The 56467-nt window shown below is 54.9% G+C and carries 51 protein-coding genes (1 of these 51 cut by a window edge); 30 read left to right on the forward strand and 21 right to left on the reverse strand.

Translation table 11 applies throughout. The annotated features are described in order from the left end of the window. Positions 1–796 precede the first annotated feature (796 nt). The 5 genes from SYN8016DRAFT_RS13870 (at position 797) to larB (ending at position 4496) form a co-directional block, all read left to right on the forward strand. On the forward strand, positions 797–1429 hold the full coding sequence (locus SYN8016DRAFT_RS13870) for a hypothetical protein (RefSeq protein WP_159098333.1): 633 nt from the start codon (positions 797–799) through the stop codon (positions 1427–1429). A 223-nt stretch (positions 1430–1652) separates the two neighbouring features. After that, complete coding sequence (locus SYN8016DRAFT_RS13875) at positions 1653–2213, forward strand: hypothetical protein (protein WP_006855051.1); 561 nt, start codon at positions 1653–1655, stop codon at positions 2211–2213. Positions 2214–2875: 662 nt separating this feature from the next. Then, complete coding sequence (gene ispF / locus SYN8016DRAFT_RS13880) at positions 2876–3376, forward strand: 2-C-methyl-D-erythritol 2,4-cyclodiphosphate synthase (RefSeq protein WP_006855052.1); 501 nt, start codon at positions 2876–2878, stop codon at positions 3374–3376. After that, complete coding sequence (locus SYN8016DRAFT_RS13885; RefSeq protein ID WP_006855053.1) at positions 3376–3834, forward strand: TIGR03792 family protein; 459 nt, start codon at positions 3376–3378, stop codon at positions 3832–3834. Before ispF ends, SYN8016DRAFT_RS13885 begins: the two co-directional genes overlap by 1 nt. Next, entirely contained in the window at positions 3831–4496 is a 666-nt protein-coding gene (gene larB, locus SYN8016DRAFT_RS13890) for a nickel pincer cofactor biosynthesis protein LarB (protein WP_006855054.1), read from the forward strand. Before SYN8016DRAFT_RS13885 ends, larB begins: the two co-directional genes overlap by 4 nt. Before the next feature lie 34 nt (positions 4497–4530). On the opposite strand, the gene SYN8016DRAFT_RS15425 is transcribed toward larB, so the two are convergent. From SYN8016DRAFT_RS15425 to SYN8016DRAFT_RS13915, 5 genes are all read right to left on the reverse strand, one after another. Further along, positions 4531–4701, reverse strand: coding sequence for a hypothetical protein (locus tag SYN8016DRAFT_RS15425; protein ID WP_159098334.1), 171 nt, complete (start codon positions 4699–4701; stop codon positions 4531–4533). A gap of 99 nt (positions 4702–4800) precedes the next feature. Further along, positions 4801–5766: a DUF1517 domain-containing protein gene (locus SYN8016DRAFT_RS13895; protein WP_038015021.1), complete on the reverse strand. Its 966-nt coding sequence runs from the start codon at positions 5764–5766 to the stop codon at positions 4801–4803. 25 nt (positions 5767–5791) lie between these two features. After that, entirely contained in the window at positions 5792–5998 is a 207-nt protein-coding gene (gene thiS / locus SYN8016DRAFT_RS13900) for a sulfur carrier protein ThiS (RefSeq protein ID WP_006855057.1), read from the reverse strand. A gap of 20 nt (positions 5999–6018) precedes the next feature. Beyond that, positions 6019–7080: a thiamine phosphate synthase gene (locus SYN8016DRAFT_RS13905; protein WP_006855058.1), complete on the reverse strand. Its 1062-nt coding sequence runs from the start codon at positions 7078–7080 to the stop codon at positions 6019–6021. Positions 7081–7217: 137 nt separating this feature from the next. Further along, entirely contained in the window at positions 7218–8174 is a 957-nt protein-coding gene (locus SYN8016DRAFT_RS13915) for a bifunctional riboflavin kinase/FAD synthetase (protein WP_006855060.1), read from the reverse strand. A gap of 60 nt (positions 8175–8234) precedes the next feature. Between SYN8016DRAFT_RS13915 and SYN8016DRAFT_RS13920 the strand changes: the two genes are divergently transcribed. Continuing rightward, positions 8235–8795, forward strand: coding sequence for a DUF3611 family protein (locus SYN8016DRAFT_RS13920; protein WP_006855061.1), 561 nt, complete (start codon positions 8235–8237; stop codon positions 8793–8795). A 1-nt stretch (position 8796) separates the two neighbouring features. Here SYN8016DRAFT_RS13920 and surE read toward each other — a convergent pair whose 3' ends face one another. Beyond that, a complete protein-coding gene (gene surE / locus SYN8016DRAFT_RS13925) occupies positions 8797–9594 on the reverse strand; it encodes a 5'/3'-nucleotidase SurE (protein WP_006855062.1) in 798 nt (265 codons plus the stop codon). A gap of 74 nt (positions 9595–9668) precedes the next feature. Between surE and pheS the strand changes: the two genes are divergently transcribed. Next, entirely contained in the window at positions 9669–10676 is a 1008-nt protein-coding gene (gene pheS / locus SYN8016DRAFT_RS13930) for a phenylalanine--tRNA ligase subunit alpha (RefSeq protein WP_038015049.1), read from the forward strand. 389 nt (positions 10677–11065) lie between these two features. Here pheS and SYN8016DRAFT_RS13940 read toward each other — a convergent pair whose 3' ends face one another. Next, entirely contained in the window at positions 11066–12433 is a 1368-nt protein-coding gene (locus tag SYN8016DRAFT_RS13940) for a hypothetical protein (RefSeq protein WP_253909884.1), read from the reverse strand. Between the two features lie 629 nt (positions 12434–13062). On the opposite strand from SYN8016DRAFT_RS13940, the gene SYN8016DRAFT_RS13945 reads away from it, so the two are divergent. Beyond that, positions 13063–14706, forward strand: coding sequence for an AarF/ABC1/UbiB kinase family protein (locus SYN8016DRAFT_RS13945; RefSeq protein WP_006855066.1), 1644 nt, complete (start codon positions 13063–13065; stop codon positions 14704–14706). Between the two features lie 6 nt (positions 14707–14712). Here the strand turns inward: SYN8016DRAFT_RS13945 and SYN8016DRAFT_RS13950 are convergent, their stop codons facing one another. After that, positions 14713–16338 carry an FAD-dependent oxidoreductase gene (locus tag SYN8016DRAFT_RS13950; RefSeq protein ID WP_006855067.1) on the reverse strand — a complete coding sequence of 542 codons (1626 nt, stop codon included), beginning with the start codon at positions 16336–16338 and terminating at the stop codon, positions 14713–14715. Positions 16339–16492: 154 nt separating this feature from the next. Here SYN8016DRAFT_RS13950 and SYN8016DRAFT_RS13955 point away from each other — a divergent pair, with 154 nt between their 5' ends. The 3 genes from SYN8016DRAFT_RS13955 to SYN8016DRAFT_RS13965 are packed head-to-tail and all read left to right on the forward strand — an operon-like array spanning position 16493 to position 18509. Further along, positions 16493–17401, forward strand: a complete 909-nt coding sequence (locus SYN8016DRAFT_RS13955) for an NAD(+) kinase (RefSeq protein ID WP_006855068.1) — start codon at positions 16493–16495, stop codon at positions 17399–17401. After that, positions 17398–18081, forward strand: coding sequence for a response regulator transcription factor (locus tag SYN8016DRAFT_RS13960; protein WP_006855069.1), 684 nt, complete (start codon positions 17398–17400; stop codon positions 18079–18081). The genes SYN8016DRAFT_RS13955 and SYN8016DRAFT_RS13960 overlap by 4 nt, the downstream gene beginning before the upstream one ends. Next, on the forward strand, positions 18081–18509 hold the full coding sequence (locus SYN8016DRAFT_RS13965; RefSeq protein ID WP_006855070.1) for a DUF192 domain-containing protein: 429 nt from the start codon (positions 18081–18083) through the stop codon (positions 18507–18509). The genes SYN8016DRAFT_RS13960 and SYN8016DRAFT_RS13965 overlap by 1 nt, the downstream gene beginning before the upstream one ends. 229 nt (positions 18510–18738) lie before the next feature. On the opposite strand, the gene SYN8016DRAFT_RS13970 is transcribed toward SYN8016DRAFT_RS13965, so the two are convergent. Continuing rightward, positions 18739–20004 carry a bifunctional cobalt-precorrin-7 (C(5))-methyltransferase/cobalt-precorrin-6B (C(15))-methyltransferase gene (locus SYN8016DRAFT_RS13970; RefSeq protein ID WP_006855072.1) on the reverse strand — a complete coding sequence of 422 codons (1266 nt, stop codon included), beginning with the start codon at positions 20002–20004 and terminating at the stop codon, positions 18739–18741. Between the two features lie 59 nt (positions 20005–20063). Between SYN8016DRAFT_RS13970 and SYN8016DRAFT_RS13975 the strand changes: the two genes are divergently transcribed. The 6 genes from SYN8016DRAFT_RS13975 to SYN8016DRAFT_RS14000 all read left to right on the forward strand — a co-directional run bounded on the left by SYN8016DRAFT_RS13975 (position 20064) and on the right by SYN8016DRAFT_RS14000 (position 27680). Then, positions 20064–21260, forward strand: a complete 1197-nt coding sequence (locus tag SYN8016DRAFT_RS13975; protein ID WP_006855073.1) for a DUF1254 domain-containing protein — start codon at positions 20064–20066, stop codon at positions 21258–21260. 179 nt (positions 21261–21439) lie between these two features. Further along, complete coding sequence (locus tag SYN8016DRAFT_RS13980; protein ID WP_038015051.1) at positions 21440–22558, forward strand: DUF1254 domain-containing protein; 1119 nt, start codon at positions 21440–21442, stop codon at positions 22556–22558. Positions 22559–22810: 252 nt separating this feature from the next. Then, entirely contained in the window at positions 22811–24382 is a 1572-nt protein-coding gene (locus tag SYN8016DRAFT_RS13990; protein WP_006855076.1) for a DUF1254 domain-containing protein, read from the forward strand. Between the two features lie 37 nt (positions 24383–24419). Further along, positions 24420–25973 (forward strand): DUF1254 domain-containing protein, encoded by a 1554-nt coding sequence (locus SYN8016DRAFT_RS13995; protein WP_006855077.1) that lies wholly within the window; start codon positions 24420–24422, stop codon positions 25971–25973. A 15-nt stretch (positions 25974–25988) separates the two neighbouring features. Next, the gene (locus tag SYN8016DRAFT_RS15430) at positions 25989–26159 is read left to right on the forward strand and encodes a hypothetical protein (protein WP_006855078.1); all 171 of its coding nucleotides are present in this window, start codon (positions 25989–25991) and stop codon (positions 26157–26159) included. A 213-nt stretch (positions 26160–26372) separates the two neighbouring features. After that, positions 26373–27680, forward strand: a complete 1308-nt coding sequence (locus tag SYN8016DRAFT_RS14000; protein ID WP_006855079.1) for an NAD(P)/FAD-dependent oxidoreductase — start codon at positions 26373–26375, stop codon at positions 27678–27680. Between the two features lie 22 nt (positions 27681–27702). On the opposite strand, the gene SYN8016DRAFT_RS14005 is transcribed toward SYN8016DRAFT_RS14000, so the two are convergent. Continuing rightward, the gene (locus SYN8016DRAFT_RS14005; RefSeq protein ID WP_253909886.1) at positions 27703–28776 is read right to left on the reverse strand and encodes an outer membrane protein; all 1074 of its coding nucleotides are present in this window, start codon (positions 28774–28776) and stop codon (positions 27703–27705) included. A 148-nt stretch (positions 28777–28924) separates the two neighbouring features. Between SYN8016DRAFT_RS14005 and SYN8016DRAFT_RS14010 the strand changes: the two genes are divergently transcribed. The 6 genes from SYN8016DRAFT_RS14010 (at position 28925) to SYN8016DRAFT_RS14040 (ending at position 37912) form a co-directional block, all read left to right on the forward strand. After that, positions 28925–29935, forward strand: a complete 1011-nt coding sequence (locus SYN8016DRAFT_RS14010) for a hypothetical protein (protein WP_006855081.1) — start codon at positions 28925–28927, stop codon at positions 29933–29935. 101 nt (positions 29936–30036) lie between these two features. Further along, positions 30037–30885 (forward strand): formylglycine-generating enzyme family protein, encoded by an 849-nt coding sequence (locus SYN8016DRAFT_RS14015; protein ID WP_006855082.1) that lies wholly within the window; start codon positions 30037–30039, stop codon positions 30883–30885. Between the two features lie 579 nt (positions 30886–31464). Then, positions 31465–32319: a phosphatase PAP2 family protein gene (locus tag SYN8016DRAFT_RS14025; RefSeq protein ID WP_006855083.1), complete on the forward strand. Its 855-nt coding sequence runs from the start codon at positions 31465–31467 to the stop codon at positions 32317–32319. Positions 32320–32379: 60 nt separating this feature from the next. Continuing rightward, positions 32380–33690, forward strand: a complete 1311-nt coding sequence (locus SYN8016DRAFT_RS14030; protein ID WP_006855084.1) for a diacylglycerol kinase family protein — start codon at positions 32380–32382, stop codon at positions 33688–33690. Continuing rightward, positions 33687–35246 carry a metallophosphoesterase gene (locus SYN8016DRAFT_RS14035; RefSeq protein WP_038015031.1) on the forward strand — a complete coding sequence of 520 codons (1560 nt, stop codon included), beginning with the start codon at positions 33687–33689 and terminating at the stop codon, positions 35244–35246. The genes SYN8016DRAFT_RS14030 and SYN8016DRAFT_RS14035 overlap by 4 nt, the downstream gene beginning before the upstream one ends. Positions 35247–35494: 248 nt before the next feature. Then, positions 35495–37912, forward strand: a complete 2418-nt coding sequence (locus SYN8016DRAFT_RS14040) for an arylsulfatase (RefSeq protein WP_006855086.1) — start codon at positions 35495–35497, stop codon at positions 37910–37912. Positions 37913–37988: 76 nt separating this feature from the next. Here SYN8016DRAFT_RS14040 and SYN8016DRAFT_RS14045 read toward each other — a convergent pair whose 3' ends face one another. The 4 genes from SYN8016DRAFT_RS14045 to SYN8016DRAFT_RS14060 all read right to left on the reverse strand — a co-directional run bounded on the left by SYN8016DRAFT_RS14045 (position 37989) and on the right by SYN8016DRAFT_RS14060 (position 41913). Continuing rightward, entirely contained in the window at positions 37989–38228 is a 240-nt protein-coding gene (locus tag SYN8016DRAFT_RS14045) for a hypothetical protein (RefSeq protein ID WP_038015033.1), read from the reverse strand. A 105-nt stretch (positions 38229–38333) separates the two neighbouring features. Then, positions 38334–39194, reverse strand: coding sequence for a bile acid:sodium symporter family protein (locus SYN8016DRAFT_RS14050; RefSeq protein WP_006855087.1), 861 nt, complete (start codon positions 39192–39194; stop codon positions 38334–38336). Between the two features lie 410 nt (positions 39195–39604). After that, positions 39605–40633: a helix-turn-helix transcriptional regulator gene (locus SYN8016DRAFT_RS14055; RefSeq protein ID WP_006855088.1), complete on the reverse strand. Its 1029-nt coding sequence runs from the start codon at positions 40631–40633 to the stop codon at positions 39605–39607. Positions 40634–40743: 110 nt separating this feature from the next. Further along, positions 40744–41913 carry a helix-turn-helix transcriptional regulator gene (locus tag SYN8016DRAFT_RS14060; RefSeq protein WP_253909887.1) on the reverse strand — a complete coding sequence of 390 codons (1170 nt, stop codon included), beginning with the start codon at positions 41911–41913 and terminating at the stop codon, positions 40744–40746. Positions 41914–41953: 40 nt separating this feature from the next. Here SYN8016DRAFT_RS14060 and SYN8016DRAFT_RS14065 point away from each other — a divergent pair, with 40 nt between their 5' ends. Next, a complete protein-coding gene (locus SYN8016DRAFT_RS14065; protein WP_006855090.1) occupies positions 41954–43024 on the forward strand; it encodes a sulfotransferase in 1071 nt (356 codons plus the stop codon). A gap of 14 nt (positions 43025–43038) precedes the next feature. Here the strand turns inward: SYN8016DRAFT_RS14065 and SYN8016DRAFT_RS14070 are convergent, their stop codons facing one another. Next, a complete protein-coding gene (locus SYN8016DRAFT_RS14070) occupies positions 43039–44034 on the reverse strand; it encodes a hypothetical protein (RefSeq protein WP_006855091.1) in 996 nt (331 codons plus the stop codon). Further along, positions 44031–44531 carry a hypothetical protein gene (locus SYN8016DRAFT_RS14075; protein WP_038015061.1) on the reverse strand — a complete coding sequence of 167 codons (501 nt, stop codon included), beginning with the start codon at positions 44529–44531 and terminating at the stop codon, positions 44031–44033. The genes SYN8016DRAFT_RS14070 and SYN8016DRAFT_RS14075 overlap by 4 nt, the downstream gene beginning before the upstream one ends. A 68-nt stretch (positions 44532–44599) precedes the next feature. Between SYN8016DRAFT_RS14075 and SYN8016DRAFT_RS14080 the strand changes: the two genes are divergently transcribed. Then, a complete protein-coding gene (locus SYN8016DRAFT_RS14080; protein ID WP_006855093.1) occupies positions 44600–44875 on the forward strand; it encodes a hypothetical protein in 276 nt (91 codons plus the stop codon). On the opposite strand, the gene SYN8016DRAFT_RS14085 is transcribed toward SYN8016DRAFT_RS14080, so the two are convergent. Then, positions 44860–46398: an MFS transporter gene (locus tag SYN8016DRAFT_RS14085; RefSeq protein ID WP_006855094.1), complete on the reverse strand. Its 1539-nt coding sequence runs from the start codon at positions 46396–46398 to the stop codon at positions 44860–44862. The two genes, SYN8016DRAFT_RS14080 and SYN8016DRAFT_RS14085, sit on opposite strands and share 16 nt — an antisense overlap. Positions 46399–46570: 172 nt before the next feature. Here SYN8016DRAFT_RS14085 and SYN8016DRAFT_RS14090 point away from each other — a divergent pair, with 172 nt between their 5' ends. The 5 genes from SYN8016DRAFT_RS14090 (at position 46571) to SYN8016DRAFT_RS14300 (ending at position 50910) form a co-directional block, all read left to right on the forward strand. Beyond that, positions 46571–49072 (forward strand): GH116 family glycosyl hydrolase, encoded by a 2502-nt coding sequence (locus tag SYN8016DRAFT_RS14090; RefSeq protein ID WP_006855095.1) that lies wholly within the window; start codon positions 46571–46573, stop codon positions 49070–49072. Positions 49073–49135: 63 nt separating this feature from the next. Continuing rightward, positions 49136–49378 (forward strand): type II toxin-antitoxin system Phd/YefM family antitoxin, encoded by a 243-nt coding sequence (locus SYN8016DRAFT_RS14095; protein ID WP_038015063.1) that lies wholly within the window; start codon positions 49136–49138, stop codon positions 49376–49378. Further along, on the forward strand, positions 49375–49644 hold the full coding sequence (locus SYN8016DRAFT_RS14100; RefSeq protein WP_006855097.1) for a Txe/YoeB family addiction module toxin: 270 nt from the start codon (positions 49375–49377) through the stop codon (positions 49642–49644). The genes SYN8016DRAFT_RS14095 and SYN8016DRAFT_RS14100 overlap by 4 nt, the downstream gene beginning before the upstream one ends. Before the next feature lie 44 nt (positions 49645–49688). Next, a complete protein-coding gene (locus SYN8016DRAFT_RS14105; protein ID WP_006855098.1) occupies positions 49689–50051 on the forward strand; it encodes a nucleotidyltransferase domain-containing protein in 363 nt (120 codons plus the stop codon). A gap of 43 nt (positions 50052–50094) precedes the next feature. Beyond that, positions 50095–50910, forward strand: coding sequence for a sulfotransferase (locus SYN8016DRAFT_RS14300; protein ID WP_006855099.1), 816 nt, complete (start codon positions 50095–50097; stop codon positions 50908–50910). A gap of 223 nt (positions 50911–51133) precedes the next feature. On the opposite strand, the gene SYN8016DRAFT_RS14115 is transcribed toward SYN8016DRAFT_RS14300, so the two are convergent. The 4 genes in view from SYN8016DRAFT_RS14115 to SYN8016DRAFT_RS14130 are tightly spaced (each overlapping or abutting the next) and all read right to left on the reverse strand, a layout consistent with a single transcriptional unit that may run on beyond the window. Then, entirely contained in the window at positions 51134–51661 is a 528-nt protein-coding gene (locus tag SYN8016DRAFT_RS14115; RefSeq protein ID WP_006855100.1) for a methyltransferase domain-containing protein, read from the reverse strand. Continuing rightward, complete coding sequence (locus SYN8016DRAFT_RS14120) at positions 51658–52569, reverse strand: hypothetical protein (RefSeq protein WP_006855101.1); 912 nt, start codon at positions 52567–52569, stop codon at positions 51658–51660. Before SYN8016DRAFT_RS14120 ends, SYN8016DRAFT_RS14115 begins: the two co-directional genes overlap by 4 nt. Beyond that, entirely contained in the window at positions 52566–53474 is a 909-nt protein-coding gene (locus tag SYN8016DRAFT_RS14125; protein WP_006855102.1) for a sulfotransferase family 2 domain-containing protein, read from the reverse strand. The genes SYN8016DRAFT_RS14120 and SYN8016DRAFT_RS14125 overlap by 4 nt, the downstream gene beginning before the upstream one ends. Further along, positions 53474–56467, reverse strand: the 3' portion of a protein-coding gene (locus tag SYN8016DRAFT_RS14130) for a sulfotransferase family 2 domain-containing protein (protein ID WP_006855103.1). It continues 255 nt past the right edge of the window; 2994 of the gene's 3249 nt are visible here — the last part of the coding sequence; the start codon falls outside the window, past its right edge; it ends in the stop codon at positions 53474–53476. Before SYN8016DRAFT_RS14130 ends, SYN8016DRAFT_RS14125 begins: the two co-directional genes overlap by 1 nt.

The raw sequence follows: 56467 nt of genomic DNA on the forward strand, positions 1-56467 counted from the left end.
ACTGTTTTCGATACGAGGTTCAGGCTTCCGCGATACAGATTCACTGATTAATGGTCTGCGATATGCATAAACGAGCGAGTTAGGCCGTCTTTCCTATCTGGGAGGGGCGGCCTCTCTTCATGGAGGCCTTCACTGAAAGGAAGCTCTATCGAGTTCCTTATCAGTAGCTCAACCGATCGTCGTTCAACTAGTACAAGAATTAGCCAAGCAATTTAGACCCAGTATTCGTTGCCCCCTCCTTGCACTTGGAGAGTGGGCGCTCATCTAGGGCTCACTACCCAAATGCATGCAGGCCTAGCTCCCAAACCCAAGGCTTGTCACAACGCGCCAACAAATCAGTTGCTAAGGCTAAGACATTCTCTTTGCGTTGATTCGCACGGATCAGTCGTTACGACGCGCTTTGATTAATGCACTCCCACGAGATAACAGTAGTCCAGGCCGCGCGGCTCTGGAGGGGAAGCCGGCATTTTGTTCGCCGCTCTGAAGTGTCTGAATCACTGTCAGAAGTTAATTGCTGAATTGAAAAGCGCTTGCTCTTTGGACTCTTGCTGGAGGATCGCTCTTCGTCTCATCAAGTATCAGTTACAAAAAATCTCCGTATGTCTCCTCCCGAGACTCACTGAAAGGGGAAACCTGCGCTCGCTTTTCAGCTAAATGGAAGGAATTTTTCTGGGAATGATTATGAATCAATTCTACCAGTGATCAATCTCCTTGTTATTTCATTGCCGGCCTGAGCTAGAATGCATCAACATTTGTGCGATATCATATGATTTGCACGATCTGGCATTTGAGTTTTTTGAATATGCACGCTAAGAAGATAAAATTTGTTGCCTTGACTTCCTATATTGTTTTTCTTGCTGTGGTTCTGCTTACGGCCACTTCGTATGGAGAAAAATCTGTAGTCACTGATGTCTCTACTTTGCAATTAGCTTTGTGCTCTATGGTTGGTTCGATTATTGCAATAGCTATATTTTTTCAGAAAAATTCTCTGAATTTCTCCGCAGTTTCTGTGTGGGTTGTCCTTGCCTTTGGATGTGCTTTTCTAGCGATGGATGATGCATTTATGTATCACGAACGATTGGATAAATTGATTCACTCACTATTTGGATGGGAGGAGACTCGGTTGAGTGATCGAATTGATGACATTCTTGTTGGAGCGTACGGGTTGTTGGGCATGACTTTTATTCTCTTGAATAGGAGCTATTTTGCCTTTTCTTCAAGATTTATAAATTACGCTAAATCCGCTTTTTTGCTTTCGGTTTTGATGGTCTTTTGCGACAGTAAAGGGTTTGGACTGGTTGACGGATTGATTCCGATTATGCATCATTTAGAGGAATGGACAAAGCTGCTTGGAGGCGGCTGTCTGTTTGTGGGCATGCTGTGCGCGCTAGAGGACATTCTCAAGGCGAGAAAACTTCTTTTTTATTGATTCCAGATTCTGTCGAGAAGCTCATAGTCTTAATGTGTCCAATAATGGAATAGATTAATAGTCTTTCTCAGTATTTGCTAATGTAAAGAGGAATTCTTGTTTCTTGGTCGTGCAGATTGACTGAAGCTTCTATGAAATATTATTCTAAATAGATGCTTGGCTGTGTTGGCTGAAATAGTCGCGTGCTATCAGTTGTTGAAGGAAGTCTGCTTGGGCTACGGTGATGACTGACAGCAGGATGTCGAAGGAAGTAATCAGAGCGTTGCTTGAAATTGCTAAGTTAATTGCCTTAAGTGATGGAAATATTTCAAAAGAAGAAGAGCAACTGATTCTCGGCCTGCCTGAGCAGATATTTGCCAATACGATTGAGAATGAACTTCTTTTCCCTATTGAAAGTTCATCGCTCAGTATCAAGGAGATTGCTGGGACGTTATCAAGTCATGAAAATCGTTGTCTTGCTGCACGAGTGGCCTATCTCGTTGCTGCTGTTTCAATGCAGCCCCGTGATCGCAGCAAGATCAACTCTGATGAGCGACGAGTTTACCAAGAACTCATTCAGGAGCTCAATCTTTCGAAGGGTGATCTGGAGGCAATCGAATCCACAGCAAATAAACAACTGAATCAAAATCGCTCTCCAATCAGGCTTGTGCTGGATTTGATCTTTGGGGATGAAAAATTGCCCGATCTTCTTATTGAAATGCTTTGTTATGCTGAAGGCAGGCAGCATCACGATCATCCGCTTCATGGGTCTTATGAAGGCCTAGCGGCAATGTCAGATTTTTAATGTGACCAAGTTCTCTTTAGTTCTGTCGATTGCGGATTCAGCGTTAGCTTGTTTCTTTTTTTAGAATTAAATTGGTGAAGTGTCTGCATGGCCAAAAGAGCTAATGCTGTTTCAAATGTTCATAGAGTTTAATTTTGCTTTCTCCCTGATTCTACGCTAATTGGTGAGCTAGTGAGTCCTCATTTGTAGTAGGGGAGGATTGTTGCCAGCTGGTATCAGCACCTTTTGTTGATTCATTAGGAGTTGCAGATGAAATACAGAAATGAGGCGATATTTCTCAGGTCAACTGGATTCTGAAAACCCAAATTTCTGGCTCCTCGATTCTTGTCAGCGTCTGGCCTGTTGATCATCGGTTTTGTAGTCTGTGGAAGATGATGTCGTTGTGGAAGAGGCACTTTGACGCATCTTTGAGCGATTCTCTGATTCGCTGGTCTTTCTATTTGATTCAATTACGAGTTGGCTGTTTCGGTGATTCCTCGCCCCTTATTGTTCCTATTTCTCAAACGTTTGGAGCTGCCTTGATTTTCTTGTAATCGCTTTCGTGTCTCTTTTGGTTCGCTTCGCGTAATTTGTGTTGCTCGTAATATCAACCTTCACAGAGCTGTTCTCCTGTTGTTATGGCGGCTGAGTCAGCTTGATTCGTCCCGTTTTGCACTCTCTTGATGGTCTCTTCGGTTCCTACCATTCGAATTGGTAACGGCTACGACATCCACCGTTTGGTGCCGGGTCGACCCCTGATTCTTGGCGGTCAGCAGCTGGAGCATCCAGCAGGGCTAGGCCTCGATGGTCACAGCGATGCAGATGTGTTGGTGCACGCGATCATGGACGCCCTGTTGGGGGCGTTGTCTTTGGGTGACATTGGCAAATATTTCCCTCCCAGTGATCCCCAATGGAAAGGAGCCGACAGCCTCGTGCTCTTGGAGCAGGTTGTGGCTTTGGTGAAGGCACGCGGCTGGAGTGTGGTCAATGTGGACGCGGTGTTGATCGCCGAGCGGCCCAAGCTCAAGCCCCATATTGAGGCGATGCGATCGGCGATTGCCCTCAGGATTGGGATTGCTCCAGACCAGGTGGGTGTGAAAGCCACTACAAACGAACAGTTGGGCCCTGAAGGCCGGGAAGAGGGAATCTCATGTCAGGCCGTGGCCCTTTTGCAGGCGCTTTGATGCCAAGCCTTCTGCAGCGATTCCAGCCGCTAATGATTAGGGTCACCACCCTGATATGCGTTGTTTTGGTGCTGGTGGGTCAAACGGCGGATGTGCGGTTTGCTGCGTTTGCGGATCCAGAGGGTGGTTACGACGTTGCGGTGATTGAGCATCTGCGCATCTCTGTTCCCTCCCATGGGCGCAAGGCGTGGCTGGAGGCGGAGCGTGGCAGCTGGGAGCCTTGGTTGGCGCAACAGACGGGATTTCTCGGTCGCGATTTGCTTTGGGACCCTGAAACCGAAGAGGGCACGCTTTTGATTCGCTGGTCGAGTCGGCAGGCTTGGAAGGCCATCCCCAGCGGCCAGGTGGAAGAGGTTCAGGCTCGTTTTGAGCAGCTCGCGCGCGACGCCATGGCGCTGCCTCAGGCGATGGATAATCCCTTCCCTCTGGTCTTTGAAGGAGAGCTGTTGCCCCCATGAGCAGAGCTGACGTCCGTCTCGACTGGCAGCGGAGCGATCGACTCGGCATCAGCGAAGCGATCTGGGGTCTGCATAAAACGGTGGACCAGATCGTGGCCATTCTTGAAGCCTTTGCGGCCAGGGATCAGCCAGCACTTGTGACTCGAGTGGATGAGGCCAAGGCCCAGGCGGTCCTCAAGCGCTGCAACACAACGCTTGTCCGTTTTGAGGCGCGGGCCCGATGCTTAACGTCGGGAATGCCGCCGGCGTTGCGACCGGAGCTTGGGACCGTGACGGTTCTCAGTGGCGGCACCAGCGATCTCCCGGTCGCTGCAGAAGCGCAGCTGGCCTTGCAGTGGCATGGCATTCAGGCAGAGCTGTTGCTGGATGTGGGGGTTGCCGGGTTGCATCGGCTCTTGGATCAACTCCCGAAACTTCAGCAGTCGTCGGTTTTGATTGCTTGCGCTGGTATGGAAGGAGCCCTACCCACCGTGCTTGCGGGCCTGTTGCCCCAACCGGTGATCGGTGTTCCCGTGTCGGTGGGCTATGGCGTGAGTGCGGGGGGCCGGGCCGCTCTCGATGGAATGCTTGCGAGCTGTGCTCCAGGCCTTGCGGTGGTCAATATCGACAATGGTTACGGCGCCGCCATGGCGGCGTTGCGAATTTTGCAACGACGCGCCTGACCCAGATCAGCTACTTCAGCGCGGGGACAACGGTTTAGGGCTGTTCCTTGTGCTTATGCCCTAAGCGTGACAGCTCATCACTGTGCTGGTCGCATTCCACATTGCGGAGATGGCAAACCAGTTCGATCAGGTCTCCTTGATCGAGCTCACCGTTGGTCTGCCACTGCATGGCCCTGGGGTCTAAGCGTGATGCAGTGAAGGTCAAGGCTCAACCCGATGAGTAGTGATTTAAACCTATTGAGTTGAAACCCTGACCGCTTGTTTGATGTCGCGAAATGGGCGGAAGATTTTCTTAAATCAGACCTCAGAGGTGCTGAAGGTTTGGATAGGCCATCACCAGCTCATCGGCGCTGAGAACGTCGCCGCTTCCATCCGGTTGCCAAATCACCTCAAGAGCCATCAGGTCTGAGGAGGATGTGGAGCCAAGGATGCGCAGCGTTTCGCGCAGGTCTTCACCGCTGTTGGCTTGCTTGAGCTTCACGCTTTGGCGGCTTGCTACGAGCACCGTCACCACGATGAATTCGTTGGTGGCATCGGCATCACCGCTGCTGCTCAATTCCGCGGCATTGCCATTGCGCACCCCGCCCACATTGGTGGTGATTTCAGCGCGCAACTTGCTGCGTTCGGTCATCGACAAACGGTTGAATGTCGACTCTGAAGCGTTGAAGGGAACGCTGCCTGATTCCACGTTGGCGTACACCCAGAGCTCGGGCTGGCGCAGGAGGGCGAGGGTTGTTTCCTGCAGCACCCGTTGCAGACCAGAGGAGGTGCTGGTGTCCGCGGATGCGGCGAGCTGACGCAGGTCGGTTTGCAGCGCTTTGGCGCTGGCGAGCAGTCCAATCTGCATTTGCAGCATCGATACGGGTCCCGTGGATAGCTCCCGGGGGGCTCGATAACCCCCACCGATCGCAGGGCCGCCGCCACCGCCGCCATTGCGCACCGCATTTACCACCACACCCGCGAGTGCCATGAGAATTAACAAGCCAAAGAGGCTGCCTCCGCCAAATCCAAAGATTGGGATGATGAACGGAAAGCCCATCCCACCCCCATAGCCGCGGCCATATCCACCGCCTCCGTAGCTACGGCTGTATCCCCCGCTTCTGGGCATGGACGGGGCACGGAAGCTGCCACCCCCGATCCGACCACCACGGGCGGCCTCGCTGGGTTGGGGATGGAGGACCAATAGGCCAACAACCAGGACTGGCACCAGCAATCCCGAGAGCCAGCGTCTGATTTGACCAACCTGGGGGCGGAGTTTGGAGGAGGCCAAGACGGCATATCACACTCCGGTAACTCTAGGAACCACCGCCGACGATGGTGACGATCTCGAGGTTGTCACCGTCTTGGACCTGCTGAGCTGCCCAGCGTTCCGGCGTCAGGATCAAGCCGTTGTATTCCACAACAACCAGCCGCGGGTGATGGCCCAGCTGCTGGATCACTTGATCCAGCCTTGCGGCGGATGGATCCAGGCTGTGCCGTTCGCCGTTCACCGTGAATTGCATGGCACCAAAGCAAGGGGGGGTTACGTGAGGGTTTGGAGCAGGGTCCGGCTGGCTGCTTCCGGATCATTGGATCCCATGATCGCGCTCACAACGGCGACGCGCTCAGCGCCAGCAGCGCGAACCGAGCCGATCGTTTCAGCATCGATGCCACCGATGGCAAACCAGGGCACGCTCGCGTGACGACTGGCTTCCGTCACCCAGCTCAGGCCGGCTGGGCTGCGATCGCGTTTGGTCTGGGTGGCAAACACGGGGCCAACGCCGAGATAATCAGCGCCCTCTTGCTGGGCCTCAAGCAGGTGCTCGAGGCGGTGGGTGCTGCGTCCCAGCAAGCGCTCTGGGCCGACCAGCTGTCTCGCTTCTGAGAGGGGGAGGTCGTCCTGGCCGAGATGGACGCCATCGGCATCCACCAACAGCGCAAGATCGATGCGGTCATTGATGATGAATAGGGCATCAAAGCGCCTGCAAAGGGCTTTGAGGGCTTGCGCTTCCCGCAGGCGTTGTTGGTCATGGCCCTGTTTGCGGCGGTACTGAACCAGGCTGACGCCGGCCAGCAGAGCGGCTTCAACTCCCTGCAGCAACCGCTCCAGATCGTTGTCTCGATCGGGATCCGTAATCAGGCAAAGCTTGGCGGCCTCGAGGCGTTCCTGCCTGTGCTGACGTCCGCAGGCTTCGAGAATGCTCACTTCGAGGTCATAGAGCCCGTAGCGGATCTCGGCGGCGGTGCTGGCCAGGTCTGGATCGAGATTGCGAGCAAATTCCTCCAACACGCGCAGGGCTTCCTGCACCCGGCTGGCATTGGCTTTGACAATCGCTGGGGCAGAGCAACGACTCGCTTGAGCGGGATGGCCTAGGCCGGCGGCAACGTCTGTGGCGCTGGAGCGGGCCCGGCGGTAACGATCGCGATGCTGTTGCCCGAGGCGCTGCCTCCAGTCTTTGAGCGGCACGACGAGATCGTCCCGATCGAGTCCAAAGCGGCACCAGTCTTCAATGACACGCAGCCCTTCCCGTGCGCGATCGAGGTTGGCATCGATCAGCCGCGCCACTCGCAGGTTGGCGTCTGCTTCGACAACCATCGGCTCCATGGCAGTCTGTGAAGGATCGCATGCTCCCCGGCGGCCATGGACAACAGCGGATCCGAGAGCACCATGCACGTGTTGGTTTGGGGAATCATCCTCTTGGGCGGCATTGGTGTGTTCATCGTCTGGGGACTCTCGAATGCTTACCCCGCCGGGGCCTGAAGCCGTTGACGGGCTGCTTCGGCGTCCTGACCGATTTGAGCGCTGAGCTCCTCGAGGCCTGAAAAGCGTTGTTGTCCGCGCAGCCGTTCCACCGGCTCCACGACCAGCTCCTGGCCCACCAGTTCGATACGCCTATCGAGTAGGTGCACCTCAACGGCGGAAGGCGAGTTGGGGTCCACCGTGGGCTGGGGGCCGAGATTCATCACAGCCGGTAAGGCTTCGCCCTTTCTTTCGCTATCTCTCCCTTCGCCATCACGCTGTGTCCAGGCGCGGGCGGCATAGACGCCAAGCCCTGGCAAAAATTTGCGCCCATCCACTTGCAGATTGGCGGTGGGCCAGCCCAAATCGCGACCCAAGCCGCGACCGCGAACCACCGTTCCCCGGAAGCGGTAAGGACGGCCGAGCAGTTCGCTGGCGCTTTGGAGGTCGCCATTCGAGAGCGCTGCGCGAATGCGGCTGCTGCTCATCCGTCCGCCGGCATCCTCCAGAATCGGCAACACCGATACCTGCACCCCAGCGGCTTCCGCTAGGGCCCGCAAGGTGTTGGTGTCGCCCTCACGGCCCCGACCGAATCGGAAGTTGGCCCCCACGGCAATTTGGCGCGCCTTGAGGCAACCGAGCAGCACCTGCTCGACAAAGTCATCGGCGCTGAGCTGGGCCAGTTGGCGATTGAAGGGCACCAAAACCAGCTGCTGGATGCCGAGGGGCTCGAGGAGCTCGAGCTTTTCCTCTGGGAGATCGAGGCGCAGGCGGGGTTCACCGTGCAGCACTTCGCGTGGATGGGGCCAGAAGCTCACCACCGTGGGAATGGCCTCAAGGTGATCCGTTTCGGTCACAGACGCGATCACCCGCCGATGGCCCGCATGCAGGCCATCGAAGCTGCCCAACGCCAGGGTGGTGGGGGTTTTGGCCTGCTGTGGGGAGCAGAGAGGAATCAACGGCGTTGTGCACGGATCTGTGGTTGATGGCAAGTTTGGACGACAGACCTCCTACATCGCATGGCCGATCGGCTCGATCTCCAACTGCTTGCCCTTGGCTTGCGCCGTTCCGCCTGGATTCGCTTTTGGACCCAAACCGGGCTTGGGATTGTGATTTTGGGGGTGTTGACGTTCAACAACATCGGCGGAAGTTTGAGCAGAAACGCCGATAGAGCCTTGGGATTGGGTCCGGGGCTGTCGCTCACCACGCTGTCGTTTTTGGTGTTGCTGTTCAGCCTTTGGCAGGGCTGGTTGGTGGTGCGGCTCGGTCGCGCTCTTGATAGTGGTGCGCGACCAAGTCGGGGGGAGGCGAGCCGCACGATCAAGCGCAGTTTGTTGGCGGATCTGTTGGGCTTGGTGCTCGCTGCTGTTGGGTACCAATCCCTCGCCGGGGCCTTGTTTGTGCAGGCGTCGCAGCAGACGCCAGGCATTGCCATTGGTGCCAGAGGGGCGAGTGAAAACATGGCGATCACCTCCCTGGAAATGCTCTCGGTGCTGAGCAACACCCAGGTGCTGTTTGCCCACGTGATCGGCTTGATTTTTTCGCTGTGGATGCTGCAGAGGATCTACCGAACGAGCTGAGTTACTGATTGAGGTGCAGTTGGGGTAGGGAGGAGAGACCTCCTCGCCAGAAAAGCTCCGGTTGGATGGGGGTGAGTGATGGGGCATTGGCTTGAATTTGGGCCACATCCGTGGGCCAGTCGCGGGGGCCATCACCGCCCGACTCGAAATCTTCGACCGCTTCACCGGCCAACCAGTAGTAGGTGCGTCCGCGGGGGTCGACCCGTGGGCTGAACTGTTCGTCGTAGCGGCGGATCGACAGGCGGGTCCAGCTCAGTTTCCCCATGGCCTCCGGCTTGCAGGGGGGGACGTTGAGATTGAGCAAGAGATTCTCCGGCCAGCGATCGGCCAAGGCTGCTTCCGCCACCTCGATGGCCAAGTTGGCGGCGGCTTGGAATTCTCTCCACTGAAAACAGGCGCTGCTCACGGCCATCGCCGGCAGGCCCTCCAGCGTGCCCTCCATGGCGGCTGCCACGGTTCCGGAGCAAAACACATCGGTGCCGAGGTTGGGGCCGTGGTTGATCCCCGAAAGCACCAGATCGGGCTTTTCAGGCAGCAGCTCAAACAGGGCCAATTTCATGCAATCGGCTGGGGTGCCACTGCAGGCCCAGGCTTTGATTCCAGGTTCAAACAGTTCATCGGCGCGTTCGGCACGGATGGGGGTTTGAAGGGTGAGGCCGTGGCCGGTGGCGGATCGCTCCTGGTCGGGACAGACCACGGTGATCTCATGTCCGGCCGTTGCGGCCGCTGCCGCCAGGGTGCGGATGCCGTCGGCAAATACGCCGTCGTCGTTGCTGATCAGTATCCGCAGGGGAGCCATCCGAAGGGTTTGTAAGCGTTGGTTGGAACCTAGTCGTGATGGCTGCCTACAGTCATTGCCGCGAAACCAATGCCTTGAGCGCCACGATCTCCCTGCAGCAGCTCACTGATCAGCTCGATGCCCTCGAGGCGGCGGCGGCGGTTGAAATCCAGGCGGCCGCCGATGCCGCTGCCCTTGAGCAGCTTCGGGTGGGCCTGTTGGGCAAGAAGGGGCGGCTGTCAGCCGTGCTCGGGGCGATGGGCAAGCTGCCGGGAGAGGAACGGCCGTTGGTGGGCCAGCGCGCCAATGTGCTGAAAACATTGGTGCAGCAGCTGCTGTCTGAGCGCCTTGAGGCGGTGAACAGTGCTGCGATGGAAGCAAGAATTGCAGCGGAAACCCTGGATGTCACGGCGGCTCCGCTGGGCGTGCCGATGGGGCACCGGCATCCGTTGATCACCACCACTGAGGAGATTGTTGATCTGTTCTGCGGCCTTGGGTATCAGGTGGAGGAAGGTCCTGAGGTGGAGACGGATCACCACAACTTCACGGCCTTGAATATTCCGCCTGAGCACCCTGCGCGAGACATGCAGGACACGTTTTATCTGCAAGACAACTTGTTGTTGCGCACCCACACCTCGCCGGTGCAGATCCGACACCTGGAAACCAATCCACCACCGGTGCGGATCGTGGCTCCAGGCCGGGTGTATCGGCGGGATGCGGTGGATGCCACCCATTCGCCTGTGTTTCATCAGGTGGAGGTGCTGGCGATCGATGAGGGCTTGGATTTCAGCCACCTGCGCGGAACGGTGATGCAGTTCCTCAAGGCGTTCTTTGGCGACCTACCGGTGCGCTTTCGCGCCAGTTACTTCCCGTTCACAGAACCCTCTGCGGAGGTGGACGTCCAATGGCGAGGGCGTTGGTTGGAAGTGATGGGGTGCGGAATGGTTGATCCGGCCGTATTGGAGGGGTTAGGCCTGGACCCCGATCGTTGGAGCGGTTTTGCGGCCGGTTTGGGCGTGGAACGGTTCTGCATGGTGCGTCATGGCATTGACGACATCCGCCGCCTGTACACCAGTGATCTACGCTTTCTTGATCAGTTTTGATGCAAATCATTCATTTTGTTGATCTGAAGATCACCTGTATCGGAACAAGAGATGATCTCGATACCAATTGCAGAATTTGACCAAGATTTTTAAGCTCAGTAGCTGTAAGTCTAACAATATTGAATTTGCAATCTTGAGTGGTTGAAGGGCATAGGAAGTTGATTGAGCAATCTGAGATGCAAATGCTTTTTATGATTCAGAGGTGTTGCTGTTCCGTACTCATAAAACTGGTAGTACTGATTGCTTATGTGACGAGCATCGATGTAACTTTCTTTTACGCGTTGACCCAGGGCTTGATGAATGTTCAATCTTTGAGGTAATTGAAGATAATAGTATTTGGAAGCTTGCTTAATTGCGTAAGTATTGAGCATCGCTCAATGTTTGATTTATTACTCCATCAGGCTGTCGTGTAGTATTCGAATAAGCAATCTAATTCCATCGTCTTTTTTTAAATGATCGAATGAAGGGATGCCGCTTTCTTTGAATTCTCTAAGATCATCTCTTAATTCTGGGTGGAATTGACATGTAAACGATCTGCGTGTCTGCCGAGTGTCGTAGTCTCTGTAGTTGATGCATGTAGCGGCAACTTCTGTGCATAGCCTCCCTTCAGCACTTGTTGAACACAGTATCTCAATGCTGCTTGGAAGGTTGAACAGCCAATATAGTTCAGATATTACAAGCTGATTTCTAGCTGGTAGAAGTGTTTGATAGAGATTGCGATAGGCCCAATTAGCGAATAATATAGCTTCTTCGTTAACTTCATCGGTATGGAACATAACAATATTTAGGTCCTTTTCGTGAGAGATTGATTCTTCAATTACGCCATCATATTCTTCTGCTGTTATTGCTTGAGCGGTAAGTAATTCGGCTAGTTCAAGGTCAGGATGGGGATTGGATTTTTCATAGTGAACGATTTCACAGTGACCCGCCTCCGGAACCTCATTAATCCCTACGGCAAATTCTGAATGATCCCAGCCCTCCGCGACGATTTTGTCGTCTTTTACTATTCTAAGTTTTGCGCCTAGAGTCTGAATTCTATTGCAGACTTGCTTTAAAGCATTTCTAGAATTAGGTTGATTGATTAGGATTTCATCAATCGTCTCCATAATCTCATAAGTTGCTTTTTTGATTAACCGTATGTGTGCTTGAGCGGCAAGCTGATGCCCAAGGCATATGAATATAGAGGGAGCACTTCTAAGTCGCCTGGATAAAATAAGTTCTTCACTTAAATAGAGGAGATCGTCATGAGAGCAATTGGTATTTTTAAATGATTTGCTGTCGCGTACTGTTGGATGTCCACCTTCAAATACAACAGCTAGAGAAGAAGTAAGAACATGAGTAAGTTTTTTTCTATCCATTAGACCTGATTTCCACAAAGGGAAAACGATTGAGTCGCAATCGGCAATTCTCTGAGCAAGCCATGCAATATTGATTGAGGCTCTCACGGGTTCGCCAATCGTGTTTAATCCAACATGATCAGCAGGTTCGACAATGCAAATGGATTGATTGAATGAAAAAGGAGTATTGATAAGAGTATCAAGATCTTCTTGGGAAGTAATCTCTTTTTCTAATGGAGCAGAATCACCCCATCCATGTTTTATTGAATCAGATGTGTCGTTGTTATAATGAGTTTGCAATAAGCTTGGAGAATGCCTATCTCTTAAGAATTCAGACAATAGGGTCTGAATGGATTTGAAACTTGACTTTCCAGGACGGTAAAACCCAGGAAGCACTCGCCAGGATGTTTTTTTATCCATCATCAAGTCAGTAATTTATACGTCTAAATTCTATACCATTAGTGCATTCGCTTGCCTTGCAGAACTTGCCGCTATTCTCTTTGTATCTGTAGTTTTTGTTACATTCTTGCGAATAGGTTGGCCGAATTCGTATTGAATCAGTGAGGTTTGACCTTTTGAATTGAGGAAGATGGAGCGATTCTCTATTTTTTCTTGTTCTCACCCTTGTAATGCTTTTATGATTGTCAGGTCTTTAGTATTCATTTGGTGGCACCAGGGAAGCCGCTAACTGTCAATAATGTGAATGTTTACAATGTATGCTAATTGGCTTGAGTCTGCATTCTGTCTAGGCTCTGGTATGGAATTTCATCTATCTCTTGTTGTTGAGATTAAATGTGTTTAGGAGTTGGATTAAATCGGAGTTCTGGACCGAGATTGTTGAAAAGTCCGTTGATTTCAAGGTTGTGGTGGTTCAGACTTGCTTTGCCAACTAAGACTTCTCCATTGCAGGCTATGTCGATCCTTTGGGGGTATGGGGACCGCTTTTGCAAGTTTCGCTTGAGTAAAGGTCAATAGAAGTCTTCATGCCCTCTGATGACTGCTCCAGTCCACTGATGCACCCAAAACTTTTGTTGTTTACCGCTGCTTAAATGTCAGTCCTCAGTGTGTTCGACGGTTCCTCACGAGCCTTGGAGATCGTTCGGATCGTCTCCCGCCATGAGTGGTCGTTTCTCTCTCAGCTCCTCAACCGAGGCGATGCCTCTGAAACGCGGCTGCCCCTGCCCTCGGTGCTGTGCAACATTCTTACGGAATTGGGCCCCGTTTACGTGAAGCTGGGCCAGCTATTGAGCACTCGCCCCGATCTCCTGGGGGACGACTACATTGCGGCGTTGAGCCAATTGCAGGCGGATGTTCCGGCTGTGCCCTGGGAGCAATTGAAACCCCAATTGGAGCAAGAGCTGGGCTGCTCTGTTGACGAGGCCTTCTCAACCTTCGATGAAATGCCGATTGCGGCTGGAAGTGTGGGGCAGGTGTACAGGGCGACCTTGCCGGAGCTGGGTGCCGTGGCGGTGAAGGCCTTGCGGCCCGGGATTGCGGCCCAGGTGGAAGAAGACGGTCGCTTGCTGCGCAAGATTGCCGCCCTTGCTGCAGCCACGTCTCTCGGCAGTTTGTACGACTTTGTCGGGCTTGCCGACCAGGTGCTGGAGGCCTTGGTGCGCGAGCTCGATTTCAGAATTGAGGCCTCCAACACCTTGCGGTTGCAGCGCAGTTTGGAGGAATCAAACTTTGTTCCAAACGGACAGATTCGCCTTCCTCAGGTGGTGAAGTCCTTGTCGGGCCGCAGCGTTTTGGTGCTCGAGTGGATCGAGGGCGCATCGATCCTCAGCCCTGCAGGCCGGGAGGCCCTCGAGGCTGGGCCTGGCTTGGTGGCCACCACCACGGCCCTGCTTGGGGCTTTTGTGCAGCAATACTTCGTGGATGGGTTCTTTCATGCCGATCCCCATCCCGGCAACCTCAAAGTGCTCGCCGATGGCAAGGTGATCCTGCTGGATGCGGGCATGGTGGGTCAATTTGATCCGCGCACGCGCAGCAACCTGCTGGATCTTGTCTTGGCGCTGATCAACCAGGACGGTGCCCGTGCAACTGATGTGTTGGAGCAAATTGCGCCACCGGCACGGGGGGGAAAAGTGGATCGTCAGCATTTGCAGCGCCAGCTGGATCAGCTGATTGCCCTCAGTTTTTCCAAGCCTTTGGAGGAATTGAATTTCGCCCTGTTCCTCGCTTCCTTGCTGCAGCTGGCGAATCGCTCTGGGTTAAGGGTGCCGGGAACCCTGGGCCTGTTTGTGAAGTCCGTCACCAATTTGGAAGGGGTGGGCAATTCTTTGAACCCGGCGTTCAGTTTCACCGGGGAGATGCAGCCGTTGGTGGCCCAGCTCCTGGCCCGTGCCGTGATGCTGCCTCAAGAACGGCTGATGCAGTTTGGCCTTGATTTACGCAATCTCACGATTGATTCTCCGCGGCAGTTGAGTCAGCTGTTGCGGCGCTTTAGCAGTGATGAATTGGTGTTTGCCATTCAGCTGGAGGGGCTTGACGCCATGCGCGCCAGCTTGGACCGGATGTCGCAACGGGTGTCGTTGGCGATTCTTGTGGCATCGCTGTTGCTGAGTGCCACGGTGATGGCCACCTTGGCCCAACAACCTCTGCTGAGGGATGTCAGCGAGGGGTTATTTGTTGGGGCCACTTTGTTTGGCCTCTGGTTGATCGTGTCGTTGCTGCGCTCGAGTCGTCGATGAGTGCGATCAGGACAAGCCCATCAGCCAGGGGTATTTGAGTCCAAAGAGTTCCAGTTGATCCATCACGCGTTTGTTGATGGTGCGCCCGAGCACAACCTGCGGCTCGTCGGCGCGAATCGGGATCACAGGGTGTGGAAGGGCCTGAGATGGCGTTGTTCCGGAGATGATCTCGCGTCTAAGCAGTGAATTTCCGGCTTCTAAACCACAGACATAGGCACGCTCCTGGCAGAGCCCTTTGGCGCCGAATTCCCGATCTCCCATTCGCACCCAGTCGCCCGCGCAGACGATCGAGGCAACGGAGGTTTCCAGGGGTGGACGCTGCTGGAAACTTCCCGGGGAAAATAGCGACACCGACCCCGGATAACGCCGCACCTCCTGATCCACCACCTGGGCTGTGCGGAAGGCCGGCTGCACCATCGGCAACAACTCCTGCATCAGGGAATCGACAATCTCCTGATCACTTTGTGCGGCAATCACCGAGGCGTTATAAAAATCGCTTGCAACCACAGACCCTTGCACGGGATCAGCACCCCAGAGCTCCTGCTGACTGTCCGCTTGCAGCTGATCCAGCATGAAGAAGGTGGCGCCGGATCCTTGAAGGGCCGGAAAACGCGACAACACATTGGCGGGATCGGCAACCGGCACTTTGCGATCAAGCCACAAGCGCACGGACACCACATCAATGGCGTTGAGATGGCCGGCTTGCACCAGCTCCGGGGACAGAGCCGCGCACTCCGGTGAGTTGGCCATCAGCGCCCCCATCCCCTTGGCGCCCACCGCCAGCACCACGGCATCCACAGCCTTGATCACAGCGCTGCGGCCCGTGCTGACCGAGAGGGTCTCCACCGAGGTCACCGATGTGCCATTGGGGGAGACGTTCAGGCGTGATGCCAACGTTCCTCCGAGGACTTCCAGATGATGTTGGTGGCGCAAGCGCTGACTGAGTGGAGCCAACAGTTGCTCTGCGATGCTCTTGCGTTTGATCCAGCGCACATCAAAAGAATCCTGATGGGCCAAGGCGTAGTAGTACAGCAACTCCATCGTCACCGCCGCTGAGAGCTCTTCCGGTGGCTTGAACAGCCCCACCAGCAGGATTGGCCGCAGGAACTCATTGATCATCCGATCGCTGATCCGTAACTGCTTGAACAGCGTGAGGGCGTCGATGCCGTCGTACTGCTGGTACACCGCGTTGTTGCGGTTTAAATCGAGCATGGCGACCAGCAGCCCGGCGATGCTGAGTCGATCGGCGACCGGCAACCGCTTGAAGTTGTTGAAGGTGGCGAAGGCCTGGCCCAGAGGGCTGGGTAGCTGAGGGCCATCACCAAACACCGGCGCTGAGGCTTCTAAGCCATCGGGAGACCAGAAGGCGCTGGTGGTGAACTCGGTGAAAATCTCGCCGAGCTGGAGCTCTTCCGTGAGGGCGTTGATGTTGGGATAGTCCTTCCAAAATCCCCGCGTCCCGGCCTCGAAGGGTTTGCCGCTTGGGGTGGTGAGCGGCGTGCTGCCGGTTGGATCCTTTACCCCGTCGATCAAGGTCACGCGCACCCCGGCCTGGCAGAGGGATTTGGCGGCGCCCCAGCCAGCCCATCCCGCTCCGATCACAACCACATGGGACGGGGTGTTGCTTGGCATCGCTTGGGCTCGCCTCAGGGGGTGACTGGAACGCTACGCAGGGCCGGCTCTATGGGGAGGGGCTGAGGGGAGGGGCTGGATTTAAAAAACAACCCGACGCTGCTGGGCGCCGATTTTTCTCATAAAGTGATGCCGTTCTTTTGAAGCGCGATCGGTGCCCAGGGTCGGACTGATCGTGAATGACGGGAAGTCACTTGCCGTTGAGACCGCTCAAACGATTCAGGAGCGGCTGGAACTCGCCGGCCACGAGGTGGTGCGGGCCAGCAGTTCTGGAGGAATGGTGGGTTTCGCCAACCCAGACCAGCACCTGCGCATGCTCGGGTACAACGCCTGTGTGCCGGAGGGATTTGATGCCTCGATGGTGCTGGCGATTGTGTTGGGAGGCGATGGCACCGTGCTGTCAGCAGCCCGCCAAACAGCACCGATTGGGGTGCCGATTTTAACGATCAACACCGGTCATCTCGGCTTTCTTGCCGAGGCTTACCTCGGTGATCTCGACAAAGCTCTCGAGCAGATTCTCACCGAGCGCTGGACGATCGAAGAGCGCGCCAACATGGTGGTGAGTGTGATGCGTGGTGACCAAAGGCGCTGGGAAGCCCTGTCTCTCAATGAGATGGCGTTGCACCGTGAGCCACTCACCAGCATGTGTCATTTCGAAATTGCGATCGGCCGGCATGCGCCCGTGGATATCTCTGCCGATGGGGTGATCCTGTCGACGCCCACGGGATCGACGGCCTATGCCCTGAGTGCTGGCGGTCCTGTGATCACCCCCGATTGTCCGGTGTTGCAGCTCACCCCCATCGCCGCCCATTCCCTGGCTTCGAGGGCGCTGGTTTTTAGCGATCAGGAACCGGTCACGGTGTTTCCGGCCACTCCGGAGCGGCTGATGATGGTGGTGGATGGCAGTGCTGGCTGTTATGTCTGGCCTGAAGACAGGGTGTTGATCCGGCGGAGTGATCATCCCGTGCGCTTTGTGCGCCTGTCGGACCATGAGTTTTTCCAGGTGTTGCGCAACAAGTTGGGTTGGGGCTTGCCCCATGTGGCAAAGCCTGATCGTCCATGAACGATCAGGGGGTGTTGTTGTTGGTTGGTGCTGAGGCCCTGCACCTCCAGGATCGCCTCGAGGCCTCCGGTTACACAGCTCTGGAGTGGGAGTCGGGGGATGGGGCCGTTGCGACGGCTGGCCAGCCGCCGATGGCTGCGATTGTGTCGCCGGGCCAGCTGCCTCAGGTGGGGCAGCTCCGCCAGTGGTTTGGAGCGCTGCCGATTTTGTTGGGTGTGAGCGAAGACAGCATTGAGGCGCGAGAGCTCTGCTTCAGTTCCGGGGCGGATGATTTCTGGTTGTCCAGCAGTGCACCGAGCGATCTCTTGCAACGGGTGCGTCTCCATCTCTCGCTTCAGAAGCGCAGGGAAGAGCTCTGCTCCGTGATCGTGGTGGCTGATTTGCAGCTTGACGTCAGCAGCGGTTTGGTGCGTCGTGGCACCCGCTCCATCGGCTTAACGGAGCGCGAATCGTCGTTGATGCTGTTGCTGTTCAAGCAGCGGGGCCAGGTGGTGAGTCGTGAGCAAATCTTGCGCGAGGTTTGGAACGATGAGCAGGGGCTGTCGAGCAATGTGGTGGAGGTGTACATCCGCTATTTGCGTCAGAAGCTCGAAGAGGGTGGAGACACCCGCTTGATTCACACCATTCGTGGCCGTGGTTATTGCCTGAACCATGGCGTTCCTTTCCTGAAGAGCTCCTGATGGATGTATCTCCCCCCCAGCAATTGCCCCTTGAGGCGCAATGGTGCGTTCGCGACAACACCTGTGTGCTCTTGGAAGTGGCGGATCAGCCCCAGGAGCAACGGCTGGGTTTGATGCAGCGCCCGGCCTTGCCACCCCTGAGGGGAATGTGGTTTCCGTTTAAGCCGGCACGGCCGTTGCGCTTTTGGATGCTGAACACGCTTGCGCCCCTCGACATGGTGTTTGTGCACCAAGGCGAGGTGATCGCGATCGAGGCTGAGGTGCTCACTTGTTCTGCCTTGCCCTGCAAGAGCTTTGGGCCGATGGCTGATGCGGACGGCGTGATTGAGCTAGGGGCAGGGGAGGCGAAGCGCCTGGACCTTGCGATCGGAGACGCGGTTGTGATCGAACCGATCGCCCCTGTTGGCCCAGCTCAAAACCTTGATTAGATACGTCCTGGTGTCATGGGTGGCACGCCTAAGTAACGCTTGCGTGCCTAGCTGAAGAATCCTTTGGATTGGAGCCATAGCCCAACAGCGAGTAGGGGGCCAACACCTGCGATAAACAAAGTGATCTTGAGGCGAAGGGGTGACACCTGCGGTTTGCTTTCTCGAATCGACATCCTGACCACCTTCAAAGGGCATGATTCTGCTCCTTTTTCGTTCGATCGCGTCAGGCTCAGTCCTGCCGAGGAGCGCTTCCCTTGAGGATCAACACCGGATTCATGGGGGCAAGCCGGGTGCCATCGGCCAGGGGTTGGCCTCGCCAGGCTTGCTGCTGACTCACTTTCAGCGTGTACTCGGCGGCTTCGAGCACGGGTCGCAGCTCCGCCAAGGCTTCGAGCGTGGCCAGGGGGATCACCACTTCACCCTTGGGGGCCATGCACTGGATCACCCTCTCCAGCAGGGATCGGCGTTTGCGGCCACCGCCACCAATCAGCACCCGGTCGGGGGAGGCCAAGTCTGCTGGGAGATTGCTGAGTTCTTCCATGGCATCCCCCTCCAGCACTGCAGCGGGTTGAACACCGAGGCGTGCGGCGTTCGCCGCGATCAATGCGGACCCACCGCTGCGCTGCTCAATGCAAAGCAATTGCAATTGAGGCCGCAGCCGCAGCGCTTCGAGGCCAACGCTGCCGGTGCCAGCACCCAGATCCCAGAGCACCCCCCGCTCAGGAAGGTTGAGCTCAGCGAGCAATTGGATCCTCACCTCCCGTTTGGTCATCAAGCCAGGTCGGTCGGCGTGTTGCAGAAACACACCATCCTCCAGGCCAAACAGTGGCAGTTGATCGGCGGGTGGCGCTGCTTGATCCTCCGCAAGCAACACCACCAGATGCAGGGGGTGCAAATCGCTAGGCGTGGCTTGGGATGGGTGGAGTCGTTGCACGCGCTCACTGCTGTGGCCAAGCGATTCGCATAGCCAGAGGGCGTAGGCCGATTCCAGGCCGCTGCAGCGCAAGCTTTGGCGGACCTCGTCCACGCCACCCCGACTGGGATCGGTGAGCACGGCCAAGGCGCTGGGACGTTGCTGCAAGCGCTGCGCTAAGGGCGCCGGGTCACGGCCGTGCAAGCTGATCCACTGTGCGTTCTGCCAGGGATGCCCCAGGCGCGCAAACGCCAGTTGCAAGGACGAGGGGCCTGGATGAAAGCGCAGACGTTCGCGTCCGAGGCGCTCGATCAAAATCCGGCCTATGCCGAACCACAACGGATCTCCGCTGGCCAGCACCACCGCCCGCTGATTGCTGCCAAGGGCAAGCAACGCTTCGCTAAGAGCAATGGGATTGTCACTGGCGATGCAACGCTGGCCTGCTGGGCACGCAGACCATTGCTGCAGTGCAGGGAGCAGCCGTTTGGGGGCTGCTACCAGGTGCGCCTGCTCCACCAAGCGATGAGCTCCGGGTGGGAGCGAGCCGGGAGCACCGGCGTCGGTGCCGATCACATCGATCATCAGGTCATTGTGCAGGGTTCAACACAACGTCCTTTCGTTCCCGACGTTTGCTCCCGATTGTGCTCAGTGGAGGACTTGAGCGAGTGAACGGCCGGACAAACCATGGCGGCGTGATTAGGACGTTGAAAGAAAAGAAAGAGCTCATGGCACAAGGTATTGGTTCAATTTCAGGCCGCTTGGTTGGTTTCACGTCTGCAATGAGCCTTGGACTGCTTTCTGTTGCCGTTCTCCCTGCCGCGAAAGCACAAGCGGTCGCACCCTCGAACACCTGTCCTGAGCCCGCTGTTGTTGTTCACAGTGATGCGGTCGTTCCTGTCACGAAGGCAAACTATGCAGCGGCTGAAACACAGACCGTGTTTGCCAAGTACATCGCCAACGTTGCCAAGGCAACCTGCAGTGGCGGTATGGGCGTGCTGTTGAACGACAGCAAAGCAGCGGATCCAAAGGATCGAACGGTGATTCGCATCAATTTCGACACCTTGTATTCATGGTTGATTTTGGATCTCAATGATCCGGCCACAATCACACTTCCTGAAACAGGTGGTCGTTATCAAAGCGCCATGGTTGTGGATGATCAGGGATACGTCTTTGTTTATAAAAATCCTGGTGCTTATGAGTTAACCAAAGAGAATGTTGGTAGTCGCAATGCTTTGGTAGGGTTCCGCACCGGCGTGAATATGAATGATCCGGAAGACCTCGCCAAAGCTCGGGATTTGCAGAAGAAATTAAAGGTGAGCCAGGCGAATCGTGGAGAATTTGTGCAGCCGAATCGATGGAACCTCGAGGAGATGCTTGCCTTGCGCGCTGCTTACAATCAAGAGCGGAATGAGCAAGGTGTGAAGTCTGAAAATCTTTATGGCCGTAAGGGTGTTGTTTCTCCCGAGCAAAATAATATGGGCGTTGCTGTTGGGATTGGAGGATTACCAAAAGAAGGGGCTGTGTACCTCTTCTATACCCCGTCTTCGGATAAGCCTCAAATGCTTACTCTTAAAGATGTTCCCTATGGAAGCAATGCATTCTGGTCTTTAACTGTTTACGACAAAGATGGCTTCCCTGTTGGTGACAATTACAACGTCAACAGTGCCTTCGTAACAGCGAACGCTCAAGGCGAGGCGGTGCTGAATTTTGGTGGTGACTCCAGTCAGGAGAATTACCTTGGGATTTACCCAGGTTGGAACGCAACCTTGAGGATTTACAACCCCACGCCTGCTTATTTTGATGGTTCCTGGACGCGTCCGGAGCTACAGGTGAAGTGATCGCATTTATTTTGGATTGCAGGCATCCCTTGGCGCACATTTGGCGCAATTAATCATGGATCTTGCAATCTGAGATATCTAAATGATCCCAATCGTGCATGAAGAATCAAACTTACTTGTTGTGGTTGAGGCTTCAGCTGAAGCGTTGGCTATGACTGATGCAAACGGATGAGAACTCAATGGCGTTTCGCACGCTCACGCGTCATGGTCGAACCCTCGTGGTGGCTTCTGCTCTAGGAGCTGGCCTTTTGGCTGGCTTCCATGGCAAAGCCGATGGCGTGCATCCGCATACGCAGGGGAAAGCCTGTCCGGAAGCGGCGATTGAGACCACAGCCACTGTGGTCACACCGGTGACCAAGGCCAATTACGCCGTCGCTGAGACGGAGGTGATCCTGGAAGATTACGTTCGCAAGATCGCCAAGGGGACGTGTGGCACGGGTGTTGGAGAGTTTCTGCATCTCAGTCAGGCCATGGATCCAGCGGATCGGACAATCCTGAGGCCCAATTTCGATACGTTGTATTCGTTTGCCGTGCTGGATCTTGACAGCCCTGCAACGGTTGTCTTGCCTGAAACAGACCGCTACCAGATCCTTGAAGTGGTGGATGAGGAGCATTGGATTCCGGTTGTTAGCGATAAGCCCGGTCGTTACGAGTTGACGAAGGAGGCCATAGGTAGTCGCTATGTGTTCGCATTTGTGCGCACACAGGTGAACATGCAGGATCCTGCTGATTTGCAAGCTGCCGCTGCTGTTCAAAAACAAATTGGCTTGGAGCAGGCCAACAAAGGTGAATTTATCTCTAACCATCGTTATGACATGCAGGAGATTCTCGATCTGCGTGCCGATTACAACAGTCGCCGTGAACCCGAGGGTGTGACCTCGGAGAACGCATTCGGCAAAAGGGGAGAGATCAGCGATGAGCTGCGTAATTTCGGCGTTGCCGTGGGCTGGGGTGGATTGCCTAAGCAAGGAGCTGTGTATCCCTTCCCCAAGATTGTTGACTCCATCGAGCCTCATACTCTTGTGATGAAGGATGTGCCGAATGATCCTCGGGCTTTCTGGTCCGTCACGGTGTATGACGCCAAAGGTTTTTCAACCGGTGAGAAGTACAACATCAACAGTGCTTTTGCGAAGGCCAATGAAAAAGGTGAATATGTTATTCATCTAGGCGGAGATAAGAATCAGGATAATTATCTTGATATTTATCCTGGTTGGAATGTGGCCATTCGCGTTTACTCTCCAACAGAATCGTATTTCGATGGTAGTTGGACGCCACCTCAGTTTCAGCCCGTTCAATGAGTGTAAAGCCCGGGTTAAAACCCGGGCTTTTTTTAATCAAGTTGTGCCCAAAGATGAGCTGTGCTTGCAGTGGAGCTGCCTCGAAGCTAAGGCTGCCTCAAAGCTAAGGCTGGCTCTGATGGATGCAGCCAAGCATGCTGAGGACCATGATCAAGAGGCTGGTCCCATTCGGGCAAACGTTCAATTTCTCTTGTTCTGCGTCCTGCAGCTATTCCTAGACAGGGATTGAACAGGATCTCTTGTTAATTGGGTATGGCAGGCATTTCCAGCAAGCTGCGCAGGCACACATCTGCTTTGCTGCTTTCATCTTTAGCGGTGGCCGCAGTTAGCGCATCGGATCGTGCCGTGAATGCGCAACAGTCTCAGGTGAGTGAGCGCTACACCACTCCCATCCCTGAGGAGATTTTCACTCCAGACGTTGTTAACACAAGCGCTGGAACATTTCGGTTCTTCGATGGAATGCCTGATGAGGCAACGGTTCGGACAAGCTTCGAAAATCTAAAGTTCATCCGTGCTTATGAAACCTTCCTCACCTTGATGCCCGCAGCCAGCATTGAAATGCTGCGCCATGGTCATGCGGAAGTGGGCGTGGATGATCACACCAAGGTGGCCTTGATGTCTCCCTTGAATTCGAACCCTCTCTTCCTTACAGGGAATACGGATACCGTTTACGGCTCCACGTTTTTCAACCTTCAGGACACCGGTCCGATGGTGATCGAGATCCCTGCTGGGCTTGGTCCAGGCACGATTAACGATGCCTTTTTTCGCTTTGTGGCTGATACGGGAGCTCCGGGGCCTGACAAGGGGAAAGGTGGTAAATATTTGATCTTGGGACCCGATGACACTGAGCCAAGCAATGTTGGTGATTATTTTGTTTTCCGCTCTCCAACCTACTCAAATTGGTTGATCCTCAGGGCGTTCCTTGATTCCAATGGTCAGCCTGATCAAGCTGTCGCGAACTATGAAAATGGATTGCGACTTTATCCCTATTCGCAGAAAGATAATCCGCCTCAGATGAGCTTTTTGAAGATTGGCGAAAAAGTGGTTAACACGGTTCACGCCAATAATTTTGAGTTTTTTAATGAGCTCAATACGGTGATTCAGCGAGAGCCCATTGCTTTCTTGGACCCCGAACTGAGGGGATTGGCATCGTCGATTGGGCTCGAAAAAGGCAAACCCTTCTCTCCTTCTCCAGAGGAAAGAAGGGTCCTTGAGGATGCCATTCAGGTGGGTGTTGCTTATGTCCGTTCTGATATGGGTAAGCCTCGTAATCAGGATGTTTACTTCTATCCAGGCAAGCAATGGTTCACTCCGTTTGGAGGTGGAAGTCATGAATGGCTGGTTGATGGCGGGAAAGGCGGCCGTAACCTCGATGCCCGCAATAATTTCTTTTGGGGCTATACCGTTAATACTCCCGCCATGGTGTTGAAGATGGTGGGTGTGGGCTCCCAGTACGGAGTGGTTGCCACCGACTCGACTGGTGTGTATCTCGATGGGAGCAAAACATACAAATTTACCATTGATAAAAATGTTCCTGCCAAGGATTTTTGGTCGATGGTTGTGTATGACCCCCAGACGCGATCTGAATTGCAGACGGGTCAACTTTTACCAAGTAAAAATAGTGTTCGAAATCAAGATATAAAAACCAATGCTGACGGCAGTATTGATTTGTATTTTGGCCCCAAAGCACCTGCAGGACAAGAAGCCAATTGGATTGAAACCGTTCCTGGCAAGGGTTGGTTCGCTGTCTTCCGTCTCTATGGCCCCCTGCAGCCTTGGTTCGATAAGACCTGGCAGCTCAATGACATTCAGCCTCTTGGTTGAGGCCTGAACTGCTCAACTTTTCTCTGAATCCTCAACCATGTCTTTAATCACTCGTTTTCCATCTGCTGTTCTTTCAGCTTTGTTCTTGGCGTGTAGCGGTTCTGCGCTGCATGCCGCTGATGTTGCGCCAAAGGGCTACAACACGCCTATTCCTGTTGACGTTCTGACGCCCGACACCGTAAATACGCGGATCGGCACTTTTAATTACTTTGATGGTTTCCCTGATGACGAGACGATGCGAAAGGCACGGCGTCAGGTGGATCTTGGCCGTGGTGTGCAGACGTTCCTCAATTTCATGCCCGCAGCTTCCCTGGAGATGCTGTATGTGGGCCATCGTGATGGCTATGGCCTGAAGCCGAATCGAGACATCGGCATCTTTGATGAGTTGATGAGTGCTAAGTCACTTTGGCTCACGGGAAACACCGACACGGTGTATGCGTCTGCTTTTCTCGATCTCAGCAATGGTCCGGTCGTTGTGGAGGTTCCACCTGGTACAGGTCCAGGCACGGTTAATGATGCGTTCTTCCGCTTTGTGGTGGATATGGGAGGCCCTGGTCCTGACAAGGGAAAGGGAGGGAAGTATCTGATTCTTGGGCCTGGTGATCAGGCGCCTGCCTCCACCGATGGCTTTTTCGTTGCCAGGACCCCGAGCATCATCAATTGGTTGATTCTTCGTGGTTTTCTTGATGATCAAGGCCAGCCTGATACGGCACGCGAAAGCTTTAAAAATGGCTTGAAGATTTATCCCTATGCCATGCGGGCTAATCCTCAAGCCAACGCTTTTAAAAATCTCACTGACTGGACAGTCAACACGATTCATGCCAACAATTTTAGATTCTATGAAGAACTCAATGAGGTGATTCAGCGCGAGCCCTCTGAGATGTTCTCTCCAGAGCTTCTAGGGATGGCGTCAGCGATTGGGATTCAAAAAGGAAAACCATTTGCTCCGGATGCGGAGCTCAGGGCACTCCTTACAGAATCAGTGGCGATTGGCAATGCCACGGCTCGTTCGATCCTATTTTCTCCACAAGATCCCAAGGCTTATATCTACCCAGGTAAGGTTGGTTATTGGCAAACAGGCTTTCCAGGAGGTAGCCACGAGTATCTCGTGGACAATGGAAATGGCGGGCGCGATATGGATGGCCGCACCCTGTTCTTCTATCTCGCCACGGTGAATACACCGGCGATGGCCCTCGAGCTTCCTGGTGTGGGGTCGCAATATGCGTTCACCTCTCGCGATGGCAATGGCGCCTATCTCGATGGAGCGAACACCTACAAACTCACGGTGCCGGCGAATGCTCCTGCGAATCGCTTTTGGTCGTTTGTGGTCTACGACCCGCAAACCCGTTCGATGTTGCAAAGCAAGGAATCTCCCTATCCGAGCAAAAACAACAAACGCAATCAGGACATGGTGAGCAACGCTGATGGCAGCGTTGACCTCTATTTCGGTCCAAAGCCTCCCGCAGGTCAGGAGGCGAATTGGGTGAAAACCGTTCCTGGTAAAGGTTGGTTTGGAATCTTTCGTTTGTATGGACCTGAGCAAGCTTGGTTCGACCGGACCTGGACGCTGGGTCCGATCGACAAGCTCTAAGCGAGCTTGATTCCCATGTCTACGTCAGGAGCCAAGGTTTTGGTTCCTGACCTTGTTGCGAAGAAAGGTAAGGAAGATAAGGAAGACAAGGAAGACAGCAAGGCGACGTCCGGGGTGGTCTGGTCTGACTTTTTCCCCCTTTGGTGGATCCCCAGGTTCCGGCTGACAGGTCCTCAGCCGGTTTAGATGTATCACTAAGAAGAGAGATTGCACCCCTAGTGCAGGTCAGCGAATGAAATGCTTTCATCGCTGAAATTCTTTTGGATTGTTTTATCGATTGCTCTTTGCATTGTTTGTTTTATTGTCCTGGTCCCGTGCGTGCGCAATCCATGGGTGGTCTTGGGAGGATGTTTCTTTCGTCTCTAAAGTTGAATTGATTAATATGTTTTAAGTGCTCTGATGGCTGCCAAGACTTCATACGACGTTGTGATCATCGGCGGTGGATTTGCTGGTGTTACTGCGGCAAGAGATCTTCAGAAGAGAGGGCTGAGCACGATTGTGCTCGAGGCGCGAGATCGCTTAGGAGGTCGCACCTTTTATGAAGAGCGCAATGGTTTTCACGTTGAACTTGGCGGCACATGGATTCACTGGACCCAGCCGTTTGTCTGGGCAGAGAAAGAGCGTTATGGGCTTGAGGTTCAGGAAACACCAGGATGTGTTGCGGAGCGCATCGCGATCAAGATGGACGGAACGGTTCAGGACCTGCAGGAGGCCCAGCTGGGTGAATTCGTTGAAGGTTTTGAGCGTTTCTTTGCTGAATCAAAGGGGGTGTGGGAGCGCCCCTATGACATTCACCACTGCTGGGATGCCGTGTGTGAACGGGATGGGATGTCCGTTGCTGACCGTCTCCATGCTCTCGATCTAACGCCTTTGCAGCGCACCAGCATTGGCGGGTTTTTGGAGATTCTTTCCATGAATCAACCGCAGAATGCCTCCTATGTGGAGATGATGCGCACCTGGTCACTGACCGGTTGGAATTACCCGTTGTTTAACGACACGGCCGCCCGTTACAAGTTCACCAAGGGGACCGGTGCACTCGTGGAGGCGATCAGCCGCGATGGTGGTTTCGAGGTGGCACTCAACACGCCCGTTCGCTCCGTTCAACACAGCAGCGATGGTGTGCGCGTCACCACGGAGTCTGGAGAACAGCTGATGGCACAACGTGCGGTGGTGACCGTTCCTTTGAATGTGCTCCACAGCGTGGAGTTTGAACCGCCCCTTTCTGAGTTGAAGCTCGAGGCCTCGAAGCTTAAGCACGTCGGGGGTGGCTGCAAGGTGTTTTTTGAAGTTGAAGGCGACCCCGGTGCGGTGATGACCCTGTCCCGTTCTACGGACTCTCCCCTGATTGGAAGTTTCACCTACAAGCGTGGTGAGAAGCACTCCGTGCTTGCTGGCTTCAGCCTTGAACCAGATGCTCTGGAGAAGTCGGTCGCTGAGTGGCAGCTCGTTTTGGAGGAATTCATTCCGGGGATCAAGCTGCTCTCCACCTTTGGTCACGACTGGGGTGGTGACGATCTCTCCAGAGGCAGTTGGTGCACCTATCGCCCTGGGACGGTTGCTCGATTCACCGACGAACTACCACGCCAAGAAGGTCATCTTTTCTTTGCCTCTGGCGACCATGCCCAGGGTTGGCGTGGGTTCATCGAGGGAGCGATTGCCAGTGGCTCGCGCACAGCCGTTCAAGTGGCTGAGACTCTCAGCGCTTGAACGGCAAGTGCACCCTCAACAATCAGTCGAAGAACCAGCGCAGACCTAAGTTCACGCCGCTTTGATCCACGCTGTAGGCGTTGCCACCGCCTCCGGCGTAATCAAGCCCGAAATACTTATAGGAGAGGGAGATCTGGGCTGAATTTCCCAGGGCGTAGGCAATGCCTGCCTGGGCCGTTCCGCTCAGATCCTGCTCTCCGCTCAAACCGAACCCGCCGGCATCCAGGTAGGCAAAGGCCTGCCAGTCTTCGCTGATGGCATACGTGCCGAAGGCGCCGATCAGCGGTTGCACCCAGGTGTTGCCAAAGCTTTCGCTAGAGGCTCTCTCTAATTCGCGCGTGTTTTCACGACTCAAGCGTTGTCCATCCACTGAGACGGTGGAATTGCTGCGAGCGGACCAACTGGTGTTGATGTTGGCATCGATCACTCGGGCTCCAAGTAGGCCAATGAAGCTGCTGCTTCCTTTTTCCATCCGTGGCTTCTGAATGGCTCCTGCCCGATAGCGGAAGGCCAGGTCCACGATGGTCTGATTGGCATCGACGTCAACATCGAGATCTCCCTTAACGCGAATCGTTCGCTGTCTCAGGGCGGAAGGAAGCCCCAGCTGATTGCGAAGGGGGTTGTTCGTCTCTTTGAAGAAGGATTTGGATCCGCTGCTGGACAGGCTCCCGTGATAGACCCCGGCCATGAATCCCAATCGACCGTATTCAACCTGGGCTTTAAAGGTGAGCGCCTCGTCGAGGGTATCGATCACATCCGACAGGGGAAGCTCCGCGTCGTTTTTGTTGCCGTTGATGGTGGTTGAGCTGTAAGTCGTTGGCACCAAAAATGCATAAAGATCCAGATAAACCCGCCAACTGTCTTCCTCGTCTTGTTCTTGGTCGATTTGAGTCTCTTCATCATTCGCCTGACTGAGCACGAGGGGTTCCATTTCTTCGGTTTCGCTGATATCAACACTGGCGCTGGTTGCCAACTCAGTCTCAATCTGAGTTTCACTGTTATCACCAATGTCTGCTGCTTGGATTGGTCTTGTCACTGCATCCATGCACAACGTGCTAAGTGGTGCGAGGAGAGCTAGAGGGAGAAGGCGTGTCACGAATAGCGTTGAGATTCGCTGAAACTTAGGCGCATCCCTCTGCTCCTGCTGCTGAATCTGATCCCATCCGTGCTGGTTTTTGCATGATGCCCTTGGCGATTTGATTGGATGCAATAAAACTCGGTGGATTTTGAAATTGGTTGGATTGATGACTTTGCGTCTTCGTGGAAGCTTTGGCCTGGCTTGGCTGCTTGGATGTGCCTCTCTCTTGGCTCCTTCCGTTGCTGAAGCGCAAGACAAGGCTCAGTTTCTGGTCTCGGATCCCGGCGATTTTGATTTCACGCCTTTAGTTCACAGCGAGATTGCTCAAGCAGCTGCAGACGATCAACCTCCTGGTACAGATAACCAACCGGTCACGGTGACGCCAGGCGAATCGACCGCTGCGGAGGAGGGGTCATTGGCGAAGGCCGCGCAAAATCCGATTGCTAGCCTGATCAGCCTGCCCATTCAATGGAATAGCACTCCAAATACGCAATGGGCGCCAAATCTTTTGGATCCCAAGGCCAAGCAGAATCAGACCCAAAATGTTGTCAATGTGCAGCCTGTCGTTCCTTTCAAGGTGAGCGATGACCTAACGCTGGTGACACGCACGATTGTTCCTTTTATCTCCCAGCCCTGGGCTCAGGGAACATCGATTCAGGCGCTTGGGGATATCAATCCCTCGGTTTTCATCGTGCCGACGTTGAAGGGCAATTTCACCGTGGGTGTTGGGCCCACCGTTGTGCTTCCAACGGCGACCGACAGCAGGCTTAGTTCCGGAAAGTGGAGTGCTGGCCCATCAGCTGTTTTGGTTTACACCAAAGGCAAGATTGTTGCTGGTGGTTTGATTAACAATGTTTGGTCGTTTGCTGGTGATGGTAAGAGAAATGATGTCAATAAAATGCTGATCCAGCCTTTTCTAAATTACAACCTTCCAAAGGGTTGGTATTTGACAAGCTCTCCAATTATTACTGCCAATTGGAATACTCCGGATAATAAGGGTTGGACAGTTCCTGTTGGAGCAGGCTTTGGAAGGGTTTTTGTGCTTGGAAAGCAGCCAATCAATGCTTCGCTCAGCGCTTATTACAACGCGATTAAGCCTGAGGTGGCGGGTGAAACTCTTATGGGGGATTGGACATTGCGCGCCCAGGTTCAGTTCCTGTTCCCAACGGGTGGTTGATCTCATCAGCCTATGCCTGATGCCAAGGATGATGCTTTTGCCATCATCCTTGGCGGTGAGTGTGGCGGCTTTTAACAATCTTTCGTTCTTGGCTTGATTTTATGAGTGATACGTTCGATCGGATGGTCGTCATTCCATCGGGTGATTTCATCCTTGGTTCGGATTCTTTTTATCCGGAAGAATCGCCCGTCCGTTCCGTTCAAATCAAGTCTTTCAGGATCGACGCTTGCCCCGTCACCAATGCCGAGTTTGCCCGTTTTGTCTCTGAGACTGGGTACGTCACGGTGTCTGAAAAGCCGCCCGATCCTGTCTTGTATCCGAACCTGCCGCCGGATCAGCAGAATCCGGAATCAGCGGTGTTCATTCCGCCGCCTCCAACGGTGGATCGCAATCAACCGATGTCTTGGTGGGCCTTGATCGAAGGAGCCGATTGGAGGCATCCCCAGGGGCCTGATTCCACTATCGCCGACCGGATGGATCACCCTGTTGTTCATCTTGCCTACGAAGATTCGCTTGCCTACGCCCAATGGATGGGGAAACGTCTACCGACTGCGGATGAATGGGAGGTTGCTGCCAGAGGTGGCTTGGTTCAACAGCACTATGCATGGGGTGAGGAGATGACTCCAGGGGGTCAGTGGCTTGCCAATGTCTGGCAAGGACCTTTCCCGTGGAAGAACGAACAGGCTGACGGATGGTTTTGGACGTCTCCTGTGGGATCGTTTCCAGCAAACGGCTACGGCCTTGTTGATATGTGCGGCAATGTTTGGGAGTGGACCTCCACATTGTTCCCTGTCCCCAAAGGAGAGCAGGAGCGTCGGATCATCAAGGGGGGATCCTTCCTTTGTGCTGAGAACTACTGCCATCGCTTCAGGCCAGCGGCTTTGATGGGACAGACGATTGATACGGCAACTTGCCATATGGGATTCCGTTGTGCCGCTGATTCAGGCTGAGATTTTGCACCACTGATCGCGAATCATGAAGACGCTAAGGATCAGGTGAACCCCAGTTCCAAGCCAGACGGCGACTCCACCCGATAGCTCTCGAAAAGCTAAGGCGATCAGAAGGATTGAGGCAGCGCAGTTGTAAATCAGCAATCCACGTTTTGCAGGCGCAGGGCATGGTTTTCCCCAGCACGCCATTCCTAGTCCGATCAGCGCCAGTCCGTACAGCTGAGTGAGCTGTTCGCCTGCGTCACTGGGGGTGATCGGAACAGTAACTGCATGACCAGTGTTGGAGGCACTAGCGACACGCCTGTGACCAGTTCGATGACAGCAGCAAATCGGTACAGAAAGGAGTAAGAAGGCACGCGTCTTTCTCTCAACTTGATGTCCTAAATCAAGGATAGGTGCCGTGTGTTTTGATTTCTGCGCTCACAATTGCATGCGCTGATTCTTAGCACTCTTTTGATGGCAGAGGCTGAATTGAGTGAGCCGATTGCAGGCGGATGATCCGATTCGTGCGCAATCATCAGCTTCCGATGGCTGCTCTCGATCCAAGTAGCTAAGGGTTAAGCGGGCTCTTGCTTTGTTATGCACCGGTTTGAAATCACACTGTTGATGTTGGCTTTGCTTGGCGGGGGCTTGTCCTTAGGCCAACCCGTCAAAGCTGCGGAACCAGCACCCCACTGTGAATCCAACGTTGGATCCCCTCCTGTAGTGAAGGAATTTAAACGTGGTCTTTTGGAGGGATATCTGGCAGCAGAGGAGCGTCCCGATTCCCTGAAACTGCTCGATCCGCCCCCCACACCAGGATCAGCTGCGTTTGCTCTGGACCAAGAGGTTGCCAAGGCGAGTTTTCCTGGTCAGGGAAGTGCGCGATGGGAACTAGCGGCCCGTGATGCCGACCTCTACTTCCCAGCAGCAGCTGCAGCTTTTTCATGCTCCCTCGGGATTCAGATCTCTGAGGAGGAGACCCCTCGGCTCTACACACTTCTGCGACGCACACTGACTGATGCGGGGCTTGCGACCTACAAAGCCAAGGAGCATTTCAAGCGGCGCAGACCTTTTTTGATCAATGGGCAGCCGATCTGCACACCTGATGAACAGGAGGATCTCACCACCGACTGGTCGTATCCATCCGGCCATACCTCCGTGGGCTGGGCCTGGGCTCTAATCCTCAGTGAAATTGCGCCGAACCAACAGGATCAAATCCTCCAGAGGGGAAGGGAATTCGGTAAAAGCCGAAATGTTTGCAATGTGCACTGGTACAGCGACGTCCAGGCGGGTCTTTTAATGGGTGCTGCAACGGTGGCCCAACTGCAGGCCAATCCCGTCTTTCGTGCTGATTTGCGAGCAGCAGCAGCAGAAGTTAAGGCGCAACAAACGTTGAATCCAAGCGCCAATGGCGTTGACTGCGCGCTCGACCAGAAGGCTTTGCGTCCCTGATCGCACAGGAGGAAGCGATCGCTCATTCCCCAGCCAAACGACGTATCCCAAGACCGAGCAATGCCCTCAACTCTCGTTCTGAACGCTGATCTCGATGTCTGCCCGGCTTTGGGGACTTGGATCATCAACAACACCCAACTGCTGTCCGGGTTTTCCCTTCTGATCGCAGAAGACGTGTTGCAGGAGCTCACCAGTCGACATCCCTTAAAGGACCTTTCGATTACTGAGACTCGGGCGATTCGCCAGGGCGGCGACATCGCGATGGCCGCCACGATCCTCAATGGTGAGATCAGTGGTCTCATCCACTTCCCCTCTCCACCTGAACGTCAAGCCAGGGATGTGCTGTCTGAGCCGTTGGTGCGTGCAGCCCTGCTTCAGGATCTGCCTATCGCCCTGAATCCAGCCACGGCATCGGCACTGATGCAAGGCGTGAAGAGGAGTCGCAGGGGATATCTGATTTTTAATCCAGTCTCCGGCCAAGGCGATCCTGAAAGCGAACTGGCAGAAATCCGCGCCCATCTCGAACCGCAGTTCATGCTGCAGGTCTGGATGACGCGACCGGATAAGGATCCCTCGGAACAAGCCAAGGACTTGATCAAGGAGATCAATGCCTTCAATGCCGAAGGGGAAGGAGATTCGATCATCATTGCCTCGGGCGGTGATGGAACGGTTGGTGCCGTGGCTAGCGCGCTTCAAAACAGCAATATTCCCCTTGGCATCATTCCCCGTGGCACCGCCAATGCCTTCTCGGTGGCGCTAGGAATTCCTACAGGATTGAAGGCCGCCTGCACCAATTTGCTCCTCGGCAATCTTCGTCGAGTTGATGTCGCCTTGTGCAATAACCGACCGATGATCTTGTTGGCTGGCCTCGGTTTTGAAGCGGGAATGGTGGATAAAGCGAGCCGTGAATTGAAGAACATCCTCGGACCGATGGCCTACATCTTTTCAGGTGCTCGGCAACTGGTGGATCAGCAACCTTTCCACGCCACGATGGAAATTGACGGAAAGGAATACCGGCTCGATGCCAGCGCGATCACGATGGCTAACGCTGCTCCGGCCACCTCCCTGATGGCTCAGGGTTTCGGTGAGGTGATTCCGGATGATGGATTGCTCGAGGTGATCGTTGCTTCTCCGAAGGACCGCATCAGTGGCCTTTCTGTGCTCTCAAGTCTTGCCTGGTCAGCGATCATGAGCAGCAGCGCTAATCACAACAACAACATCGCTTGTTTTCGAACCAAGGAATTACAGATTGAGTTGGATGATGTGCAGAAACTTGTGATCGATGGTGAAGTTCTTGATGCGAAAACCATCACGCTGAGCGTGAACCCAGGAGCCTTGCAGGTGGTTGCCCCAATCCCCCTGAAATCTTGAACTTCGCCAGCGATCCCAGCATCCAGCGGAAGATCAGCAAGATGGCCGCTCGCGTGTGCTGGAACCATCCGGAGCTGAGTCGCCAGGGGATTGATCAGACCCGACTTGTGATCGACCAGGGGAATGACACCGTTGGGATCGACGATGCCTTTCACTTCTTGGTGCTAGGCGATAGTGGCACCGGTCGTCATCGCTTACACAGCCCTCCAAGGCGGATTGCTGAACGACTGCTTCCCCATAAATCGGCTGCAGCCTTTCTTCTGCACACCGGCGATGTGGTGTACCTGGTAGGCGCTATGGACCAGTACCGCGCCAACTTTCTAAGGCCTTACCGGGAATGGCTTCATTACGGCAAGGATTGGAAAACCATCAGCCCAGAAGGCTTGATGTTTAATCAGCCATTTCTGCCAGTTCTTGGCAATCACGATTACTACGATCTCTCGCTGCCTGTTGCCTTGATTGCGGGCCTCACCCTTCCCTTTCGTCGCCATTTGCAATGGTTCGATGATATCGATGCGGGATGGCGTGGCTCTCGGCAAGGCGAGGCCTATGCCTGCGTTTTTTTGGATGTTCTCAATCGAATACCGCCTGTCAAACTTTCAGACCATCTCAAGTTGCATTACAACGCCGTCTGGGATGGACATCGATGTTTGCGGTACAGGCCAGGAGTAAACACGCGCCTGCCGAATCGCTATTACCGCTTTCAACATGCCGGTGTCGATGTGTTTGCGCTCGATTCGAACACCCTGATCACGCCCGACCAAGCCACGAACAACCAGCGCAACTTGCGCAGAGATTTGCGGACGCTTGAAGAACGTCAAAGCGTTGTTTACAGGAGATTGGCGAGTAGCAGCCTGGATGAAAACCACCGGGATGACCTGTTTGATGAGTTGGAGACGCTCCAGGAGGAATGCTTCGATCTTCAGCGTCAAATCAAACAAATCAATCAGCTCAAACAAAGCGAATGGGTTGATCATGAGCAACTGGAATGGCTCAAGGAGGGCTTGATCAGATCCCATCGAGATCGATCGGTGAGGGGCAGGATTTTGACGATGCATCACCCTGCCTATGTCACCGAGAAAACAAAATGTGGTCAGGCCGATACCAAGGCAATTCGCCGACAAATGCGCGATGTTTTTGATGCCGTTGTGTTGGCCCTTGGGGAGGATCTGGGACAGGCTCGCCCAGTGGATCTTGTGCTCAGCGGCCACGCCCATTGCTTGGAGGTGATTCGCAGCCATGACACTGGACATGCAGACAGCCACATCAACTGGGTGATTTGTGGCGGTAGTGGCTACGGATTGCGAGCTCAGCGGCGGGAAGGTGCGGAGCTGACGGAACAAACCGTTGATGGCAACAGCAAGGTGGTGGCAACCAGCGAGCTGTTTATCGGGCGGAACTGGCCAGCCGCAGGTGGACGCGATAGCTATAGCGGGCTGCGGGTCGACATTGCCGAGGGGCGCCCCCTCAGCATCCGCTTAACACCTTTGGTTTCTTGCCGAGACAGCAACGGTTGGCTGGACGCAGACCCTGAGTCCATCAGGCTGCGGATGTGATCTCTCCCACGACCAGGGTGCCCTGAGGCTGGTCCTATTCGTGCAGATTTGACTCGAAAAGTCGGGCGAAGACCTAGACGCTGACCCTATAAAGCAATTTCAGCTTGAATGCTTCTTATCCCAGTGGATTGAGAAGGGATTTGATGTTGATCGAGCGGTGATTCTGATCCCATTCGATGACACCAAGTTTTGTTCAAGTGAATTTTTACTAGCTGGACTTGGCTGGGCACTCTTCATTTCCTTTCATCATGTCTGTTCGATCCCGTTTCACACGACTCTCCCAACAGGTTGCTTTGGGTGGTGGCGTTTTGATTCTTTCAACAGCATCGTTGAGCCAAGCCGCACCCAATCAAAACTCCAGGGCAGTTTTTAATCGAACCAAGCTCCCGATTGCCGAGCCAAAGCCTGAAAAGGTCACCAAGGTTCTCCCTTCAGAGGTGCCATTGCCTCCCCAGTGGGAGGTGACGGCACCAGCCGATGCCCCCAATGTGGTGATCATTCTTCTCGATGATGTGGGCTATGCAGCACCCTCCGCCTTTGGCGGTGCGGTGAACATGCCGACGGCGGAAAAGCTGGCCAATAACGGCCTTCGCTACAACAAATTCCACACCACAGCCCTGTGTGCACCGACTCGGGCGGCTTTGAAATCCGGACGTAATCACCACAAGGTCAATACGGGATCGATCCCAGAGATCGCCACTGGTTATGCGGGGAATTCCACCGTGGTGCCGGACTATGCCGTGCCAGTTGCAGAAATTCTGAGGCTCAATGGTTACAACACAGCGGCCTTCGGTAAGTGGCATGAAACACCAGGCCGTGAGACCACGGCAGCCGGCCCTCAGACCCGTTGGCCAACGCGCCAGGGCTTTGAGAAGTTCTACGGCTTTGTTGGAGCGGAAGACAATATGTGGGAACCCACCATTCACGATGGTGTCACCGTTGTGGATGCTCCGAAGAAAGATCGGTATCACTTCACAGAAGACATGACCGATCAGGCGATCGGCTGGGTTCGCCAACAGAAATCAATCAAGCCAGATAAGCCATTTTTTGTTTATTACTCTTCAGCGGGTGCGCACTCCCCGCATCATGTGGGTCCGGAGTGGATTGCCAAATACAAAGGCAAGTTTGATGAGGGCTGGGATGTTCTTCGAGAGCGCAATCTCAAGAATCAAATCAAGGCAGGGATTGTTCCCGAAGGCACGCAGATGGCCAAGGCGCCAGACAGTATTCCCAAATGGGATAGTCTCACGCCTCAGCAGCAGCGAATCTATGCCCGTCAAGCAGAAGTTTTTGCTGCCTTTACTGAGCACTCCGATCACGAAGCCGGGCGTTTAATCCAGGCGATCGACGATCTTGGCGAGCTAGACAACACGTTGGTGATTTACATCACTGGTGACAATGGCGCCAGTGTTGAAGGCGATAGGAGTGGACATTGGAATTGGAACCACTACCTCAATGGTGTGCCAGAAACGCCTGACGAACAGGAAGCCAAGCTTGATGAGTGGGGCGGACCGACGACCTATCCCATGTATCACATGGGCTGGGCGATCGCCTTTAATTCACCCTTTGCTCTCTCCAAACAGGTTGCTGGTGATTTCGGAGGAACACGCAACGGCACGGTGATTCATTGGCCGAAACGCATCAAATCAGGTGGGGGTGTACGGACTCAGTTCTCGCATGTGAATGATGTGGCCCCCACGATTCTTGAAGCGGCCAATCTGCCAATGCCAACCATGATCAATGGCATCCCACAGATCCCAATGCAAGGAACCAGCCTGCTCTATACATTCGATAATCCAGGTGCTAAAGAAAGGCACAACACGCAGTATTTCGAGATTATTGGTAATCGCGGCATCTATCACAATGGTTGGATGGCACGGACCACCATCATGTATCCCTGGATGGCGCCGAAGAGAATGAACACGGTTGCGGCAGATGATGGTTGGCAGCTGTATGACACCACAGTTGATTTCAGCCTTTCGAATGATCTGGCTGCGCAATATCCTGATCGTCTTGAGGCCCTTAAGGCGAAGTTCATGGAGGAGGCGATTGAGAATCAGGTGTTGCCACTGGATGATCGTCTTCTCGAGCGTCTTGTGCCTTCTGTTGCAGGGCGTCCAACACTTTTAGGTGATCGAACCTCCATGGATTTGTATCCCTATGCCTGGAATATGGTTGAAGACTCGATCCTCAATGTGAAGAACGTGTCGAACAGTGTGACGGCATTTGTTGATGTGAAAGGGGGCGATGAAGATGGCGTGATTTTTTCGCAGGGTGGTCGATTTGGTGGTTGGTCGTTGTACGTTGAAAACAACAAGCCTGCTTACACGTACAACTATATGGGCCAGCTCTTCACTTTTAAGAGTAATAAAGCTCTGCCTATGGGGAAATCAGTTGTTCGTTTCGAGCTCGACTATGACGGAGGCGGCACAGGAAAAGGAGCAGATGTTCGGATGATCCTCAACGATGTTGTTGTGGCTGAAGGTCGTTTAAACAAGACGATTGCATCCCGCTTCTCGATTGATGAGGGCGCAGATGTTGGCCTCGACCGCGGATCTGCGGTAACGGTTAAAACGATCGGACCTCGTCGCTATAGCGCTTACGGCGGCCAGATCGATAAGGTTACGCTTGAGATTTATCCCAAGCCAAGTGATGCGAAAATCTGATTGTATTGATCACTTCATTCGATAGCGGTGGTGTTTCCTTTCGGGGAAGCACCACTTTTTTTGTTTGGTGATTGTCTTAATGCGAGTGATTGCGTTGATACATTCCAGAAACAATGATGGTGAGCGAGGTGGTGAGACGGCTTGAGAGCGTTCGCGCTTCTTCTAAACCGCCCAACACAAAGGCGACACCTACGATTACCCCGAAAACGCCGGTCAATGTTCCACTGAGCGTGCGCAACAAGTCTCCGATGGATCGCCCTTCAACGGCATCTGGATTGATGCCGACCCGACTTCCCGAAAAAAGCCAGTGATTCAATGGTGGAGACTTATGTTGATGAACATTATTTACTATTGATGAGGCTTCAAATCGGTTTGAGCGTTTTTATCTGAATCTGTTTGCATGGAAGTGATTTGAATTTATTCAATTTGTGATGCCTGCAATGAGGCTTTTTCGCCATTTCATGAAGGGTGCTGACCCTACAGCTGTGATAACCACGTATCCCACAACTGCGGCTTTGAGATCAAGTGCTTGAGGAGCGATCTGTTGAATGATTAATAGCGCTAAGCCTGGATTACGCATGGAAAGCACTAGCGGAATAGTGCTGCGCTCGACGCTATTTTTACCCGCTACAGCAAGGCCTAAAGCCAGTCCGATCCAAGTCAGTATGAGCATGACCAAAGCGCCTCTGAGATTGCCAATAAGCATTGGAGTTACCTTTGGTAGAGCCACAATCAGGATCAAACTCAATAGAATCAATAGCAGAGCTGTAGCTATTTTTTGAACGAGCGAATTCCAGTGTTCGGCCCATTCACTCCACCATCGTCGTAGTGATACACCCAGCAGGAGTGGAATCAACTGCACGGTAAAGATTTGGAAGGCAATATCTTGATTGGAAACACTCCAGATTGTTTCTCCTGCTTCTGTTGGCAGTTGATTGACCCACAGCGGCACGCTGACGATCGCTGCACATGCCGACCAACATTGCAGCCGTGTTGCTAATTCAGGGTTATCAGCGAGTTGTCGGCTCTTCAAGGCGATCATCGGAGCGCTTGGACAGATCGCCATCAGCATGATCGCTGTTTTGACGGCGGTTGAAAGTCCATCACCCAGTGGTGATGCCAGCACTAAAAGAGCAGATAGGGGAATGCCAACGCAGGTGGCAAGCAACACGCGAATGAGAAATCCCGGCCGTCGTCTTAGAAGTCCGAATTGGATGCTGGGCAGATTGAGGCCCAGGGACACCATGATGAAAAAGAGAGCTAGCGATATCAGCAATGACATGGAAGAGGGGGTGGATTGAGTAGGGAGGTGGAGATGGCTTGGGCCTATGCAAACTCAGCCAGCAGCAATAGAAAGGCAATTACTCCAATTGGCTCGACTTGGTAGTGGTAGCTGTTGCTTCTCAGCCGGGCCAGTTCCTTTTTGTGTTGCTGTAAAGCTTCATGCACCTCATATCAAGAGGCTTCACCTTCGGGGAATCCGTAGAAATCATCGAATCCAAGAACCGTCCGCACAAGGGTTGCCTGTGACTGGCAGCCTTTTGGGATCGGGTAGCGGACTATGTATGTCTACTCCTGCGCAGTCGTTCCGGCCTTGCTGACCGTCGACTTGGCAGGAAACGGCATGATCAATCCTTCGATGTTTGAATGGTTGCCCATGGATGAGACTGATGGCAATGATCAGTTATTTGATCAGCCAGTTGTTGACTTCAGCCAGGTCTCACTTGGGCTTTCTTCAAACAGGTGTTGGTAGGCCTTGGCAAAATGACCTCGACTTTGAAAGCCATAGTGTTGAGCCACTTGGGTGATGGTTGTGAAGTTTTCGGCCGCACGTGCTTCGGTTGATCGCAGGATCCAATTCACTTGTTCGAGCCGTACCCGTTTCATCATTTCCATCGGACCCATCCCCAAGGATTCCTTGGTGCCCTGGATCAGAGTTCGCCTTGATGCAAATAGTGATTCACTGATTTGATCAAGGTTGCAGTTGTTTCGTGAATTCTTAAAGGCAAAATCTACAAATTCCCTGACAAGTTCCTGCCGGGCAGATGGAGCATAGCTTAGGTAATTCACATTGGACTTGTCTCGAAGAACATGCAAGAATGACCGATATAAATGATTCGTTATCTCTCTTTGCTGCTGCATTGTAACGACTGGAGTGACAAGAAGAGTTTGAAGTTTTTTGCGAAATTTTTCATGCATTGCAGGCGTTGTTTGCAATGCATTGTTGGCTTCAAGGTGTTCGATGAGCTCTTCTGCTCCGCAATGGGCGATGAATGCATTGAATCGACTGACAGACAGTATTACCAGATAAGTGGTTGTATTGGCTGTGAGCTGGAAATGGGATTCCTTTTGTCCCTGGCGAAATCCGTTGAGGGAGTAGGGCGCAATGGGCTTATTGAACATTAGGTGTTCATCGGCCAGCCCAGTGGCTTCAAAACAAAAACTCATGCAGTCCAATCCTCTATCTCCATTCAGAAGTAACCTCTGATTGGTGCGGATTTCGAGCAGGCACATGCTGCCTAAATTGGTCTGCGTGAACTGCCCGTTTAGGGCCCCACGGCTAACTTGAACGGCATCAAATGCTTTGCCTATCTGTTGAAACAGCTGCTTCAGTTCGCTGGCAGAGCGAAATGCAGTTATTTGGCTATGAATGTTCTTGGAACCAGTCGACGGCTGTGCGGAGCTTCCAAGGCTGGCATGGCTGATGAGTCTGGTAGGCAAGAGTTTCCCTTGGATTTGTTTATTGTATCAACTTTTTCTTTTCAGATAGGATTTGATGAACTTTTTTTATGGGCGTTCATTGCTGCATTGCTCGATCATTCAGCTCAGGTTCAGGCTTTGACATCCATTGCCTGTTGAGCGTTGGCTTTCGATAGCGTTTGTCTAGGCGTTTCGCCAAAGTGGTTTTGATAAGCTGCTGAAAAATGTCCACGACTTGAGAAGCCAAAGTGATTAGCAATATCACCTACTTTCTTTAAATCTAATGCTGCACGTAATTCACTGCATCTGAGGTGAAAATTTACTTCTTCTAATCGAATTAAGCGCAGCAACTCCATTGGCCCTATGTTGAAATTTTCTTTGCAGCCTTGTATGAGGGTGCGCCGTGAACTAAATAAAATGTTGCTGATCTCATCGAGTCTGACGGGATTGGAGCTGTTTTCGAATCCCCAGTTGATGAGTTCGTAAATAAGTTTTTGGCGTGGTGCTATCTCGAACGACTTGAAATTTTCCTCGTCTGTGGATTTGAACGCTTCAAGCATTAGCGTGAAAATATGTCCAGTGTGCATTGAGCGCAATTCTGCATTATTTAATGGGTTGTTTAAATACCAGAGAAGCTGTTTTGAAACCTTGGAGTATTGTTCAGGATTGAGTCGGAGCGAATTGCATGTGTAGAGATTTTCAAGTAATTCAAGCTCTCCGTAGCACTCCAGAAAACTGCAGAATTTTTTGGCTGATGTGATCGCAATAACGGTTGTTGAACCTGCTGTTAATTGGAAGTGGCTTTCATTGAGATCAGGTTTGAATCCATGGAGTGAATGGGGTTCAATAGCCCGGCAGAAGATTCGATGATCGTCGAAATTGCCGCTCGTTTCTAGGCTGAAAGTGATGGAATCTGATCCGCGCTCACCATTGAGTAGGAGCAGCTGATTGGTCTGAATGCTGATGATGCTGAGATCTTTGAGATGAACCACCGAAAAGTGGCCTTGAAGCGGGCCGGCTGACAGCTGCAGAACATCAAAGCTTTTGCCCAGCCTTGACAGGGCTGTTGCTAGCTCGCTGGCGCTACGGAAACTTGTGCTCCAGCTGAGGCTTGGAGAGGTTGATGGGGGGATGGAGAGGTGGCTGGTCGTCGCGCTGGCAACTTGCAACACGCGATGCCCTCCGCAACATTCAGGCAGATTATGCATAAATTTTCCGAAGCCTGACGAGTTGCTCCCAAAAGTGCGGATTTGCGAAACAATCGGGTTTCGGCGTTGGCTGCAGATCTGTTGCCGCCGCATTTAGCTGCAAATTCTTGCTGATCTGGGTTGTTTTTCTGAGGTGGTCTTGTCCGTATCCAGCCTTTCTGACGTGCTTGTGGCCGGTGGATGCGTTCGCCCCACCACGCTGCTGGCGGGTTTAAGGCATGGCGCTGTGGTCCCTCAGCGTTTCGCCGTTGCCCTGTTGCTGTCGGGCAGTGGCTTGCTGGTGGAACCGTTTGCCTGGTTGCAAACCCTCTGGTACGGCCGCGCGATTCAGGCCTGTGCATGCCCTGATGACCCGGTGGTGGTGATTGGCCATTGGCGCAGTGGCACCACCTATCTGCATCAGTTGTTGGCGGCTGATCCCTGTGCCGCCACTGCTCGCAATCAGCTCACCGTGGCACCGCAGGCTGCCTTGGTGCTGAAACCGTTGTTGCGAGCTTTGTTGAAGCGCACGATGTCGCAGCAGCGACCGATCGATGCGGTTCCTTGGGGCCCAGAGGATCCCCAGGAAGATGAGGTGGGTTTGGCGCGGCTCACCATGGACACCAACATGGCGGGTATTGCCTTCCCACAGCACTACTTAAGGAATTTCCGTCGCAGTGTGCTCAATAGCTCTGCTGCTTTTGAACGTCACTTGCTGGAGTTCACCCGGCTCACTTGGTTGTACGAGGGAGCTGGTAAGAAGCACCTGGTGATCAAAAATTCAGCCCACACCGCTCGGGTTGGCTTGTTGCTCCGTTTGTTCCCGCGCGCGCGTTTTGTCTACTTGCACCGTCGCCCGATCGATTCGGTTCGTTCCTTAACGCAAGTGAAACAGCGCCTGGTGCAGTTGGTGGGTCTGCAAGAGCCTCCATCCAATCTCCGGCAAGTGGAGGAAACAGCGGCAGCCCACGACCAATTGCAAGAGGCTTTCGCGCGATCGCGGCATTTGATCCCCAAGGGGCAGCTGGTGGAAATCGCTTACGACGATTTGGTGCAGTTACCTCTGATCACCTTGGAGCGGATCTATGGCGCTCTTGGGATCAGCGGATGGAGCACGGCAGGCGATGCGATTGCGGCGCGTATTGCCAAGGCCCAGGCGTATCAAGCCGAGCCTGTTGTTTTGGAACCGGCCGCTGAACAACGCCTGCAGGATTTGTTCAGCTGAGCCGGTGTGATCCTCTACTGACCGAAGGCCACCTGACAGGCCGCATTCAGCAATTGGGCCTCGTTTGCATTCCGCGGTGTTCCGCCGTTGAGCGTGCCATCGCGGCAGTTGGCGTTGAAGCGCACGGTGTCGTAACCGTTGTCGGCTTCAAAGCTCACCACGTCACCAGTTGCGGTCACGCTTGGGTAGTAGAGCGAGTAATCCGAGTTTGGGACTTCGATGTAGCTCACTTGGCTGGTTTGCGCTGAATTCACCAGGTTGTTGATGGTGGAAAAGGTGGCCATCCCAGCAAGACCCCAGGCAGCTGCTTGGCCGGGGTACCAAAGCCAGTTGTTGTAATAGGACCCGCCGTACCAACCGTTGTTCCAGGGGCGGTTGTTGTACCAGCTCGATCCGCTGTACCAACCATTGCCGTAGCGATCCCAGTTGTTCACGGCATCGCGGCGGGTCTCTGAGCGGTTGTTCACCCGATCATTGCGGCCGCTTTGGCGTGTATCTGTGCGGCTCGTGCGTCCCTGCTGACGGGAATCAATGTTGCTGTTGAGCGTGTTTTGGCGCGTTCCCCGGTTGTCTCCGCGGCTGGTTTGACGCTGATCACGGGTTCCGGTACGCGCGCTTTGCCGATTGCTGCTCGTGCTGCTGCGGGTGGTTTGGCGGTTGCTGCTGGTGGATTGGCGCGTGCCCTGGCGGCTGCCGCTGTAGGAACTGAAACCGGTGCGGCCACTACTGGAGCGACTGCTGGAGCGGGAACCACTGCTGCGAGAACCACCACTGCGAGAACCACCACTGCGAGATCCACCACTTCTGGAGCCGCCGCCACCTCTGGAACCACCGCCTCTCGATCCACCGCCGCGTTGGCTGATCAGGAGCTCTTCTGTGGCAGACGTTGGTGCTGCCTCAAGGATGAGACCACCATTGGGCTCAAAGGCGGAGAGGGCTGCTGCAGGTTGCAGCATCAGCAGGACGCCGATCGCTCCTGCTAGGCCTGTCTTTCTGGCTTTGTTTGTCATTTTTGAATGGCCTCCATGAGTCGATCACAACCGTTGTCAAAGCAAGCCACGTCCACGCGTCCGTTGTCTGCAAAGGCCATGCCGAGACGGGTGCGGCCTTGAATGGCATGACCGCCTTGGGTCAGGACATCGGCCAGGAAAGTGGGATTGTTGACGCAAAAGGCCTCGCTGTTGAAGCAAAGCTGTTCGGTTTTGAAATTGATGGTGGCGTTTTTCACCGATGTCCAGGCTGCGCCGGCCTGGGCCCGACCTTCGATGCGGACATAGGGGTCTTCCATCACGCGGTAGCTCACCGTGCGCGATCCAAAGCGATGGCGATACTCCGTGGAATCATCCACATCCACGGCCTGCACCTGGCAGGAAAAGTTTTGGGAGGTTGGGGTGCTGCAGGTGGTGTTAATCGTGTAAAGCTCCTCGGCGATGACCGCTGGAGCAGCAAGGCCGCTGCAGAGCGCCAGCAGAGCTGTCAGCACCTTGCTTCGTTTGGAAACAAGCATGAAAAGGGTGAATGCGCGGAGGCGTATGACCTCCATCCCTTCAAGATGGCCACAGCGAGAGCGGTGTGATGAAAATGTGCACCAACGGGATCAACGAGCGTCGTCAACGCCTCCACGACATCCTGTTGGCCCTCCTGGCCCAACAGGGTGATTTAGAGCTGATGGATGCGGACAATCCCTCCGGGTTGGTGGGTGGTGGCAGCCGCGATGCGCCCGTCGACGCCGCGCGCTGGTTGGAACGCAATCGACGGGTGTTGCAGCGTTATCAAGCCCTGGTGCGCACAGCGGTCACGCTCGATGCCTTGCTCGATGCGGAAGATGGCATCGCTCAGGAACCCTCTTGATGAAGCAGTTGTTGTTCACGGCCAATGATCAGCAGCAGCAAGCTGATCGCAAACAGCAGTCCCGTGAGCACCGCCACAACTAACATCGTTCCGGCTAGCCCCTGGGTGTAGGCCTCCCGCAGCAGTGTGAGCAGTGGCTGCGACGCCGATCCCTCTAGCGAAATCGGGCTATTGCGCAAAAACAGACGAATCTGCTCATCGAGTTGCGGCAGATGCTCCAGGCCCAGTCCGGCGGCCTGCATGCGGCTGTGGAGATCATGAAACCCAAAGCCGCTGATCATCGTTCCGCTGGCAGCGAGCCCAAAGGCAAAGCCCAGCTGGCCGCTTGTGGTGCGAAAGGCCAGCACCGATCCAAAGCAATCCTCCGGTGCTTCCTGCACAAACAAAGCGGATTGAGGCACCGCCACAAAGGCCAGCCCGAGGCCAGCCAGCATCAACGCCGGCAGCAGCTGCCAATAGGGCGTTTGCACCTGCACGATCGCCATCAGGGCTAGGCCAAGCACCAGCGCCAGGCTGCCTCCCGCCATCAACACCAAGGTGCGCCGGCCCGGCCCCATCCAGCGCCCGGCGTAGATCCCCGCCAGGCCAAAGCAGATCAGAAAGGGCAGCTGAGCGAAGGCCACCGCACTGGTGCTGTAGCCCTGCACCAACTGCCAGAAGTTGCTGGTTTGCAGTTGCACCACCGCCTGCGCCACATTCCAGCCGATCCCGTTGATCACCGCGGCGGCAAAGAAACCACGGAGGTAGAGCCGGGGCGGAAAGATCGGTTGGCGGCTGCGGCGCTCAATCGTGATGTGCAGCACAAATAACAGCAGTCCGCTGCAGGCCGGCAGCCAGAAGCTGGGGCTGCGCAGCCCTAAGGCGGCGTGGTTGATGCCAAATAAAAACAGCACCATCGCGATCGCGATGCTCGCCAGGCCGGGAAGGTCGGGCTTGAGAGCGCGATTGCCTGGAATCGCTGGCAGCAGGGCGGGCAAGAGCAGCAGGCTGCCGCTGCAAATGATCGGCACCAGCAAAAAGGCCAAGCGCCAATGGATTGTGGCCATCCAGCCACCGATCAGCGAGCCGCTGATGAAGCCCACCACGATCAGCAGATTCCAGAGGCCCAGGGCGGCGCTCACGCCAGCGGCGGGTGTCACGAAGCGCACGCTGGCAAAGGTGCCGGTGAGCACCGAGCCGAGGGCGATGCCGGTGAGGGCCCGGCCGAGCAGAAACAGGCCCGGTTCGCCAGCCAGCATTGAAAGCAGATTGCCCACTAGAGCCAGCAGCAGGGAGGCCGCCAGCACCCGTCGCCGTCCAAAACGGTCGCCGAAAAAGCCCATCACCAACACCGATGCGGCTTGGGCCAAGGTGGAGACGCTCGCGCCCAGGGCCAACACAGCGCCATGCATCTGCAGGGCATCGCTGGCTTTCACCAAGGCGATGTTGGCCACGCTGGGGTCGATCAGCTGCAGGCTGGCGAGGATGCCCAGATAGGGGATGCAAGCAAGCGATTGCCATTCCCTCAGACTGCCAATTCTCACTGGGTTCTCACGCGTTCTCAATCAGGTCTTGGTCAACGGCCAAAGGGGCTGGCGGTTGCTGCCGATGACCCTTTGAAGGATGCAGGGGTGAAGGGTTCAGTCGTCTTGCTCCTAGCAAGGCCCTGGCTCTTCTGGCCAGCTCTGGCAATCTGGGTCCACTTTCGGCCTCTGCATGGCACCGCTCGGACTGTCCGCATTGCGTTCACGGCTGAGCCGCGGCTCATCAGGGAAGGGTTGGCAACCACCAGAAGCCAGCTGGAGCCGCTCCTTTGGTTTGGGCTGGTCGTCTCCGTTCACGGTGCGCTATGCCAGCAATCTCGACGACGGCCCCTGGCATGGGATGCCCCTAGGGGGCTTTGGAGCCGGTTGCATTGGCCGTAGTTCCCGGGGTGATTTCAATCTCTGGCACCTCGATGGCGGTGAGCATTGGTACGGAAGCATTCCCGATTGCCAATTCGCGCTCTGGGAAAAGCAAGACGATCAGGTGCGTGTCCATGCCTTGGCCACAGAGCCAACGCGCGATGACTCCAGGCCGGAGTCGGGCAAGCCGCTCAGCAGCTGGCAGTGGTATCCCGCCAGCACGGAGGAGAGCAGCACCGGTACCTATGCCGCTCGCTATCCCCTCAGTTGGAACCACTACGAGGGGGTGTTTCGCGCTGAAGTGAGTTGCGAGGCGTTCAGCCCGATCCTTCCTGGGGATTACCAACGCAGCAGTTATCCGGTGGCGGTGTTCCGCTGGACCCTCACCAATCCCACCACCAAGCCCTTGGAGGTGTCGCTGCTGCTGAGTTGGCGCAACACGGTGGGCTGGTTCACCAATACCGATTCCTCGGCGGAGGTGCATTTCCGCGACGACGGCAGCCCCGAGCACAATTACGCCCCGGCGATTGGAGTGGGCGAGGGCCAGAGCAACCGCTGGATTGATGGCGATGGTCTGTGCGGGGTGCTGCTCGATGGCAAGCGTTCAACACCGCTGGCGGAAGGGGAAGGACAGTGGTGTTTGGCCCTGCCAGACAGGCTGGATGGTGTGGAGCTAATGCGCTGCAGCCGTTGGGATCCCAGCGGTGATGGCGCTGAGCTTTGGCAGCCGTTTGCCGCTGATGGGCTGATCCCCGATAGCAACAACGATCGCGCCAGTCGGGCGGGAGAGCACGCCAGTGCGGCGATCGCCGTGAAACTCACCCTGGCGCCAGGGGAAACCCGCGAGATTCCGGTGGCGATCAGCTGGGATCTGCCGGTCACGAGCTTTGCGACCGGGGTGCGGGACCTGCGCCGTTACAGCGATTTTTATGGCGCTGATGGCTGCCATGCGGCGGCGATTGCGGCAGAAGCCCTGCGCGATTGGCGCTCGTGGCACGAGCAAATCGAAGCCTGGCAAGCGCCGGTGTTGGCGCGCAAGGAGCTTCCCGAGGAGCTGCGCATGGCGCTGTTCAATGAGCTCTACGACCTCGCCAGCGGCGGCAGCCTCTGGACGGCCGCCACCACCAAGGATCCCTACGGCCGCTTTGGGGTGCTGGAGTGCCTCGACTACGCCTGGTACGAAAGCCTTGATGTGCGTTTGTACGGCTCCTTTGCGCTATTGCAGCTCTGGCCGGAGCTGGATAAGGCGGTGATTCGCAGCTTTGCCCGAGCGATTCCAGCGGCCGATGCCACGCAACGGCCGATCGGTTGGTATTTCACCCAGGGCCGCGGCCGGGTGGAAGCGGATCGCAAGGTGAAAGGGGCCACGCCTCATGATTTGGGGGCACCGAATGAGGTGCCGTTTGATGCCACCAACTACACCGCCTATCAGGACTGCAATCTCTGGAAAGACCTCGCCAGTGACTACGTGCTGCAGGTGTGGCGCACCTTCAAATTGGCTCCCACCGGAGAAGACTTGAGCTTTCTGGCGGAGTGCTGGCCTGCGGCGGTGCAGGCCCTCCATTACCTCAAGCAATTTGATGTGAATGACGATGGCCTGCCCGATAACGGCGGGGCGCCGGATCAAACCTTTGATGATTGGCCGCTCAAGGGGGTGAGTGCTTATTGCGGTGCACTTTGGATTGCTGCGTTGGAAGCTGCGCTAGCGATGGCCCAACGGCTGCAGTTGGAGCTGGGGCTTGATACCGGAGACGAGCAGCACACGTTCAGTGGCTGGCTGGAGCAATCGCGCGCCAATTTCGACACGCTCCTCTGGAACGGTGAGTACTACGACATCGATGCCGAAAGCGGTACGCCCGTGGTGATGGCCGATCAGCTCTGCGGTGATTTTTATGCGCGCTTGCTGGAGTTACCGCCTGTGGTGAGTGAGGCCAACAGCCGCAGCACCTTGAAGGCGGTGAAGGAAGCCTGTTTTGACAACTTTGCTGGCGGATTGCTCGGGGTGGCCAATGGCTTGCGCCGCGATGGCACGCCCTTGGATCCGAATGGCACCCATCCTTTGGAGGTGTGGACGGGGATCAACTTTGGAATCGCCAGCTATTACCGCTTGATGGGGGAGGGCCCAACGGCAGAAGCGATCTGCTCCGCGGTGGTAACCCAGGTGTATGCCGGTGGCTTGCAATTCCGCACGCCAGAAGCGATCACGGCCGTGAACACCTTCAGGGCTTGCCACTACCTGCGGGCGATGGCGATTTGGGGCCTTTGGGCCACGCACACGGATTGGGAAACGATTCCGGGCGCGCAGCGGGGATGAAGCCGTGCTCCAGCTACTTTGATCGTGTACGCTTTTGCGTACGTATTGATCATTGGGGTTGAAGTGGCTTCGATTTCCGTGACTGAAGCGCGCAAGCGTTTGTTTGCCTTGGTGGATGAAGTGGGTGAATCCCACGCACCAGTGGAGATCCACGGCAAGCGCGGCAATGCCGTGTTGGTGTCGGAGGAAGATTGGAAGGCGATTCAAGAAACCCTTTATCTCACCTCGATTCCCGGCATGCGGGAGTCGATCCTTGAAGGGATGGCAGCACCGGAATCTGCGCTCAGTGAGACCCCTGGCTGGTGAGCTGGCGCGTGTTGTTTACCCGCCAGGCTCAGCGGGATGCCCGCAAGCTCGGTAGCGCCTCTCCTGCGTTGAAGGCCAAAGCTGAACGTTTGCTTGCCTTGCTCCAAAGCGATCCTTTTCAGAAGCCTCCTCCCTATGAAGCCTTGGTTGGAGATCTCAAGGGTGCCTATTCCCGCCGAATCAATATTCAGCACCGGCTTGTCTATCAGGTGCTTGAAGACGAGCAGATCGTGAAGGTGTTGAGGCTTTGGACTCACTACGCATGAGGATTGGCCTTGCCGGCTTGTTCTGCACGCCATAGGGTTTGAGCATGCACGCGACTGGAACCACAACCAAAAATGCTGTGGCCGCGATTCGAGAGCGGAAAAGGGAGGAGCGCGTCCAAGCCCTCAGGAGCAAAGCCAGCTCATTGCTTTCACATTTTGATGGGTGCAGCCTCTGGTTATTTGGCTTCTTGGCGCGGGGAGATTGGGATGCTTTTTCGGATGTAGATGTGCTTGCGGTCGGCCGTGATCAGGAATGTGCTGATCGATTGTCGGATCAGGTTCTTGCCTGCGGGATGGCGGATGACGTGATCGCGCTCACCGTGCAGGAGTGGCAAAAGTTGCGCCAGGGGCATGACCCCTATTGGCGTGCGATCGCTGTAGATAGCGTCTGCCTGGGCGATCGATGAGTGCACGGATCGACGTCATGGTGCAGTACAGCGAAGTCCAGCAATGACAACACAACTCGCTTTTCAATCGTCGCTGCCACGTTCGGGATCGACTCTGTTCAGCAACATCGTGGGGCAGAACCCTGCCTTTCATGTGACCCCAACATCGGGGTTGTTGGATCTGCTTTATGTGGCCCGCGGGCAGTTCAGCCGCGGCGAGGAATTTAAGGCGCAGAGCCGAGAGGAGATGGAGCGGGCCTTCATCGGCTTTTGCCGCGGAGGGCTGGAGGGCTATGCCAGTGCCCTCACGGATAAGCCCTGGCTGTTGGATAAAAGCCGCGGTTGGAGTGTGCATTACGCCTTCCTGGATGCGTTTTATCCCAACCCCAAAATTGTGTGCATGATCCGCGATCCCCTCGACATTCTCTGTTCGATGGAGCGCAATTTTCGCAAGGCAGGATTGCGTGATCCCGGGATGGTGAATCACAGCGAGATGCTGAACACCAGCTTGGAAAAACGTTTGGATCATTGGGTGGTGTCGCCGCCGGTGGGTTTGGCGATGGAGAGGTTGCAGGAAACGTTGCGCCAGGGCATTGATCAAAAGATTTTGTTCATTCGCTATGAGGATTTATGCGCTAACCCGCGTTTGGAACTGGAGCGTTTTTATTCCTATGTAGGCCTCCCCTATTGCCCTGCCCATGATTTCAACCATGTGGAGCAAATCACTGTTGAAGATGATGAGGTGTATGGGGTGTTTGGTGATCATCAGATCCGCCACAAGGTGGAACCGCAGCCCAGCCAGGCTTTAGAGGTGTTTGGACCGGGCTTATGCGATTGGATTCGTGAGCGCTACGGCTGGTTTTATGAACGGTTTGGGTGAGCTAAATGCCGAAGCGGCGCAATTGGATTCGATTCACGCGCAGCACACAGGTTTGAAGTCTCCTGGGGCGATGCGAGATTAGATCCAAATCGGTCCCAATTTCAATACCTCGCTGGACGAGTTGTATGACGGGGCTATTCAGCCTTCTCGGTGCAATCAGCCATGAGCCGAATTTTGTTCGACACCCATCTGCTGCTGTGGTGTCTCATAAACAATCTTTATACTAGTTCTTTTCGGCCTGTAGTCGCCAAATAAGGTGCGAATGATCCCACAGTTGGTTGAGTAACAAGAATTGTCCTTTAAAGCCATATCTTTGTCCTAATTCGAGACCCCAAGGATCGATCAAGCTGCCATCTATTTGGGGCCTGCGAGCGAAGTAGCTCACAGTCGTGTCGGTAATAATGTTTACGTGAGTTGGGTCTTGGAAGCATTCAGGATGTGGGAATGCAGGGGTTCGTGCGTAAAATATACCTTGAGGTTTCAAGACACGCCAAATTTCGCTCATCGTTTCAATAAAAGGGTTCGTCATTTCACCATCCTTCCAAAGTGATCTCGGTAAATGTTCTAGAAAGTCAAAAGCAGTTACAACATCAACACTGGAGTTTTCAAGAGGGATCGTTTCTATGCCGACCCAGCAATTCAATACATTTTCGCCTATTGCTTGAGAATCAATCCCAATGACGCGATCAGCGTTAAAAGGATTGGCTGGATGAGGACCGCTCCCTAGATCGAGAGCAATGGTTTCGCTCATGTCAAAGCCTCCTCTAAGTCTTTGTATAAAACTTGATCCACTGAAAAGCCCATCGCACCCATTAATCGTTGTCTAACTAGTAGCTCCTCTTCCTTGCTGAGCAAGCCATTGGAGAAACGCTTTTCTAGGGAGCTAAAGGCGCGGACGTGGGTGAGAGGGGTGCAATCGATGGCAGCAAATCTCCAAATATTGAGGTGAGCGGCGCAGAGAGGCATCGCGAATCGATCGAGGCCATACCCACTGCGTACGCCTTGGAGAAACGGCATGGAGGCATCGAGCAAATCACGACGCAAAAAAGGAGCCATGATTTCAATAATCGGTACTCTGTGCAGACTGCTGCCCACCCTTTGGCGTAACCAGCCGTATTCCTGGCAAAGGCTGCTGCTAAAACTCACCGCCGGCTGGGCGGCACTGAGGTTGTAAATGCGAGCTGTGGCCAACAAGGTTTGGATGTCGCTGCTGCGCAGCAAGACGTCGTCATCAATGAAGCCCATGTAATGACCAGGCCCAGGAGGAGGGAGCTGGCGCCAGGCTTCTTCCATCAGATGGCCTTTGCATTCAGTGGCCACACTGAGCACCTCAAACCCGTGGGGGTTGCTGCCCGCTTTGAGGCCTTCACCCGTCCAATCAAAGAGCACCACCCGGCAGGGCAAGGGTTGATCCAACACCACGCAGTGCTTGCCGCGTTCACAGGCAATCACCACCAGGTCCTCGGCGCTGGCCCCTGGATTCACGATTGGAGCCCCTGCGTTGATCGGATCGTGTTGTTCAAGCTGCTGAACAGCAGCCAGCATCTCTGGCAAAAACTGATCGCTATGGCTGCCCAGCACCCAACGGGCCCATTGTTGGCGTTCCGCTTCCGGGCGATCTCGCATCAAGGGAGGGAAGTTGGGTGTGGGAAGTGTCATGGTTGAGACCCGTGAGGCGCCGCCTCCGCCACACCTCCCAGCAGCCGCTGGGCTAATTCCAGAAAGGCCCAATCGGCGGCATAAAAGCGATGCAATGCAGCAATGGCTTCTGGGCTGAGTTGATCCCGGTGCAGACGTCTCCAGGGATTGGCTTGTTCCAGGTTTTGGGACACATGTTGCGGGGTGGTGTCGAGCTGGATGCCAGCGGATTGGCCCCATTGCTGTAGGAGCCAATCGATCTGCTCCATGCCCAAAACAGTGGCGTAGGGCCGGGGGTCGCCGCCGAGATAGCTCACCTGGGGAATCGTGTGGTGGCTCCAATCGAGATGGCACTGAATCCATGCCGGTAGCTGCAGCGCAGCGGCATTCATGGCCTCTACAGGATCAACGTTGTCGTCAAAGCTGCGTACCCCTTGCTCTGCAAACAGCTGTTGGTGGAAGGCAAGCGCCTGTTCGTAGGCCTGTGGGTTGCCTTGGCAAAGATCATCAAATTTGGCATGGATGCGGCCGCTGGTGAGCTCTATCAAGTGGCTGCGACAGGCCGACACGTAGCGATCAATTGGATCGCGCCAGATCGCTACCAAGGCTCGGTGCTCTGCGACGGCGCTGAGCTCAGCTGGCCGCAGCCAGTGGGTGCTGGGCAATACGGCCTGATGGATGTCTGCAGTGAGCTGTGCCGTAGGTGTCCCCTGCAGTTGCAGCCAGGCGCGCTTGAGAGTGGAGCAGCCATTTTTAGGAATCCACACCAAGCCAGCATCGGCGCCTAGAGGCAGCAGGGGCGTAAGGGTTTCGCCTTGGCGCAAGCGCAGCTGAATCTGGGCCCAGTCTTCTCCGCTTTGAGCACGCAACCCTGGAATCGGATCGCTGGCTAGTAGCTGAAGAGGTGCTGAGGATGAGCTGTTCATCAGGCGGCCGCGCTTGATTGCTGGGCCAACGGCAAAATTTCGCTGGGTTGTTGGCCCACGCTTGGTGTTCGCCGGCAGATGGTTTCCACTGCGGTTTGGAAGGCCTCTGCCACGCTTTTATCAAGAAAAAGGCGCTGCTTGCGTTCTTGAATCGCTTGTTTCATCGCTTGATAAAAGGCAGGATCGTCGAGCAGTTTGCTGGAGATGGCGATGTAATCGTCGGCGTTGTTGGCGATCAGCTCAGGGAGCTCGAGCACCTCGAGCATGGCCACGGTGTGGCGGCCGCGCATGAAGGCTGTGGGCAAGGTCACCACAGGGCAGTCCAGCGAGAACGATTGCAAGGAGCTGTTGCCACCGTTCCAATCGATCGTGTCGATGGTGTGGTGGCTGATCGCAAACAAACCCATGAAGTCGCCGTAATCGAGTCTGGGCAGGATGCGCAGATGGTTATCGATCTCTAAGCCGCGCTGCTCGAAATGGGGCTTCATCCGCTCGAGCAAACGCTCGGCGATGCCACCACTGCCCATGTGGCCTACGAGCACGATGAAGGCCTCGGGGTGACGTGAGGCAATCTCCGCAAAGGTCCAGTCGTTACGCGGCAGGTATTTGAAGGTGCTTTGCAGCGAATTGAGGATGGGCCGATCGCGCGGCAGGTCGTATTTGTCGTAGAGGAGCTGGCCATCGTGAATGGCGGCGGGGATTTCGTAGTTCAGTCCTGTTTTGGGAAGTCTGTACAGGGTTTCGCTGTAGTGAGCCTCATTGCCATCCGGTTCCATGTCGGCGCCCGATAAGTAGTAGTGGATGGTGCGCGAACCGCTACTAATCGGATGGCCCCAGCCCTGACCTTGCACGGGCGCGAGCTGCAACACCGAGGTGACCTTGCTCGAGGGGTGCATGCCGATATCGGTAAAGATCAAGAGATCGAGCTGGTCGTCCAGGATTTGCTGGAGCATCGCCTCGGGGTTTTCGGCCCGCAGCGGCAGATGCCGGTAGGTGCCCAGAGCCGCGAAGCGTTGGCTGCCGCTGTCTTCTCCATCAGCGGTGTTGTAGGCGAAGATCTCGTAGCCAGGATTTCCGGCAATCCCTTCCAGCCAACCGAGGGCCCAGATCGAGCCGTTGTGGTTGATCAAATGGGGGGAAATCACGCCTACGCGCAGAGGAGATGTATCGGCGGGGTTGCGTTGGGGTAGGGGTTGCATGAACGCTCCCAGCCTGGGGCGCAGGATCCGGTCAAGGATGCCGGCATAGAGCTCCTGCAAAGGCCGATCGTCTTCCATCTGATAGGCGAGATAGAAGTTGGTGAGCGACCAGGCATGGGCATAGAGCAGCTCCCAGGCGGGATCCTCCTGGGTGATTCCCTCTAGGAGCCCGTAGAGCTCTGCGCAATCATCCTCCCAGCGCTGTCGGACTGTGCTTACTTGCTCGTCTGTGCTGTAAAGCACTGGCAACGCATGCAGGCGTGCCATCAATTGCACGCGCCGATCGCTATGGCATTGATCAGCGGCGGTGAGCCCTTCCTCGTAGCGATCAAGTTCTGTGAGGCAAGCGATTGCTCCCTGCAACCCCACGACCTGTTCAAAGGCGGAGAGTCCGTTGATCGCACCAAACAGCTTGAATTGCTCTAAAGCATCGCCATGGCGTTTCTCTTGAATCAGCGCTTGGGCGAGGTTTTGGCGTGATGGCTTGAAATCGGAGGCAATGGAGAGGGCTTGGCGGTAGCTGGCCATCGCCGGCTCCATTTGCTTGAGATTGGCGTAGGCCAAGCCCATGTTGTTCCAGGCATCGGGGTAGGCAGGGGCGTGCTCCAGGCAAAGCCGAAAGGCTTCAATCGCCTCGGGGTCGCGCTTGTGATCCCTGAGCAAATTGCCAAGCGAAAAGGCGGCTTGGGAAAAGTTGGGTTGGTCACGCAGCAGCAAACGCAGTTCCCGCTCGGCGGCCTCAGGATCACCTGAATCAATCAGGGCTAGTGCTCGGTTTTGCCTCGCTTCTCCAAACCCAGGGAAGAGGGCAATCGCTTCGTTGTAGAGGCGGAGCCCCTCCTCCGTATTGCCTAAAGCGCGGCAGGCATTGCCGCCGTTGAACAACACATAGGGGGTGAGAAACCCCCTTGTTTGGGCTGCTTCATAGGAGCGCAACGCCAACTCGTGTTGATTCAGCAGGCCGTGGGCAAGGCCTTCTAAGTAAGCGATCTCACCGGCATGGGGATGGCCTTGCAGGGATGCGGTTTGATCAAGAATTTCTTGCGGCCGGTTTTGGCTTAGCGCTTCATAGAGGTGGGCCAGACCCGCTTCCGGAGAGTTGTGGTTGGGCCACTGCCCGCTGGGAGGCTGGAGTTCGGGCAAGGGAGGCTGCTGTAGCTGCTGCTGAGCGAGAGCTAACTGTTGCTGGAGATCCAGCAGTTGTTGCTGCAGTCCAGAAATCTGCAGGTGGCGATCGCGCAGCTGTTGGAGTGGATCAACAAGGGCATCTGCATCGGCTGCGGCCAGGGGGCGCACCTTGTCGCTGCGGCGGCGGGGTATGGCGTAGTTGTAAGCCTTGAGATCGTCTGCGTATAAGCGTTCAAGCAGGGCTAACCCCTCTTTGCCAAAGGCGTCGTCCCAGCGTTTGCCTAAGCGTTGGCGGTAGCGCTGGTCGTAGGTCTGCAGTTCTTTGCGAATGCGCAGCAGGCGATCCGCTGGGAGAAGTGGTTCGAGGAGGGGCGGCAACTGCTTAATCAGCTGATCACGGTCGAGCCATTGGTTAAAAAAGCTTCCATCACCAAGACACTCCGCTTGGGGCCTTAGGTGGCCATCGTTTTTTAGCAACTCCCAATGCTCGCTGAGGTAGGCGAGGAAATCATGAAAGCGGCAAGGCTCTGCTGGATTGTTGCTGCAACTGGCTTGCACCGATGCATTCAGGGGCGCGTAAGCGGGATCTGCCAGATGAAGCTTGTCGTGCCAAAACGAAAGCAAGCGCTCTCCCGGATGGCGGGTTACGGCAAGCCTTAGTGCGTG

Origin of the sequence: Synechococcus sp. WH 8016, assembly GCF_000230675.1 — a bacterium.
In the GTDB taxonomy this organism is placed as follows: Bacteria; Cyanobacteriota; Cyanobacteriia; order PCC-6307; family Cyanobiaceae; genus Synechococcus_C.

What these genes read in the sequence shown, in the direction of transcription:
- SYN8016DRAFT_RS14060 (WP_253909887.1), bottom strand. Translation starts at nt 41,913, where the DNA reads ATGCGGCGGCAACAGATCTGCAGCCAACGCCGAAACCCGATTGTTTCG.
- SYN8016DRAFT_RS13990 (WP_006855076.1), top strand. Translation starts at nt 22,811, where the DNA reads ATGGCAGGCATTTCCAGCAAGCTGCGCAGGCACACATCTGCTTTGCTG.
- SYN8016DRAFT_RS14050 (WP_006855087.1), bottom strand. Translation starts at nt 39,194, where the DNA reads ATGTCATTGCTGATATCGCTAGCTCTCTTTTTCATCATGGTGTCCCTG.
- thiS (WP_006855057.1), bottom strand. Translation starts at nt 5,998, where the DNA reads ATGCAATTCACGGTGAACGGCGAACGGCACAGCCTGGATCCATCCGCC.
- SYN8016DRAFT_RS13905 (WP_006855058.1), bottom strand. Translation starts at nt 7,080, where the DNA reads ATGGAGCCGATGGTTGTCGAAGCAGACGCCAACCTGCGAGTGGCGCGG.
- SYN8016DRAFT_RS14075 (WP_038015061.1), bottom strand. Translation starts at nt 44,531, where the DNA reads ATGCTTGTTTCCAAACGAAGCAAGGTGCTGACAGCTCTGCTGGCGCTC.
- SYN8016DRAFT_RS13920 (WP_006855061.1), top strand. Translation starts at nt 8,235, where the DNA reads ATGGCCGATCGGCTCGATCTCCAACTGCTTGCCCTTGGCTTGCGCCGT.
- SYN8016DRAFT_RS13965 (WP_006855070.1), top strand. Translation starts at nt 18,081, where the DNA reads ATGGATGTATCTCCCCCCCAGCAATTGCCCCTTGAGGCGCAATGGTGC.
- SYN8016DRAFT_RS13950 (WP_006855067.1), bottom strand. Translation starts at nt 16,338, where the DNA reads ATGCCAAGCAACACCCCGTCCCATGTGGTTGTGATCGGAGCGGGATGG.
- SYN8016DRAFT_RS13945 (WP_006855066.1), top strand. Translation starts at nt 13,063, where the DNA reads ATGTCAGTCCTCAGTGTGTTCGACGGTTCCTCACGAGCCTTGGAGATC.
- SYN8016DRAFT_RS14300 (WP_006855099.1), top strand. Translation starts at nt 50,095, where the DNA reads ATGACAACACAACTCGCTTTTCAATCGTCGCTGCCACGTTCGGGATCG.
- surE (WP_006855062.1), bottom strand. Translation starts at nt 9,594, where the DNA reads ATGGCTCCCCTGCGGATACTGATCAGCAACGACGACGGCGTATTTGCC.
- larB (WP_006855054.1), top strand. Translation starts at nt 3,831, where the DNA reads ATGAGCAGAGCTGACGTCCGTCTCGACTGGCAGCGGAGCGATCGACTC.
- SYN8016DRAFT_RS13970 (WP_006855072.1), bottom strand. Translation starts at nt 20,004, where the DNA reads ATGATCGATGTGATCGGCACCGACGCCGGTGCTCCCGGCTCGCTCCCA.
- SYN8016DRAFT_RS14070 (WP_006855091.1), bottom strand. Translation starts at nt 44,034, where the DNA reads ATGACAAACAAAGCCAGAAAGACAGGCCTAGCAGGAGCGATCGGCGTC.
- SYN8016DRAFT_RS14025 (WP_006855083.1), top strand. Translation starts at nt 31,465, where the DNA reads ATGCACCGGTTTGAAATCACACTGTTGATGTTGGCTTTGCTTGGCGGG.
- SYN8016DRAFT_RS14080 (WP_006855093.1), top strand. Translation starts at nt 44,600, where the DNA reads ATGAAAATGTGCACCAACGGGATCAACGAGCGTCGTCAACGCCTCCAC.
- ispF (WP_006855052.1), top strand. Translation starts at nt 2,876, where the DNA reads ATGGTCTCTTCGGTTCCTACCATTCGAATTGGTAACGGCTACGACATC.
- SYN8016DRAFT_RS14040 (WP_006855086.1), top strand. Translation starts at nt 35,495, where the DNA reads ATGTCTGTTCGATCCCGTTTCACACGACTCTCCCAACAGGTTGCTTTG.
- SYN8016DRAFT_RS14030 (WP_006855084.1), top strand. Translation starts at nt 32,380, where the DNA reads ATGCCCTCAACTCTCGTTCTGAACGCTGATCTCGATGTCTGCCCGGCT.
- SYN8016DRAFT_RS14125 (WP_006855102.1), bottom strand. Translation starts at nt 53,474, where the DNA reads ATGAACAGCTCATCCTCAGCACCTCTTCAGCTACTAGCCAGCGATCCG.
- SYN8016DRAFT_RS13960 (WP_006855069.1), top strand. Translation starts at nt 17,398, where the DNA reads ATGAACGATCAGGGGGTGTTGTTGTTGGTTGGTGCTGAGGCCCTGCAC.
- SYN8016DRAFT_RS13875 (WP_006855051.1), top strand. Translation starts at nt 1,653, where the DNA reads ATGACTGACAGCAGGATGTCGAAGGAAGTAATCAGAGCGTTGCTTGAA.
- SYN8016DRAFT_RS13995 (WP_006855077.1), top strand. Translation starts at nt 24,420, where the DNA reads ATGTCTTTAATCACTCGTTTTCCATCTGCTGTTCTTTCAGCTTTGTTC.
- SYN8016DRAFT_RS13940 (WP_253909884.1), bottom strand. Translation starts at nt 12,433, where the DNA reads ATGGATAAAAAAACATCCTGGCGAGTGCTTCCTGGGTTTTACCGTCCT.
- SYN8016DRAFT_RS14000 (WP_006855079.1), top strand. Translation starts at nt 26,373, where the DNA reads ATGGCTGCCAAGACTTCATACGACGTTGTGATCATCGGCGGTGGATTT.
- SYN8016DRAFT_RS13980 (WP_038015051.1), top strand. Translation starts at nt 21,440, where the DNA reads ATGGCGTTTCGCACGCTCACGCGTCATGGTCGAACCCTCGTGGTGGCT.
- SYN8016DRAFT_RS14115 (WP_006855100.1), bottom strand. Translation starts at nt 51,661, where the DNA reads ATGAGCGAAACCATTGCTCTCGATCTAGGGAGCGGTCCTCATCCAGCC.
- SYN8016DRAFT_RS13885 (WP_006855053.1), top strand. Translation starts at nt 3,376, where the DNA reads ATGCCAAGCCTTCTGCAGCGATTCCAGCCGCTAATGATTAGGGTCACC.
- SYN8016DRAFT_RS14010 (WP_006855081.1), top strand. Translation starts at nt 28,925, where the DNA reads ATGACTTTGCGTCTTCGTGGAAGCTTTGGCCTGGCTTGGCTGCTTGGA.
- SYN8016DRAFT_RS14090 (WP_006855095.1), top strand. Translation starts at nt 46,571, where the DNA reads ATGGCACCGCTCGGACTGTCCGCATTGCGTTCACGGCTGAGCCGCGGC.
- SYN8016DRAFT_RS14120 (WP_006855101.1), bottom strand. Translation starts at nt 52,569, where the DNA reads ATGACACTTCCCACACCCAACTTCCCTCCCTTGATGCGAGATCGCCCG.
- SYN8016DRAFT_RS15430 (WP_006855078.1), top strand. Translation starts at nt 25,989, where the DNA reads ATGTCTACGTCAGGAGCCAAGGTTTTGGTTCCTGACCTTGTTGCGAAG.
- SYN8016DRAFT_RS14015 (WP_006855082.1), top strand. Translation starts at nt 30,037, where the DNA reads ATGAGTGATACGTTCGATCGGATGGTCGTCATTCCATCGGGTGATTTC.
- SYN8016DRAFT_RS14105 (WP_006855098.1), top strand. Translation starts at nt 49,689, where the DNA reads ATGCACGCGACTGGAACCACAACCAAAAATGCTGTGGCCGCGATTCGA.